At 48.6% G+C, this 56,888-nt stretch carries 59 protein-coding genes, 1 tRNA gene and 1 rRNA gene (1 of these 61 running past the window's edge); 52 read left to right on the top strand and 9 right to left on the bottom strand.

The genetic code is table 11. From position 1 onward, the window contains the following. A protein-coding gene (locus E4T81_RS12920; RefSeq protein WP_135045232.1) for a fumarate hydratase crosses the window boundary here: on the top strand, positions 1-501 show its end. Its footprint begins 1,149 nt before the window's first position; the window shows 501 of its 1,650 coding nt (coding positions 1,150-1,650); the start codon falls outside the window, past its left edge; it ends in the stop codon at positions 499-501. Between the two features lie 89 nt (positions 502-590). Here E4T81_RS12920 and surE read toward each other — a convergent pair whose 3' ends face one another. Then, complete coding sequence (gene surE, locus E4T81_RS12915; protein WP_135045230.1) at positions 591-1,361, bottom strand: 5'/3'-nucleotidase SurE; 771 nt, start codon at positions 1,359-1,361, stop codon at positions 591-593. Positions 1,362-1,583: 222 nt separating this feature from the next. Here surE and E4T81_RS12910 point away from each other — a divergent pair, with 222 nt between their 5' ends. From E4T81_RS12910 to E4T81_RS12890, 5 genes are all read left to right on the top strand, one after another. Beyond that, entirely contained in the window at positions 1,584-2,369 is a 786-nt protein-coding gene (locus E4T81_RS12910) for a ParA family protein (protein ID WP_135045228.1), read from the top strand. 26 nt (positions 2,370-2,395) lie between these two features. Further along, on the top strand, positions 2,396-3,292 hold the full coding sequence (locus E4T81_RS12905) for a ParB/RepB/Spo0J family partition protein (RefSeq protein ID WP_135045226.1): 897 nt from the start codon (positions 2,396-2,398) through the stop codon (positions 3,290-3,292). A gap of 74 nt (positions 3,293-3,366) precedes the next feature. After that, positions 3,367-4,320: a DUF5683 domain-containing protein gene (locus tag E4T81_RS12900; RefSeq protein ID WP_135045224.1), complete on the top strand. Its 954-nt coding sequence runs from the start codon at positions 3,367-3,369 to the stop codon at positions 4,318-4,320. A gap of 32 nt (positions 4,321-4,352) precedes the next feature. Further along, entirely contained in the window at positions 4,353-5,969 is a 1,617-nt protein-coding gene (locus E4T81_RS12895) for a lytic transglycosylase domain-containing protein (RefSeq protein WP_245207080.1), read from the top strand. 63 nt (positions 5,970-6,032) lie between these two features. Further along, the gene (locus E4T81_RS12890) at positions 6,033-9,293 is read left to right on the top strand and encodes a S41 family peptidase (RefSeq protein ID WP_135045222.1); all 3,261 of its coding nucleotides are present in this window, start codon (positions 6,033-6,035) and stop codon (positions 9,291-9,293) included. A 92-nt stretch (positions 9,294-9,385) separates the two neighbouring features. On the opposite strand, the gene E4T81_RS12885 is transcribed toward E4T81_RS12890, so the two are convergent. Both E4T81_RS12885 and E4T81_RS12880 read right to left on the bottom strand, forming a co-directional pair. After that, positions 9,386-10,123: a porin family protein gene (locus tag E4T81_RS12885; RefSeq protein ID WP_135045220.1), complete on the bottom strand. Its 738-nt coding sequence runs from the start codon at positions 10,121-10,123 to the stop codon at positions 9,386-9,388. A gap of 11 nt (positions 10,124-10,134) precedes the next feature. Continuing rightward, positions 10,135-10,815: an SGNH/GDSL hydrolase family protein gene (locus E4T81_RS12880; protein WP_135045218.1), complete on the bottom strand. Its 681-nt coding sequence runs from the start codon at positions 10,813-10,815 to the stop codon at positions 10,135-10,137. Positions 10,816-11,030: 215 nt separating this feature from the next. On the opposite strand from E4T81_RS12880, the gene E4T81_RS12875 reads away from it, so the two are divergent. Next, entirely contained in the window at positions 11,031-11,789 is a 759-nt protein-coding gene (locus tag E4T81_RS12875; protein WP_135045216.1) for a YitT family protein, read from the top strand. Positions 11,790-11,892: 103 nt separating this feature from the next. On the opposite strand, the gene E4T81_RS12870 is transcribed toward E4T81_RS12875, so the two are convergent. Continuing rightward, the gene (locus tag E4T81_RS12870; protein ID WP_135045214.1) at positions 11,893-14,001 is read right to left on the bottom strand and encodes a glycoside hydrolase family 97 protein; all 2,109 of its coding nucleotides are present in this window, start codon (positions 13,999-14,001) and stop codon (positions 11,893-11,895) included. Between the two features lie 139 nt (positions 14,002-14,140). Between E4T81_RS12870 and E4T81_RS12865 the strand changes: the two genes are divergently transcribed. From E4T81_RS12865 to E4T81_RS12850, 4 genes are all read left to right on the top strand, one after another. Next, positions 14,141-17,290: a right-handed parallel beta-helix repeat-containing protein gene (locus tag E4T81_RS12865; protein WP_135045212.1), complete on the top strand. Its 3,150-nt coding sequence runs from the start codon at positions 14,141-14,143 to the stop codon at positions 17,288-17,290. 272 nt (positions 17,291-17,562) lie between these two features. Then, a complete protein-coding gene (locus tag E4T81_RS12860; RefSeq protein ID WP_135045210.1) occupies positions 17,563-18,342 on the top strand; it encodes a hypothetical protein in 780 nt (259 codons plus the stop codon). Beyond that, a complete protein-coding gene (locus E4T81_RS12855) occupies positions 18,278-20,203 on the top strand; it encodes a hypothetical protein (protein ID WP_167761906.1) in 1,926 nt (641 codons plus the stop codon). Before E4T81_RS12860 ends, E4T81_RS12855 begins: the two co-directional genes overlap by 65 nt. Before the next feature lie 67 nt (positions 20,204-20,270). After that, positions 20,271-22,496, top strand: coding sequence for a leucine-rich repeat domain-containing protein (locus E4T81_RS12850; RefSeq protein WP_167761904.1), 2,226 nt, complete (start codon positions 20,271-20,273; stop codon positions 22,494-22,496). An 80-nt stretch (positions 22,497-22,576) separates the two neighbouring features. Here E4T81_RS12850 and E4T81_RS12845 read toward each other — a convergent pair whose 3' ends face one another. Together E4T81_RS12845 and fucP are read right to left on the bottom strand one after the other, a co-directional pair. Beyond that, a complete protein-coding gene (locus tag E4T81_RS12845) occupies positions 22,577-23,743 on the bottom strand; it encodes an adenylyltransferase/cytidyltransferase family protein (protein ID WP_135045204.1) in 1,167 nt (388 codons plus the stop codon). Then, on the bottom strand, positions 23,730-25,031 hold the full coding sequence (gene fucP, locus E4T81_RS12840; RefSeq protein WP_209308197.1) for an L-fucose:H+ symporter permease: 1,302 nt from the start codon (positions 25,029-25,031) through the stop codon (positions 23,730-23,732). The genes E4T81_RS12845 and fucP overlap by 14 nt, the downstream gene beginning before the upstream one ends. A gap of 471 nt (positions 25,032-25,502) precedes the next feature. Here fucP and E4T81_RS12830 point away from each other — a divergent pair, with 471 nt between their 5' ends. Then, positions 25,503-26,951, top strand: a complete 1,449-nt coding sequence (locus E4T81_RS12830) for a cell wall metabolism sensor histidine kinase WalK (protein ID WP_135045202.1) — start codon at positions 25,503-25,505, stop codon at positions 26,949-26,951. A 49-nt stretch (positions 26,952-27,000) separates the two neighbouring features. On the opposite strand, the gene E4T81_RS12825 is transcribed toward E4T81_RS12830, so the two are convergent. Further along, positions 27,001-27,075, bottom strand: a tRNA-Pro gene (locus E4T81_RS12825). 308 nt (positions 27,076-27,383) lie between these two features. Between E4T81_RS12825 and gyrB the strand changes: the two genes are divergently transcribed. Then, complete coding sequence (gene gyrB / locus E4T81_RS12820) at positions 27,384-29,318, top strand: DNA topoisomerase (ATP-hydrolyzing) subunit B (protein ID WP_135045200.1); 1,935 nt, start codon at positions 27,384-27,386, stop codon at positions 29,316-29,318. A gap of 54 nt (positions 29,319-29,372) precedes the next feature. After that, positions 29,373-31,646: a ribonuclease R gene (gene rnr / locus E4T81_RS12815; RefSeq protein WP_135045198.1), complete on the top strand. Its 2,274-nt coding sequence runs from the start codon at positions 29,373-29,375 to the stop codon at positions 31,644-31,646. Positions 31,647-31,822: 176 nt separating this feature from the next. Here rnr and E4T81_RS12810 read toward each other — a convergent pair whose 3' ends face one another. Next, complete coding sequence (locus E4T81_RS12810) at positions 31,823-32,329, bottom strand: RNA polymerase sigma factor (RefSeq protein WP_135045196.1); 507 nt, start codon at positions 32,327-32,329, stop codon at positions 31,823-31,825. 394 nt (positions 32,330-32,723) lie between these two features. Between E4T81_RS12810 and E4T81_RS12805 the strand changes: the two genes are divergently transcribed. From E4T81_RS12805 to eno, 37 genes are all read left to right on the top strand, one after another. Continuing rightward, positions 32,724-33,680, top strand: a complete 957-nt coding sequence (locus E4T81_RS12805) for an energy-coupling factor ABC transporter permease (RefSeq protein ID WP_209308196.1) — start codon at positions 32,724-32,726, stop codon at positions 33,678-33,680. 35 nt (positions 33,681-33,715) lie between these two features. Continuing rightward, positions 33,716-34,516 (top strand): cobalt ECF transporter T component CbiQ, encoded by an 801-nt coding sequence (cbiQ, locus tag E4T81_RS12800; protein ID WP_135045192.1) that lies wholly within the window; start codon positions 33,716-33,718, stop codon positions 34,514-34,516. After that, positions 34,513-35,223: an energy-coupling factor ABC transporter ATP-binding protein gene (locus E4T81_RS12795; protein ID WP_135045190.1), complete on the top strand. Its 711-nt coding sequence runs from the start codon at positions 34,513-34,515 to the stop codon at positions 35,221-35,223. Before cbiQ ends, E4T81_RS12795 begins: the two co-directional genes overlap by 4 nt. Positions 35,224-35,575: 352 nt before the next feature. Then, the gene (gene rpsL / locus E4T81_RS12790; RefSeq protein ID WP_121699841.1) at positions 35,576-35,980 is read left to right on the top strand and encodes a 30S ribosomal protein S12; all 405 of its coding nucleotides are present in this window, start codon (positions 35,576-35,578) and stop codon (positions 35,978-35,980) included. A 163-nt stretch (positions 35,981-36,143) separates the two neighbouring features. Beyond that, the gene (rpsG, locus tag E4T81_RS12785; protein ID WP_135045188.1) at positions 36,144-36,620 is read left to right on the top strand and encodes a 30S ribosomal protein S7; all 477 of its coding nucleotides are present in this window, start codon (positions 36,144-36,146) and stop codon (positions 36,618-36,620) included. A gap of 32 nt (positions 36,621-36,652) precedes the next feature. Next, entirely contained in the window at positions 36,653-38,779 is a 2,127-nt protein-coding gene (gene fusA, locus E4T81_RS12780) for an elongation factor G (RefSeq protein ID WP_135045186.1), read from the top strand. Between the two features lie 18 nt (positions 38,780-38,797). Next, a complete protein-coding gene (gene rpsJ, locus E4T81_RS12775) occupies positions 38,798-39,103 on the top strand; it encodes a 30S ribosomal protein S10 (RefSeq protein WP_135045184.1) in 306 nt (101 codons plus the stop codon). 46 nt (positions 39,104-39,149) lie between these two features. Next, the gene (gene rplC / locus E4T81_RS12770) at positions 39,150-39,767 is read left to right on the top strand and encodes a 50S ribosomal protein L3 (RefSeq protein ID WP_135045182.1); all 618 of its coding nucleotides are present in this window, start codon (positions 39,150-39,152) and stop codon (positions 39,765-39,767) included. Next, a complete protein-coding gene (rplD, locus tag E4T81_RS12765; protein ID WP_135045180.1) occupies positions 39,767-40,387 on the top strand; it encodes a 50S ribosomal protein L4 in 621 nt (206 codons plus the stop codon). The genes rplC and rplD overlap by 1 nt, the downstream gene beginning before the upstream one ends. A 26-nt stretch (positions 40,388-40,413) precedes the next feature. Beyond that, entirely contained in the window at positions 40,414-40,704 is a 291-nt protein-coding gene (gene rplW, locus E4T81_RS12760) for a 50S ribosomal protein L23 (RefSeq protein ID WP_135045178.1), read from the top strand. A 6-nt stretch (positions 40,705-40,710) separates the two neighbouring features. Then, positions 40,711-41,586, top strand: coding sequence for a 50S ribosomal protein L2 (gene rplB / locus E4T81_RS12755; RefSeq protein WP_135045176.1), 876 nt, complete (start codon positions 40,711-40,713; stop codon positions 41,584-41,586). 19 nt (positions 41,587-41,605) lie between these two features. Continuing rightward, a complete protein-coding gene (gene rpsS, locus E4T81_RS12750) occupies positions 41,606-41,875 on the top strand; it encodes a 30S ribosomal protein S19 (RefSeq protein ID WP_135045174.1) in 270 nt (89 codons plus the stop codon). Positions 41,876-41,924: 49 nt separating this feature from the next. After that, entirely contained in the window at positions 41,925-42,338 is a 414-nt protein-coding gene (gene rplV / locus E4T81_RS12745) for a 50S ribosomal protein L22 (RefSeq protein WP_135045173.1), read from the top strand. Positions 42,339-42,341: 3 nt separating this feature from the next. Continuing rightward, on the top strand, positions 42,342-43,073 hold the full coding sequence (gene rpsC / locus E4T81_RS12740; protein WP_135045171.1) for a 30S ribosomal protein S3: 732 nt from the start codon (positions 42,342-42,344) through the stop codon (positions 43,071-43,073). A 20-nt stretch (positions 43,074-43,093) separates the two neighbouring features. After that, a complete protein-coding gene (gene rplP, locus E4T81_RS12735; protein WP_135045169.1) occupies positions 43,094-43,525 on the top strand; it encodes a 50S ribosomal protein L16 in 432 nt (143 codons plus the stop codon). A gap of 6 nt (positions 43,526-43,531) precedes the next feature. Continuing rightward, on the top strand, positions 43,532-43,729 hold the full coding sequence (rpmC, locus tag E4T81_RS12730; protein ID WP_135045167.1) for a 50S ribosomal protein L29: 198 nt from the start codon (positions 43,532-43,534) through the stop codon (positions 43,727-43,729). Positions 43,730-43,738: 9 nt separating this feature from the next. Next, the gene (rpsQ, locus tag E4T81_RS12725; RefSeq protein ID WP_135045165.1) at positions 43,739-43,999 is read left to right on the top strand and encodes a 30S ribosomal protein S17; all 261 of its coding nucleotides are present in this window, start codon (positions 43,739-43,741) and stop codon (positions 43,997-43,999) included. Positions 44,000-44,001: 2 nt separating this feature from the next. Then, positions 44,002-44,367 carry a 50S ribosomal protein L14 gene (rplN, locus tag E4T81_RS12720; RefSeq protein WP_135045163.1) on the top strand — a complete coding sequence of 122 codons (366 nt, stop codon included), beginning with the start codon at positions 44,002-44,004 and terminating at the stop codon, positions 44,365-44,367. Between the two features lie 25 nt (positions 44,368-44,392). After that, positions 44,393-44,713 carry a 50S ribosomal protein L24 gene (gene rplX, locus E4T81_RS12715; protein ID WP_135045160.1) on the top strand — a complete coding sequence of 107 codons (321 nt, stop codon included), beginning with the start codon at positions 44,393-44,395 and terminating at the stop codon, positions 44,711-44,713. Beyond that, positions 44,713-45,267 (top strand): 50S ribosomal protein L5, encoded by a 555-nt coding sequence (gene rplE, locus E4T81_RS12710; RefSeq protein ID WP_135045158.1) that lies wholly within the window; start codon positions 44,713-44,715, stop codon positions 45,265-45,267. The genes rplX and rplE overlap by 1 nt, the downstream gene beginning before the upstream one ends. A gap of 8 nt (positions 45,268-45,275) precedes the next feature. Continuing rightward, positions 45,276-45,545 (top strand): 30S ribosomal protein S14, encoded by a 270-nt coding sequence (gene rpsN / locus E4T81_RS12705; protein WP_135045156.1) that lies wholly within the window; start codon positions 45,276-45,278, stop codon positions 45,543-45,545. Positions 45,546-45,624: 79 nt separating this feature from the next. Continuing rightward, positions 45,625-46,023 (top strand): 30S ribosomal protein S8, encoded by a 399-nt coding sequence (gene rpsH / locus E4T81_RS12700; RefSeq protein ID WP_135045154.1) that lies wholly within the window; start codon positions 45,625-45,627, stop codon positions 46,021-46,023. Between the two features lie 18 nt (positions 46,024-46,041). Then, complete coding sequence (gene rplF / locus E4T81_RS12695; protein ID WP_135045152.1) at positions 46,042-46,596, top strand: 50S ribosomal protein L6; 555 nt, start codon at positions 46,042-46,044, stop codon at positions 46,594-46,596. A 17-nt stretch (positions 46,597-46,613) separates the two neighbouring features. Beyond that, positions 46,614-46,955, top strand: coding sequence for a 50S ribosomal protein L18 (gene rplR / locus E4T81_RS12690; protein WP_135045150.1), 342 nt, complete (start codon positions 46,614-46,616; stop codon positions 46,953-46,955). Positions 46,956-46,960: 5 nt separating this feature from the next. After that, positions 46,961-47,479, top strand: coding sequence for a 30S ribosomal protein S5 (gene rpsE / locus E4T81_RS12685; RefSeq protein WP_135045148.1), 519 nt, complete (start codon positions 46,961-46,963; stop codon positions 47,477-47,479). A 13-nt stretch (positions 47,480-47,492) separates the two neighbouring features. Further along, the gene (gene rpmD / locus E4T81_RS12680) at positions 47,493-47,672 is read left to right on the top strand and encodes a 50S ribosomal protein L30 (protein WP_135045146.1); all 180 of its coding nucleotides are present in this window, start codon (positions 47,493-47,495) and stop codon (positions 47,670-47,672) included. A gap of 16 nt (positions 47,673-47,688) precedes the next feature. Continuing rightward, complete coding sequence (rplO, locus tag E4T81_RS12675) at positions 47,689-48,135, top strand: 50S ribosomal protein L15 (protein WP_135045144.1); 447 nt, start codon at positions 47,689-47,691, stop codon at positions 48,133-48,135. A 2-nt stretch (positions 48,136-48,137) separates the two neighbouring features. Continuing rightward, positions 48,138-49,484 carry a preprotein translocase subunit SecY gene (gene secY, locus E4T81_RS12670; RefSeq protein ID WP_209308200.1) on the top strand — a complete coding sequence of 449 codons (1,347 nt, stop codon included), beginning with the start codon at positions 48,138-48,140 and terminating at the stop codon, positions 49,482-49,484. A gap of 33 nt (positions 49,485-49,517) precedes the next feature. Beyond that, on the top strand, positions 49,518-50,300 hold the full coding sequence (gene map, locus E4T81_RS12665) for a type I methionyl aminopeptidase (protein WP_135045140.1): 783 nt from the start codon (positions 49,518-49,520) through the stop codon (positions 50,298-50,300). 9 nt (positions 50,301-50,309) lie between these two features. Further along, positions 50,310-50,528, top strand: a complete 219-nt coding sequence (infA, locus tag E4T81_RS12660) for a translation initiation factor IF-1 (RefSeq protein WP_121699817.1) — start codon at positions 50,310-50,312, stop codon at positions 50,526-50,528. 20 nt (positions 50,529-50,548) lie between these two features. After that, positions 50,549-50,665, top strand: a complete 117-nt coding sequence (ykgO, locus tag E4T81_RS12655; RefSeq protein WP_068961805.1) for a type B 50S ribosomal protein L36 — start codon at positions 50,549-50,551, stop codon at positions 50,663-50,665. 36 nt (positions 50,666-50,701) lie between these two features. After that, positions 50,702-51,082, top strand: coding sequence for a 30S ribosomal protein S13 (gene rpsM, locus E4T81_RS12650; protein ID WP_135045138.1), 381 nt, complete (start codon positions 50,702-50,704; stop codon positions 51,080-51,082). Between the two features lie 9 nt (positions 51,083-51,091). After that, on the top strand, positions 51,092-51,481 hold the full coding sequence (rpsK, locus tag E4T81_RS12645) for a 30S ribosomal protein S11 (RefSeq protein ID WP_068961807.1): 390 nt from the start codon (positions 51,092-51,094) through the stop codon (positions 51,479-51,481). A gap of 165 nt (positions 51,482-51,646) precedes the next feature. Next, positions 51,647-52,252 carry a 30S ribosomal protein S4 gene (rpsD, locus tag E4T81_RS12640; RefSeq protein WP_135045135.1) on the top strand — a complete coding sequence of 202 codons (606 nt, stop codon included), beginning with the start codon at positions 51,647-51,649 and terminating at the stop codon, positions 52,250-52,252. Between the two features lie 20 nt (positions 52,253-52,272). Further along, entirely contained in the window at positions 52,273-53,265 is a 993-nt protein-coding gene (locus E4T81_RS12635; protein WP_135045133.1) for a DNA-directed RNA polymerase subunit alpha, read from the top strand. Between the two features lie 6 nt (positions 53,266-53,271). Continuing rightward, complete coding sequence (gene rplQ, locus E4T81_RS12630; protein WP_135045131.1) at positions 53,272-53,769, top strand: 50S ribosomal protein L17; 498 nt, start codon at positions 53,272-53,274, stop codon at positions 53,767-53,769. A gap of 254 nt (positions 53,770-54,023) precedes the next feature. Continuing rightward, entirely contained in the window at positions 54,024-55,319 is a 1,296-nt protein-coding gene (eno, locus tag E4T81_RS12625) for a phosphopyruvate hydratase (protein ID WP_135045129.1), read from the top strand. Between the two features lie 80 nt (positions 55,320-55,399). Here the strand turns inward: eno and E4T81_RS12620 are convergent, their stop codons facing one another. After that, positions 55,400-56,269: an N-acetylmuramoyl-L-alanine amidase-like domain-containing protein gene (locus E4T81_RS12620; protein WP_135045127.1), complete on the bottom strand. Its 870-nt coding sequence runs from the start codon at positions 56,267-56,269 to the stop codon at positions 55,400-55,402. A 515-nt stretch (positions 56,270-56,784) separates the two neighbouring features. Between E4T81_RS12620 and E4T81_RS12615 the strand changes: the two genes are divergently transcribed. Continuing rightward, positions 56,785-56,888: ribosomal RNA gene (locus E4T81_RS12615) — 16S ribosomal RNA — on the top strand; the annotation flags it as partial.

Below are 56,888 nucleotides of genomic sequence, written 5' to 3'. Positions count from 1 at the left end.
TCGCTTAACGGTACAATCGTGGTGGGTCGTGACATCGCGCATGCGAAGATTAAAGAGCGCCTTGACCGCGGAGAGGCAATGCCCGATTATCTGAAGGATCATCCTATCTATTATGCAGGACCGGCAAAGACTCCGGAGGGCATGCCTTCAGGCTCATTCGGCCCTACCACCGCCGGACGTATGGACTCTTATGTCGACCAGTTCCAGGCAGCAGGCGGTTCAATGGTGATGATAGCCAAGGGCAACCGCAGCAAGCAGGTTACCGACGCTTGCCACAAGCATGGAGGTTTCTATCTCGGCAGCATCGGCGGTCCCGCAGCAATCCTCGCTTACAACAGCATCAAGAAAGTCGAGTGTCTTGAATATCCCGAACTCGGCATGGAGGCTATCTGGAAAATCGAGGTTGAGGATTTCCCCGCGTTTATCCTCGTAGATGACAAGGGCAATGATTTCTTCACTCAGATTGCCGAGCGTTGCAACGGCTGTCCCGTAGCGAAATAACTATCCCGTAAACGCTTTACGCTGATATAAAAAATAGCGGCATCGCCTGACTTCCGGTGATGCCGCTATTACTTTATGACTGTAGGTCGTTAACTCAGCAGGTCGCCGATTTCTGCCACAGAGGCTGTCGCCGACTGGTCGGGATGACACGGCACGACCGACACATACCCGCGGTCGGTCCAATAGAGGTCGGTCTCGGGGTTGTCGGGCTCTTCGTTATGAAATCTGCCGGTCAGCCAGTAAAACGGTTTGCCGTGGGGGTCGGTATAGTCGGCATATTCCTCGGTCCAGTATCCCCTGGCGGCGCGTGCGACTTTTATGCCACATACCTTCTCACACTTGGGTATGTTGACATTCAGGCATATGTCGGCAGGCAGTCCCCGCTCAATCACGCGGGAAGTTATAGTCTTTACCGTCTCATCACAGCAGGTCATGTCGCTCCCCTGGTCATGGGAGTGGTAGGAATAACCGATTGACGGGATTCCGAGCATACATCCTTCCAATACCGCACCCATCGTGCCGGAATATATTATCGAGTTGCCTGAGTTTGACCCGTGGTTTATGCCCGAGAGTATCAGGTCGGGGCGGCGGGTGACGATTGCGTGCATGCCGAGTTTTATGCAGTCAACGGGCGTGCCGTTGACCGAATACATCTTTGCTCCGTTATAGTCGGCGTGAGAAGTTATCTGCAATACCTTGTTGACCGATATTGCCGATGACTGTCCCGAGTGGGGGGAATCAGGCGCCACGACCACGATTTCACCCATCTCCCTGACGTAGTTGACAAGCTCATGGATGCCCGGCGCGTCTATGCCGTCATCGTTGGTGATCAATATGAGCGGCTTATCTGTCTTTGCCATGAATTATCTGATTTTGGTGGTTACTAAATAAAGAATACAGTCACAAAGATAAGAAAATAAGATGACTTTCGCTCCGTCGCGACGGTCTCTTTACCGAATATTCCGGCGTGGCGTTATTAACACAAACGGTCAGTTATCAACATTTAACGCAAAATGATACCTTTGATTTTGGCGGTTATTGAAGATTAATAATTATCTTTGCGTAGTCAATTGTAACTGCTTATGGGTAAAATTATTGCAATAGCCAATCAGAAGGGCGGGGTAGGTAAGACGACTACTACCATAAACCTTGCGGCATCGCTCGCAAATCAAGGTAAGAAAGTGCTCATCATCGATGCCGACCCTCAGGCAAACGCCACTTCAGGATACGGTATCGATCCGCGCTCCATGTCTTCGTCCATTTACGAGTGTCTTGTCGACAATTACCCTGTCGACGGTTCTCAGGTGGCTACATGTGTCGACGGGCTTGACCTTGTCGGCTCGCGCATCGACCTTGCCGGAGCGGAGCTGGAGCTTGTCAGCAAGCCCGACAGGGAGAGGATACTGCTTAACGTGCTCACTCCGGTAGCTGAAAAATATGACTATATACTGATCGACTGTTCGCCTTCGCTCGGGCTTATTACCGTAAACGCGCTTACTGCCGCCGACTCGGTGATAATACCTGTCCAGGCTGAATACTTCGCGCTTGAAGGCATAAGCAAGCTTCTCAACACTATACGTATAATAAAGTCGAAGCTCAACCCCCATCTGGAAATCGAGGGATTTCTCCTCACGATGTATGACGCGCGCCTGCGTCTCGCCAATCAGATTTATGAAGAGCTGAAAGGTCACTTCGGCGACATGGTGTTCAACACTGTTATTCCGCGAAACATCAGGCTCAGCGAGGCGCCCTCCCACGGACTGCCGGCGCTGCTTTATGACCCGGAAAGCCGCGGTGCAACAAGCCATACAATGCTTGCCAAGGAGCTTATCGCAAAACACAGACGTGCAGCGGTTCATGCCGAATAACCTCATAACAACCTAAAAAACTATCTATGGCTTCTATCAAACGTAACGCACTCGGTCGTGGGCTTGACTCTCTTATCCCTATGGATGACGTGCCTGCGCGTGGTTCTTCCGCTATCAACGACATCGACCTGCAGTATATCTCGCCCAACCCTGACCAGCCGCGTACCTCTTTTGACGAGGAGGCTCTTGACGAGCTTGCCGCCTCAATCAGGGAACTCGGTATAATACAGCCCCTCTCTCTAAGAAAGACAGGCGACAACGCATATCAGATAATCGCCGGAGAGCGACGCTATCGTGCGGCGCTGAGGGCGGGGCTTACATCGGTGCCCGCCTATATACGTACAGCCAATGACAGCGAGCTTACCGAGATGGCGCTTATCGAGAATATACAGCGCGAGGATCTAAATGCAATCGAGATAGCCCTTACGTTCAAGAAGCTGATTGACCAGTATAATCTTACTCAGGAACGCCTGAGCGAGCGCATAGGAAAAAAGCGTGCTACGGTGGCAAATTTCCTTCGCCTGCTGAAGCTTCCTGCCGAGGTGCAGCTCGGGTTGCGCGACAAGCGTGTGGACATGGGGCATGCACGTGCGTTGCTTACCATAAATCAGCCGTCGCTTCAGTTGAAACTGTATAATGAGATTATAAAGCACGGGCTTTCTGTAAGAAAAGTCGAGGAGCTGGCAAAAGCTTACCAGCTTGCGGCTGAAAACGGTACCGAACCTGAAAAGCCCAAGACTACGACGATGACCAATAAGGATTTTGACATCCTTAAAAAGCATCTTTCAGCGTCGTTCCGCACCAAGGTTCAGTTTACCTGCAACCCTCAGGGAAAAGGAAAAATCACCTTCCCGTTTAAAAATGAAGAGGAACTTGTCCAATTAATTGCTATCTTTGATACGATAAAACACTCCGAGGGCTGACACGCGTCGGTCACGGAGTGGCTTCTTATGCTGTTTAATATAACGTGACTTTTTGAAAGTCAGTGAATTATCTAATGAAAAGAACAAAGGAAAACGGTAGTACGTCTAATTTAAGTTTCACGACGCGGGTCGTGATTGTAGCGCTTACATTCGTAATCGCGTTTCCTTTTAACATTTTTTCAGCAATAAGCGGATATACCTCCTATGAGGTGCCCGACGGTTCTGTGCCCCCCCCTGATTACGGCACCTTGATTGCTTTACCCGACATTGCGGCTGCTGATTCAGCCGCCACTGATTCAGCCGCGGTTATGAGCCGTCTTGACCCGTCGGCACTCGATGCATTTCCCGACTCTATTTATCTTTCGGTTCCGGAGGACACCCCGGCTTTTGTTACAGAAGATTCCATTTCAGTCAAGGGCGACAGCATCGTGACTACTGTTGTCGGGGAGGTGCCTGTCGACACGGTCGTGCATCAGTATGTCGACACGGTGTTTGTCGGTGACGATTTCGATCCCGACTACATGGTAAGGGATTTTAACCCCAACCCTACCCGCGCTGTATGGCTCAGTGCGTTATGTCCGGGTCTGGGACAGCTATATAATCGCCGATACTGGAAGCTGCCTATCGTCATCGGCGGTTTCATGGGGCTTGCCTACGCCACTGACTGGAACAACCGTATGCTTGACGATTACACCCAGGCTTACAGGGACTTGATGGACAATGACCCGTCAACTAACAGTTACATGGACTTTTACCCTCCCAACACCAAGGAGGAGAGCCTTAACCGCACATGGCTTGAAAAGACTTTCAAGTCAAAAAAAGACTTTTACCGACGTAACCGAGACCTCTGTATCATATGCATGATAGGAGTCTATCTTGTAGCGATGGTCGACGCTTATGTCGATGCTTCGCTCGCCCATTTTGATATCTCGCCCGACTTGTCGATGGAGGTGCATCCGACAGTGATAAAGGATTCACGAGTGTCGGGCAATCCCGGCATAGGGCTTCAGTGGGCGCTGAATTTTTAATATTCATTCTCTCTAATAAAATAGACCGGTCAATGAAAAAATTAGTAACTCTCTTTATTGCAGGATGTGCGGCAGTGGCTGCTGTCGCCGCGCCCTCAATACTTACTCTCAAACAGTCGATAACCGACAATTCAATCATTTATCCGGAAAGCTTCGAGACCGATACCCATAAGATGATGCAGAACTGGTATCTGCAGAATTACATGGTATTGAACACCAACTATTCAAAGGTGCCGGTCATAGATGCTTCCGATGAGGTGTATATCAAGAGGCTCAGTCAGATGCCTACCGTAATCGAGATGCCCTACAATCAGATTGTGCGCTCTTACATCAACATGTACACTCAGCGACGCCGTGAACTCGTAGAAAGTATGCTCGGTATGAGCCTGTATTATATGCCTATCTTTGAACAGGCTCTTGAACGCCACGGACTCCCTCTTGAACTGCGCTATCTTCCCGTTATAGAGTCGGCGCTGAATCCTGATGCGGTGTCGCGCGTGGGCGCTACCGGATTGTGGCAGTTCATGCTTCCTACTGCGAGGGGGCTTGGTCTTGAAATCAACTCGCTTGTCGATGAGCGTCGTGACCCCTATGCGTCATCGGAGGCTGCGGCAAAGTATCTCAAGCAGCTGTATGAAATGTACAATGACTGGTCGCTTGCGATAGCCGCCTACAACTGCGGTCCCGGCAATGTCAACAAGGCATTGCGGCGTGCCGGCGGAGAAAACAAGGACTTCTGGAGCATTTATTATTTCCTTCCGCAGGAAACACGCGGATATGTGCCGGCGTTTATTGCCGCCAACTATGTCATGACCTATTATAATCAGCACAATATCAGCCCGGCGCTTGCCAAACGCCCTATAATAACCGACTCCATACATGTCAACAAGCGTGTCCACTTCAATCAGGTGGCGTCGGTTCTCGATATACCGGTCGAGGAGCTGCGCGTGCTGAATCCCCAGTATCGTAAGGATATAATTCCAGGTGACATCCGTCCTTATTCACTTGTATTGCCCTCGATGCAGGTTTACAGCTACATCATGAGCGAGGACAGCATAATAAGCCACGATGCGTCGCTATATGCCCAGCGCACTGTTGTCGAGCCTACTCCGCTCGATTATGTCGACCCTAATATGGAATACACCACCAAGCTTGTCGTCAAGCGTCACAAGGTGAAGCGAGGTGAGACTTTATCAAAGATTGCCGCTAAATATGGCGTGACGGTCGGCGAAATCAAGAAGTGGAACGGAATGAGGAAAAATACTGTCGCGCGAGGCAAGGTGTTGAAGATAAATACTTATCAGAGAGTTGCCACCGGAAAGAAAAAGACCGTGGAACAGCCCGAAGCCGTTGCTGTCGCTCAGGTAGCTGACTCTGCTGCTGTTGCTGTAGTGGCTGCTGATTCTTCAGCGATAAAGGAGGTAGCGGCTACACCTGCTCCTAAAGTGGAGCCGGTAAAGGCTGCCCCCAAGGCAAAGCAGGCGGCGCCTGCGCAAAAATACAGGTATCACACTGTGAAGAAGGGTGAGAGCCTTTCGACTATTGCGCGTCGTTACAAGGGAGTCTCGATTGCCGACATCCAGCGTGCCAACAGCATAAAGGGTTCCAATATCCGTGCGGGGCAAAAACTCAAGATTCCCCACATTTGATATATAGGCTGATTCAGCCGATCCGCAATCATTATCTACATAATTTTCGACTTTAAATTACCGATGAAAAAAGTATATTTGTCTGCTCTGGCGGCAATTGCAGCTGTCAGTGCCACTGCGGTAAATCCGTTGTGGCTTCGTGATGTAAAGATTTCGCCCGATGGCAATTATATTGCTTTCACCTATAAGGGTGACATATATAAGGTAGCCGCCGGGGGCGGTACGGCGGTACGGCTTACCGCAACCCCGTCGCTTGAATCGGAGCCTGTATGGTCGCCCGACGGCTCTAAGATAGCATTTGCCTCCGACCGTAATGGCGGTCAGGATATATATGTCATGTCGTCGGATGGCGGCGATTTGCGCCGTCTCACTTTTCATTCGGCATCGGAGACACCCGAGGCATTTTCACCCGACGGCAGATATGTGGTGTTTTCGGCGGCGTTGCAGGACCCTGCCGAGAGTGTGCTTTTCCCTTCGGGACGTCTGCCGGAATTGTACCGTATCCCTGTCGATGGCGGTCGTCAGGAGATGGTAATCGCTTCTCCGGCAAAGAGCCTCAGCTACTCGCCCGACGGGAAGTTTTTCCTCTACCAGGATCAGAAAGGCTTTGAGGACCAGTGGCGCAAACATCACACATCTTCCGTGACTCGCGACATATGGATGTATGACACCGCTGCGGGAAGTCACCGTAATCTCACATCCCATGCCGGAGAGGACCTTAATCCGGTAATCTCCACCGACGGCAAGACAGTGTATTTCCTGAGCGAGCGCGACGGCAAGACATTTAATGTATATTCTTTGTCGCTTGACAATCCTGCATCGGTAAGGCAGCTTACTGATTTTACGGTTCACCCTGTAAGATTTCTGTCGCGTGGAGCCAACGGGCGTATCGCCTTTACCTATGACGGCGAGATATACACCATGACCGATGGCGGCTCAAAGCCCGAGAAAGTGGCGATAGACATTGTTGACAGCGATGAAAATGTCATACAGAAAAAGTCGGTAAGCCGCTCCAATGGCGCCACTGTCTCTCACGACGGCAAGCAGATAGCGTTTACTGACCGCGGCGAGCTGTTTGTGACTTCCGTGGATTACAAAACGACTAAACAGATTACCAACACTCCTGCGGCGGAGAAACAGATAACCTGGGCTCCGGGCAACCGCGCACTGGTCTATGTAAGCGAGCGCGACGGACTGCCTGCGCTTTACCGTGCGATAATAGGGCGTGACGATGACCTTAATTTCCCTAATGCCACGGTTATTGACGAGCATCGTCTGCTGCCTCTCGACTCGGTTGAGCGCACTTATCCGCAATACTCGCCCGACGGCTCGGAACTCGCTTTTATCGCCGACCGAAACAAGCTGATGGTAATGGATGTGGCTACCAAGAAGGTAAGGCAGATTACCGACGGTTCGACTTACGCTGAACGCAATGGCGGCTTTGAATACTCTTGGTCGCCTGACGGAAAATGGATTGTCATGGAGCTTACCAATAACGGTCACGAGCCTTATTCCGATATCGCTGTTGTCAACACGACCGGCACTCCCAAGGTCACCAATATCACGCTCTCTTCCTATTTCGACATGCAGCCACGATGGGTGCTTGACGGTAATGCAGTCGCTTTCCTTTCTGACAGGTATGGAATGCGCAGCCATGCTTCATGGGGCTCGCTTAACGACGTCATGCTTGTCTTTATGAATCAGGATGCCTACGACAAGTATTGCCTCTCCAAGGAGGATTACGAGCTGCGTAAGGAACTCGAGAAGCAGCAGAAAGAGCGTAAGCAGAAGAGCGAAACAAAGAAAAATGACAAGAAAGGTAAAAAAGACGCTGAAAAAAATAAGGACGATGACACGGAAGGCGTGAAGGATATAAAGGTTGAGCTTGACGGTATTCGCGACCGTATCGTGCGTGTCACTCCTAACTCGTCGGATATAGCTGACTTTGTAATCACAAAGGATGGCGAGGATCTGTATTATCTTTCGGCATTTGAACAGGGCTATGACCTCTGGTCAATGAATCTTCGCAAACGTGACCCCGGTATTGTCGACAAACTTGATGCAGGCATGTTGTGGTTTGAGATGGATGATGCGGGCGACAACCTCTTCCTCTTAGGCCCCGACAAACTATCGAAAATGAACTTTTCGAGCAAAAATATCAAGCCGGTGACTTACTCGGCGCGTATGGACATAAACCCGGCAGCTGAGCGTGAATACATGTTTGATTACGTGAAGCGCGAGGCTAAGGAGCGTTTTTATACAGTCGACATGCACGGTGTTGACTGGGAGGCTATGACCGCTGCCTACCGGCGTTTCCTTCCCCACATTAATAATAACCATGATTTTGCCGAACTGCTGAGCGAGCTGCTCGGTGAACTCAACGCATCACATACAGGCGGACGCTATCGCGGTTCTGGTGCGGTTGACCTCACGGCTTCACTCGGTCTGTTGTATGACTGGACCTATACGGGTCCCGGACTGAAAGTGACAGAGGTAGTAGAGGGCGGACCATTTGACAATGCACTGAGCGATGTCGCCCCCGGGGTGATTATTGAAAAAATCAACGGTGCCGAGATTGGAGATTCAGCCGACTACACGTCTCTTTTCAATAACCTGCGTGGGAAAAAGACACTTGTATCAATTTCCGATCCTGCTTCCGGCAAGCGTTGGGAAGAGGTAGTGCTGCCCGTCGGTGCGGGTGACATGAGCGAGCTTCTGTATAAGCGCTGGGTCAAACGCCGTGCCGCCGATGTCGACCGATGGTCTGACGGCAGGCTCGGATATGTTCATATCGAGTCGATGGACGATGAAAGCTACCGCACGATATACACTGACCTGCTCGGCAAGTATGTCGACAAGGAGGGTATCGTTATCGATACCCGATGGAACGGCGGCGGCCGTCTGCATGAAGATATAGAGGTGCTTTTCAGCGGCGACAAGTATCTTACTCAGGTGATAAGGGGTGTCGACGTATGTGACATGCCGAGCCGTCGCTGGAACAAGCCGAGTATCATGGTACAGTGTGAGGCTAACTACAGTAACGCCCACGGCACCCCCTGGGTCTACAAGCATAAGAAGCTTGGCAAGCTTGTGGGAATGCCTGTCCCGGGAACTATGACAAGTGTAAACTGGATTACACTTCAGGATCCGTCGCTTGTGTTTGGGGTGCCTGTAATCGGTTACCGTACCGCAGAAGGAAACTATCTTGAGAACTCGCAGCTTGAACCTGACATCAAGGTGGCAAATGATCCTTCCGATGCTGTCGCCGGTGAGGATGCTCAGCTTCACCGTGCAGTAAAGGAATTGCTTGACTCGTTGAAGTAGGAAGTTTTCAAAGCCGATAAATAACAATCGTGGCTGTGTCATTGAATATCTTGACACAGCCACGATTGTTGTTATCCTTGCTTTGCGGATTATCAGAAGTTATATCCGAGAGTGAAAGTCCATGCCTTGTTGTGTCCATTTACCTGCTTTATCGCCTCCGGATCATTCTTGAGGATGTTTTTACAGCTGAAATTGTAGTGTGCGCCTATATAATAGTGCTGCATTACAAGAAATCCAAGTCCGAATTTCAGACCCCAGTCCGAGCGTTTTGCAAATCCTTTGTCGCCGAAATAGTCGCCTTTGCTTTCATAGGCGACAACCTCGTGTCCGTTGTCGGTGTACTCCGATTGAAAAAGCGTGTACTTGCATTTTCCCCCGAATCCTGTTGCAAAATAAGGTCCGAGGTCTATCTGGGCCTGGGCAAGCTCTGCGACGCCGAGACGGAATGACAGCAACAGGGGGATTTCAAAGTAATATGCTCCCCAGTGTCCGTCTATCGCCTGCAGGGTGTTTTCGTTGAGCAGATAGTGAAAGTCACTGTTGCGCGACTTGAAATAGACACCCGACTGGATGGCGAGGAAATTTTTCAGGTTTATATCCACTGCCGCACCGATAGTGAATCCCGGTTTCCACTGTGTGTGGTTCCATGCTATCTGTGGAAAAGCCTCGTCATAGTTGGTAGTGAGGTTGGAGGTGTTGAAACCTACGCGAATACCCGCCTGTACTACTTTAGCCGGAGTGCCGTGGTCAATCAGTGTCTGAGCCTGAGAGGTCAGTGTCGCGGTAAATAGAGTAATAACCGCGACTGTTGATGTCAATAATTTTTTCATATTCTTGTTGTTCAGTTTATTCTTAAAAATTCTTTTAACTGGCGGTTGATTGCCGCCATGCCCGTCTTGGAAGGATGCCCCATGCGCTTGTCTATCGCTTCAAGTTCAAGCACCGGGATATTGGACTTGTTACACTCTTCCAGGATTATCTCCCTTATCTCGCCGTTTATCTCGTCGTTGAGGATAAAGTAGACTTTTGCATCAGGATAGGTTGTCTTCAGTCCGCTTGTCAGTTCAGTCATTGCCGGATAAAAGGCATACAGGGGGTCGGTCATGGTGCTGTCGGCTTCAATCGGCACGTTTGCCCATAAATCGTTGGTGGCGCCAAACACGAGTATGATGTCGGGGTCGCCGAGATATTTCATGCGGGTTATGAAGGAGCGTCCCGAATAGTCTTCGCCGTTATAGCCGGTGTGACATATGGTAGAGCCTGAGAAGGAGTTGTTTTGGATGAGTTCAAGACCGGTGTCGTGGATGAATTGCTGCCACCATGTGTCGTTGACGTCGTTGACATCGGTGCGTTCAGGCTTGTTTTCATTTGCGAAGTACCACACATAGTTTGTATCGGGTTGTACGTGGCGTTCAAATGTCGAGTAGGAGTCGCCGAGTATAGATACTTTGTAGGATGGTTTTGCTGCGTTGCCTGCTATTGCCGCTATGGCAAGAGATGCGATTAACAGATACTTTTTCATAGACTGATAGATGTAAATTTCGCTAAAATTAGACAAAATTACACGACGGTGCAATATCCACAGGAAGATTATGCCAAATAAATGAACATTTAAGACAGTGTAGACTGATAGAGGCGCTGATAGAGGCGCGATAGCCGATTTCGGTCAATGACCGTGATGGAGTTGGCAAAGGATGGTATTTTTTGTAATTTTGCACTCAGAAAGGAATTATATTAATGATAAAATCAGTAAGTCTACCGTCTAAAATTCAGGTTATTCAATTTCTTTGGCAACACATTCTTCTGCTCGTGTCGCTCTATATCATGACCCTCGGTGTTGCCCTTTGTGTACGTTCCAATCTCGGAAGCAGTGTGATTTCATCCTTGCCGATGTCGTTTTCAATCGCAGGTCAGGAAGGCTTGGCGCCTCCGCTGAGTATCGGAGGATACACCAATATAATGAACATGATTCTTGTCGTAGGGCAGATTCTTGTATTGCGCAGGCGTTTTGAGGCTGTACAGTTGTTTCAGTTGCTTATCGGTTTTGTTTTTGGTGCGCTGATCGATGTCAACATGTATCTCACTTCGTTTATGGTATGTGATGAGCTGCCGTCGCAGCTTATCGCGCAGTTCCTTGGCTGTACGGTCATGGCGGCGGGCATAGCGCTTGAGGTACGCTGCGGGTCGGTTACGATGCCCGGCGAGGGATTCCCTGTGGCGATAAGCCGCATTACGGGCATCCCGTTTCCTAAGGTGAAGATAGTTGTCGATGTCACGCTTGTGGTGCTTGCCGTGGTCAGCTGCTATTGGTTTTGGGGATGCTGGCAATGGAACATAATCGGAATAGGTACCCTCTTCGCGATGTTTTATGTGGGATATGTGGTGAAGATGCTAAGTCCGAGAATGGGATGGTTTGACCGGCTTCTTGGCTATCGACCCGGTTTCAGAAGATACATCTATGGTCTTGCACGATATATCTATACGAAGGTTCATTGATAACAGAAAATGACAGAGGGGCATGCGAAACAAGCGCGTGCCCCTCTGTCGTTGTGACGAGACTACGGTCTTAGACCCCGTTCCCCAGCGTTAACACGGGGTCTTAAATCTCTTTGAGCGATATTGCAAATCCACCGCCAGGCGCCATGTGAAGCTTTATACGTGATTCTGCACCTGCTTTCCGGCGTGTAATCTGATAAGCCTCCGGATTGGTGAGGTAATGGGCGTCGTCAGTGTCGCTGTAGATTGTTGCCTCGTAGTTCTTGCCCGGGTCAAGGAAGTCGAGGTCAAGGATAAACTCGCGCGGCTCTTCGGCGTTAACGCCGCCTACATACCAGTTTTCGCTCTTCTTGTCCTTACGCGCTACAACGATAAACTCACCCGGCTCGGCATCGAGGTAGACGCTCTTACTCCAGTCAACCGGCACATCCTTGATAAACTGAAATGCATCGGCCTTCTCTGCATAGTGTTCAGGGAAGTCGGCTGCCATCTGTAGAGGAGAGTACATGGTGAGGTAGAGGGCAAGCTGATTGGCTACGGTAGAGTTGACATGAGAAGTGTTGCCGGGGGCAAACTCGCTGATATTCATGCGGAATATGCCCGGAGTATAGTCCATCGGTCCACCTTGAAGACGGGTAAACGGCAGAATGGTGACATGTGCCGTCGGGAGTCCGCCGAATGACTGATACTCCGTGCCACATGCGCTTTCATTGCCGACAAGGTTGGGATAGGTTCTGCACAAACCGGTCGGGCGGACAGCCTCGTGGGCATTGACCATTATGTGCTTGTCGGCTGCTTTCTTTACACATTCAAGATAATGGCGCACCGACTTCTGGTTGTAATGGTTCTCTCCCTTTGGAAGTATATTGCCTACATATCCGCTTTTGACCGCGTCATATCCGTAGCGGTTCATGAGGTCGTAGGCGCGGTCGATATATTTCTCGTAGTTGGGTATCGAGCCGGAAGTCTCGTGGTGCATCATCAGCTTTATCCCCTTTGACTTTGCGTAGGCGTTAAGTGAATCTATGTCAAAGTCAGGATAGGGAGTAAGGAAGTCAAATACATATTCTTTCTCTTTGCCCGACCAGTCTTCCCAGCCTATGTTCCAGCCCTCGACAAGCAGCTGGTCCATGCCGGCGTCGGCAGCGAAGTCTATGTAGCGTTTTACATTTTCGTTGTTGGCGCCGTGACGTCCGTTAGGAGTGGCTTTTGAGTAGTCAAAAGTGGCGAGGTCAAAGTTTTCGGCATCACAGTATGCCCATGAACTTTTGTTGGTAATCATCTCCCACCATACCCCCATGTATTTGGTCGGGTGAATCCATGATGTGTCGTCAATAACACACGGGTCGTTGAGGTTGAGTATGAGGTCTGACGCAAGTATGTCGGTAGCCTTGTCGCTCACCATTATTGTGCGCCACGGAGTCTTGAATGGAGTTGTGACAACTGCCTTGTCGCCGTTGATGTCGGGTGTGAGCCATGAGGTGAATGTCATGGTGGAGTCGTCAAGGTTGAGGTGCATGGCGGGGTAGTCGATTAGTGCCGCCTCGTGAAGGTTTATGTATAATCCGTCGTCGGTTTTGAGCATAAGAGAGGTCTGCACGCCTGTAGGGGAGAATCCTGTCTGGGAAAGATTATGCATGCGCGCACCTTCCGATGTGGCACGGATGTCGCTCAGGCGTGAGCGGGTGTATTTGTATTCCTGGGTGTCGTAATCACCGGGTATCCACCATGCCGTGTGGTCGCCTGTGAGGGCAAACTGTGACAGCTCGTCGGTGATAGTGAACTCTTTTGTCGACTGTCGCGGAAACACGTAACGGAATCCTACACCGTCGTCATAGGCACGGAATACAATGTTCATCTTCCTTGTCTTGCCGCCCGCTTTCTGACTTAGCGGCACTGTCATCTCGTTGTAGCGGTTGGCGATGGAGTCGTTTTCGCCCCACACGGGAACCCAGGTCTCGTCGGTCGACGAGTAGGTGACTTTTCCCTGTTTGAACCGGTCGATGAGCGGGGCGTCATCTTTCAGCGTGAACCCGAGAGTGGAAGGCTTGACTATCGCTTTCCCTTTGTAGGTGACTGAATATTCCGGCGCTCCCTCAGGAGTGAGGTCAAATGTGAGTTTTATTTGACTGTCAGGCGAAGTAAGTGTCTCGATGGCTGCCGCAGAACCAAAAGCGGCAAACGCAATAAGGCTTAAAACTATCTTTTTCATAATAACTGGTTTACATTCTCTACAAAGATATTATAAATTCCTTGAAAAAAAGAAAAATATCCATTACATTTGCATGACTGCAGTGATGTGATAATACACTGATTTACCTGTTTATAACCTTAAATAACAATTTTTGCCGATGAGAATCATGAATTTCGGAACAGTGCTGACTTTGCTGGCTGCTTTTTCGCCGGCAGCCGTGGCGGCTCAGGATTATTCTTATATGCCCGAAAGCTTTGAGGGTGCTGAATGGAGTGTGGACAGACCGGTGACAGTGACGTCAGATACCGGCAAATGGACAACAAATAAAAACAGTTCGTCGGCGGAGTCGGCTCAGGAGGGCGTCAAGAGCCTGTATCTCTCGGCAAAGGACGGTATTGTGACTCCACGTCTTGCCGAAGGCGCGGGCAGTCTCATATATTATGCCAATGTTACCAATCGTCAGATATATGTAGAGGTTTCCACTGATAATGTATCGTGGAATGTATGTGAGTCTTATAAGGAGACTTCCGACTGGTCGAGACACGTGGTTGAAATCAATGACCCTGCTGCACGTTATCTGCGCGTACGCTCCACTTCCAACGGGGGTGTCTATCTCGATAATCTCCTCGTCACCCGTCCTGACGGAACTGACGGAGAGGGAAATGTGATAGTGTCCAATCTTATGTTGCCATATTTCACTCATGACTTCGAGACTCACGGCGACTATCCCTCGTCTAAACCGGCGGAAGAGATGATTTTTAATGTTGACGGTCAGGGTGAATGGCGTTACATGCTTGCCTACCGCAATACAAATTCAAGCTATATACCTGACGGTTCGGCAACGGGGCTTCGCATGTTGAAGGGCGGTTCTTATGTCATCACTCCGGTGTTGACTCAGGGAGTGGTAAAGGTGATTTTTGACGAAGGCCGTGGGAAGCGTAAGCTGACGCTGTATACTTCAGTTGATGAAGGCGTGACCTGGAAGCATGCCGCCGACATCGAAAGCGATGTTCACAACACCGTCACTATCAATGACAAGACGGTAAACAGGGTGAAGCTTGCCAACGAGAGTGGCAGCGACGCCGATATAGATAATCTCACAGTGACGGCATATCCTGAAGGTGTGTTGCCGTCGGTTGTTACCGGGGCGGTGACAGCGGTTACTCCGTCGTCGGCTGTTATTTCCGGAGAGGTGACCGACAGCGGTGACCGCCGGCTGCTGTCGACAGGTGTATGCTGGAGTGTTGACGGCGTGCCTGTCGCGACAGGAAATGCCGTTGAAGAAAAGCCGTCGGCTGCATTTGCCTCTACTCTTACCGGGCTTCCTGCCGGAACCGAGATTTCAGCAAGGGCGTTTGCCACGTCGCTTGCCGGAGTCGCTTATGGTGAGACGGTGAGATTCAAGACTCTTGCCGCCACCCGGCCGTCGGTGACGACAGGCGATGTCGAGATTGATGCCGAGCGCACTGATGAATTGTCACTTTGCCTGAAAGTGACCGGTCGGGTGGTTGACAACGGAGGCTTGAATGTAGATGAAGCCGGTGTGTGCTTCGGTGAGTCGCAGTCGCCGTCAGTGACCGGTGACAAGATGAAAGCTGCCTCCTTTGACAGTGACGGCGCTTTCACTGTCTATCTTAAATTGAAGCCAGAGACACAGTATTACCTTCGCTCTTATGCTGTCAATGCCGCTGGTGTGGCTTATGGTGACGAGATTGCTTATGCCACCGGGTCTATTGTCGTTCCCGAATATCCCCACAATGTATATTACTGTGACCCGCACGGCGATGATGCCACTGCCGACGGGTCGGCGTCGGCGCCATTCTATTCGCTTCAGCTTGCGGTCGACATTGTGCAGCCCGGCGATACGATATATATGAATGTGGGACGGTATGATTATTCACGTCGGGTGAATATTCCCGTTGTCGGGGAGAAGGGCAGCGGTATGATTGTGCTGTCGTCGCGCGATGGCAGGGCAGTGCTTGATTTCAGCGGTCAGGCAATTGACGGTGCCAACCAGGGCATACGCCTTACCGGCAGTTACTGGCATTTCTATGGGCTTGACATCTGTAATGCCGGTGACAACGGACTGCTGATTGAACGCGACAAACCCTCGGGAGGCTCTTACTCGGATATCGCCGCGAATGTGGCTCAGGGTCATGATAATGTGATTGAGAATTGCGCCTTTATACGCAATGCCGACACCGGGCTGCAGATGAAGAATCTTGCTTCACGCAATAAGGTCATAAACTGTGACGCATATTACAATACCGACCCTGGGCATGGTGATGCCGACGGATTTGCCGTGAAAATATCTCATGGTGACGCCAATTATTTCTACGGATGCCGTGCATGGCAGAACAGTGACGACGGTTGGGACCAGTTTATTAAGAAAGAGGGCGGTTTCCCCGACGATATAACCACTACGCTTGAATATTGCTGGGCGTTCCGCAACGGGTATCTTGAAAGCGGAGAAAAGAGCAAGGGCAATGGCAACGGATTTAAGATGGGTAGCGACCAGGGTAGAAACAATGTGATAATGAACCGGTGTCTCGCTTTTGAGAATGTTAACAAGAACTTCGACCAGAATCATAATACGGGTAATATGATTCTTAACAATTGCTCCTCCTACTCGTCAAAAGACATCTCAAGCAAAAGCCGATATACCTACCGCCTCGACGAGCCGGTGTCGGCGGGACATGAAATCAGGCTTACTAACTGTGTTGCCATAAGCGACGGTATCGCTGACCGTAACAAAAGTGCCTATGCCCCACATTCCGTGACGGGCACCCTTGTCACCACTGACCTTAATACTCTCCCGGCCGACTATGTAAGCATTGACTGGACTGCCGCGGTAGAGCCAAGAAGTGAAAAAGGTGAACTCCCGGCGCTTGATTTTATGAAGATAAAGCCTGACAATAAGAAACTGATTGATGCCGGAACCGAGGTTGCCCCTTATGCCGGAGAGTGCTATTGGGCGGAAGGTATTGTCTATAATGGAGAGGCGCCTGACCTCGGCTGCTTTGAAACCGATGGTGAAACCGGCGGCGTAGGTGAAGTGTATGCTCCCGGACAGTCGGGATCTCTCAGCATTGTTTATGCACGCTGCGGGCTTGCTGTGCTGACCGTGGAGGGTGCTGTGTCGACCGACGTGTACACTCTCGACATCTATAACCCGGCAGGGCAACGAGTGCTGACACGTAAATTCACCGGAGCTGTAACTTCGTTTTACATGCCTGACTGCGGAGCGATGGCGATACTCCGCGTTACCTCGCCGGGCATGTCAGCCACAATGAAAGTCGCCCGTTGACGCGGTGACTCCCGGGGCGTTATCAATAACGGCTTATATAGGCACTGCGGGAGAGTGGAAGCTCTCCCGCAGTGCCTATGATATATGGATTGGTATCCCCTTGTGGGGATATGCTTTGTTTCCGCAATGCGTGTATTGTGCTGAATTGTTGCTTTAATTTGCTGCTTTGATAAAAATAGCAAGGATTTAATTAATATATATTTGGAATTGTAAAAATAAGTTTATATCTTGCAGCCCGTACACAGAGGATTTTTTTTAATCTTAGTTATCGTATGAAGTACAGTGTAATTAAAATGACTTTAGTCGTTGGATATCTATTATTGGTATCCTCAAATCTTTTAGCTAAAGAAATCAGTTTTGACGATGCTTTCGAGCCAGTGAAATCGCATTTTTCTGATAGGGAAGAGGCATTGTTTTATCTTGTCGAACAATCTATTGATGAAGATGTATGGACGTTTTTCGTAGATTTGGCGCCAGGATTTGGATGGGAACATGATTGTTGCCTTGTTGAGGTTTCTCGTTTTGTTGATGAGGAAGCCATAATTGAAAAAATAACAGAATTGCGTTTCCCTCCTAAATCAAAGATGACATTAATAAGTACCAATGTTGATTTTATTAAGCCTGTGAGAAGTGCTCCCCAATTAATTACACAGCCATGTGTAGAAAAGCGTGTACTATCAAGGAAAGATTCAATAATGGCAAAGAAGACTTATGCGATAATTTTAAGTGGGGGTCTAAATGCCAATGCAAATCATTCTAGATATTGGAATGATTGTTCTTTCCTATATCAAACTTTGGTAAATAGATATGGGATTCCAAAAGAAAACATACACGTCGCTATCTCTGATGGTACTGCTGAAAGTGATTTAACAGGTAAGGATATGAATTTAGATACATCTTATGGGGTGATGTGCTCTTCTCCTCTCGACCTTGACTTTGATGGACAGCCAGATACAAGATATACTGCGACGAAAGATGGACTTCGAAATGCAATTGATAGTATTGGGAAAAATATTGCGGATAATGATCATTTTTTTCTTGTTTGTCATTGACCATGGCGGTTTTGATGTTGTTAGAGGTTCATATATTTGTTTGTGGGATGACCCCCAAAAGAATTATGGCGATTACAGATTATTTGGCGATGAACTAAACCAAATGTTATATCAAATAAATGCAAAGAAAATAGTAAAAAGTGCTGTTTTAGGACAATGCTATTCTGGCGGTTTTATTGATTCTCTTCAAGGGGAAGGCTATGTCATCGCAACCGCAACACGGGATGATGAACTGTCTTCTGCAATGAATGGTCATGTATTTGATACATTTGTATATAATTGGATATGCGCTATTAATAGTGCAGATGAATTAAAGCATACAATTTATGCTGATAAAAATTATGATGGTAAAATATCAATGGAAGAAGCATTTAATTATGCCGCGAAGTGCAATACAATTTCGACTGAACATCCACAATATTCATCAATACCAAGTCGGCTTGGTTTTGAACTTTCGTTTGGGGATATCCCATCTTTGAAGCCTGAACTTTATGTACGAGACCATGAAAGCGATGATGGAATAGAACAAAATAATTCTGTAATTAATTTTTGGAATAGTCCAGATATTTGGCTAAGTATGTCAAAAAATGGCAGTAATGCAGTCGATTATTTTTTGCCTGATAGCATTGCTTTTATAAATATCTCAATTCATAATAGAGGTATAGAAACATATAGTGGTGACCAATGGCTAAAAGTATATTGGACCATTGCATCTCCTACTGTAACTGCAGATGATTGGCTAGGTGAAAATGGGAAAATAGGAGGAATTGCTTGGTCAGGTAGGATCGAAGAAGATATTGCACCTGGAGACTCCGTAATTATAGTTAAACCATGGATGCTGAATTTAAATGCAAGAAATAATTCTATAAAGAATGGTAATATTAATTTGATGGCTGTGATTTCGGATTCGCCATATTTTAAATTAGATAATTTGTACAGCATTAGTGGAAACAAACGTATTGCAAACAAAAACCGATCAATATATAAGTTAGGAAAAACAAATAAATATTCTATTTCGATTAGAAATACTTCGGACGCTCCTAAGTGGTATTCAATTGAACCAATAAATACTGAGAAACCCTATTCCTCGGCAGACATTTGTGCTGAATTAGCTTTTGATAGTAAATTGTATCAATTTTGGTCGACGGGCGGGTATAAAAGCAAAGATTGTAAAAGAATAGGTAACACTATATATACAAATAAATTATGTGCAGTAATTGATAGCATATTAATTCCAGCGCACCAAAGTGGCAATATATCTATATGTTTTACACCTGGAGCTAATTATAATGCAGGTTTAGGTTTGAAAAACCATTCGTTTGATTTTGTAGTAAAAGCGAATCATGAAGTAGTGGGTGGAATATCATATATAGTCGGCAATAGAAACCCTGTTGTTGGCTCAAAAAAGATTGGACAAAGTAGTTATCTTCTGTCTGTTGGCATTGACGATGATATTGAATATTTGAGTTGGTTTGATGCTGATGGAGGTGAAATTGGGACTGGTGAGAATATAGTGATTGATACGGAGATAAATGGCAATGAAATTTTTGTTGAGGCTCAATTTACAGATGGATATATAGGACAATCACAAATTATTCTTAATCCAGTTGAAAACTATATTAAGAATATTTCATTAAATGAGGAGAAAACTATGATTGAAATTGAGTTTAATCAAAATGCTACAACGTGTTCGATTATAGGTATTGCTGAATTGTCAGGCGTAAATGGATATCAACAACATATAATTCAAGAAGAAACAACAAAAATAGGAGTTGAGATATCAACATTACCTTCCGGATATTATGTTCTGTCATATTCTGTAGGAGGGGAATTTGTTGAAAGCTTAATTTTTAGAAAGTAACATTAAATAAATAGATATGAAAAAGAGTGTAATTAGAAATTTATTAGCTGTCGGGTGCGCACTTTTTATGGTATTAAGTGTTAATGCCGGAAATGCAGGTTACGGTGCTGTAGTCACCGGTGCCGGTCAGCTTGAGAGCGAGGTCGGTGACCGATTGTTTGAAATTGACTCTCTTTCTGTAAGCGGACCGATTGATGACTCTGACTTTCTGACAATGTTCCGTGGCGTGACCGAAGGCAGGATTTCAATCCTGAATCTTGAACATGCGAGTCCCGAGAGTGAAGAGATTCCACCGGAGGCTTTCCAGTCGGCAAGCGGATTGAAAAAGGTTATATTGCCGGGAAATCTTAGGGTTATAGGGTGGAATGCATTTAAAGGATGTTCCGGTCTTGCTACCGTTGAGATAAAGTCTGAGCTAAGAGTGATCGAATGTCGTGCTTTTGAGGGGTGCGGGTCATTACGGTCAGTCAGTCTTAACCCCGGATTGTGGGCGATATATGAATATGCGTTTCTTGGCTGCGCTCTCGACTCGATTATTGTTCCTCCCTCGGTGACACAGGTAGGTGACGGGGCGTTTGCCGAAAACAATTTAAAGAAGATATATCTTATGCCCTCTGTCGCTCCCCGAGTTGTCAACAGGATTGTCAATACTGTCGATGTAGACTTGGATTTGTTTCACGGAACTACATCCCTCGACATACCGGCTTATATACCCTATGGAGCTGATGCAAGCTATCGTGAGGCAGCGGGATGGAATGTGCTTACGAATTATATAGAGACAGATGATTTCCCTCTTGAAATCGAGCAGGCTTATCCCTGTGAGGTTGTTACTGTGGCTGCGGGTCAGCTTGGAGCGATGCTCCCGCAAGTTGACTATGCCATAGATTCACTTGTAGTCAAGGGTCCGGTTAACGAAGCGGATATTCACTCGTTGTGGACCGAGGCATATCGTCGCGGGACAATAAGGGTCATTGACCTTAAAGATGCAAAGATTGAAAATGGCGTAATCCCTGCAAAGGCATTTGCAAAAAGAAGCGACATTCAATATGAGCGAGCCGACGTAAGGCGCTTGATTTTGCCCGGCGATATTGTTGAAATAGGCGACTCGGCGTTCTATGGCAACCACAGTATCGAGCAAATTAATTTGCCGGAACCGTTGCCGTCGCTTGGAAAAGCATGTTTCGCAGGATGTGCGAATTTTAAGGTCGGACGGATTGTAATAGCCGACGGTGTTATTGAGATACCCGATGCCTGCTTCTCCGGATGTCCCGGCTTGACGGAAGTTATACTCCCTGAGGAACTGGAATCGATAGGCAGATATGGATTTGCCGAAACCGGGATAAGTCACGTTGATCTGCCGGCGTCAGTGACATCGGTCGGTGCATGGGCGTTCGGCAAGAGCCGGCTTGAAACTATAGGTATGTCGGAGTCACTTGTCAAAATCGGAGAGCGGGCATTCTACGCTACGAGATTGGATAATGTCGACTTCCCGGCTTCGCTGTTGGAAATTGGTGAAAATGCCTTTGAGTCAACTCAGTTGAAGAGAATAGAGATTGGCGACGGCATAGTCAGCATAGGAAACAACGCCTTTTCCGGCAATAGGCTCCTGACTGAAATCGTCTTTCCGTCTTCGGCTGTAGCTTTTGGGACCCATGTGTTTGCATTTTGTGATGAGCTGAAGCAGGTCACCATCCCGGAGTGGATGACCGTGATTCCTGACAATATGTTTTCTCATTGCCGTAATCTTGAGTCTGCGACATTTCCGGCAGGGCTGAAAGCAGTGGGGTATGGAGTGTTTATATATACCGGCCTAAAGGAAATCAATCTTCCCGACGGGATTGAAGAAATAGGTTCCAGTGCTTTTTATGCCACCCGATTTGAGACTTTGACTTTGCCTGCATCGATAAACAAAATCGGGTCGGATAGTTTTGCACCGACTGGGAAGCTGAGATATATCAAGTCATGTTCGCCTGAGCCTCCGATTACCGGAAGCTGGGCTAGGCCGTCAATGATGCCTTTTGATGTGCCGGTTTACATCCCTTCGGGCTCTTTAGAGGCGTATCAGAAGGCGGCTGTGTGGAATCAGTTTGAAAACTATATCGAGACTGACGATTTTTCGACCGTAGGCATAAAGTCAGTAGTTGAAAACGCTGCAGATGGAAATATTGAAGTCTATGATTCGGCAGGACGGAAGGTCTATACAGGTAAGAGCGAATCGTTTGATACAAATTCTCTTACCGGCGGATTCTATATAATAAAGCAAGGTGAAGCGACACGCAAGATTGTGTTATGACACAGACCATAATGAAACGGCTGCGCCTATCTCTGACGCAGCCGTTTTGTGTATCTGTTTTTTGATAGCGCGGTGCAGGCTCAGAATGAGTCTTTCCGGCGTATTTTTATCGGAATCACACCTTCTTCCGGTATATGCTCCATTACGAGGGCGAGGTGGCCGCCTCCGCCGGCTCCAAGCATTTTCCATGCAAGCGCTTTGTCTCGCCAACGGTCTATGTGTTCCTGCACTCCCGGCTGCATCATCGCCGGAAACATTGCCACCTGCGCGTCAAACGAATCGGCAAAAGCGGCAGCGAAATCATTCAGGTCGCGGGCAAGCATGGCTTCCCAACACCGGTCGGCTGCCGAGGTGAGTGCGTTCACTTTTTCAGGTGTCACATCTTTGCCCTCTATCACGGAGCATCCCGGACGGCGGGGAAACATAGGCACGATGCAAACATGGCTCTCAAGCCATGACAACACAGCCTCGTCGTGGCATGACTCTATGCGCGACGGCCAGTAGTGACCGTCGTAATAATGGCGCGTGACTCCCGACATGCAGATTCCGATAGCATCTTGTGCGCCTGAAATGTGACCCTCGTTTTCCGGGTCATTTTCAATGCAGAAAAGCAGCTTGGCGAGCATCTCCTCGTTATAGTTGGGCAATTCATAAGGCCATATCTTTTTTGCTGCATTGCGGGTAGAAGTAGACATGCCGCCACGTTCCATAAACTCGACAGTCGGTTCGATAGAGGCGGTAATTGCCCATCCGTTGCCATATTGCGATACATATGGCTGGTCGATCCAGGTGCCGGCGATGTCAATTCGGTAGGGGAGGTGAGAGGCGACTCCCTGTCGCAGCGATGTGGTGGAGCGTGCCTGCAGTCCGGCGTCAGGTTCGCGTTCAAGCACTACATATTCAATCCCGCGTTTTCGGCAGAACTCACGTTTTACATCGCTTCCGCCATCGGAGTTTACGACAAATATGTCGGGCTTCACCTTATCGACGGTATCGATAAAATCCATCATTCCCGAGCCCGGGTTGATAAAGGCGTCAGTGACGTAACGGATAGCCTTGACCATATATAGACGCTCGCGCTCCGAATATACGGTCTTGCGATGTTTGAGCTGCTCGATTGTGGCATCGGAGCCTATGCCGACATAGAGGTCGCCATAAGCTGCCGCCTGCTTGAAAAATGCCACATGTCCCGAGTGGAGCATGTCGTAGCAGCCTGAGACGAATACTTTCTTTTTATCTTGTCGCATTATTTTTTCTGATTATTCCGGTTATATAGATAGTTATGATTATGAAGCATGCGAGAGGCACGATAAATGACAGGGATATGCCGGCTGCGTCAGACACGGCTGCCTGGACGGGAGTGATAAGCGCACCGCCGAGTATCGCCATGATTAACCCTGAAGCCGCAATCTTTGCGTCGTCGCCGCTTATGCCGTCAAGGGCTATGCCGTAGATGGTAGGGAACATCAGGGACATGCACCCTGATATCGCGACGAGGGCGATAATCGCGGCAGTGCCGTCGCAGAGTATTACACATGCAGTGCATATGATCGCCGTGATTGATGACACGGCAAGGAGTATTGCAGGGCTGACGTAGCCCATCAGCCATGTGAAAATAAATCGGAATCCGGTGAAGGCGATTATCGAGTATAGAAATATGAGAGAGGAGTCGCTTTCATTCATTCCGAGTTCTGACATTACAAGGCGTATGGTAAACGACCAGACTCCGGTCTGTGCCCCGACATAGAAGAACTGGGCGATTACCCCGTAGCTCCAGCGCTTGTTATGGGCGAGACGCCTGAATGAGCCTGCTATCCCGGAGTGGGCACTCCCCTTGTCGACCGGCATACGGGTCAAGGCAATCACGATAAAGAGGGCGAGCAGCAATCCTCCTATCAGCATATATGTGCGGGAAATCGAAAATAGCTCATGGCTCTGTATGGCGGCGAGTGCCTGAGTGTCCATGTTTCCGCGCTCTGCTGCATCGGCGGCATTAAGTTCCGACAGTATGAAATGCCTGCTTGCGAGTATGCCGCATATGGCGCCAAGCGGATTAAGTGTCTGCGCGATGTTGAGGCGACGCGTTGCAGTTGCTGCGGGTCCCATGGAAAGAATGTAGGGGTTGGCTGTTGTTTCAAGTATGGCACATCCTCCTGCCATTACATATATGGCAAACAGGAAAAATCCATATGACGCCGTAGCGGCTGCCGGATAAAACAACATGCATCCGGCGGCATAAAATGCAAGTCCGAGAAGTATCCCTGCCTTGTAGGTGTGACGGCTTATGAATATCGCTGCCGGCAGCGCAAAACAGAAATATGCGCCATAGAAGGAAAATTGCACGAGCGATGTCTGCAAGTCGCTCATTGACATTATGCGCTTGAAGGCGGCAAGCAAGGTGTCGTTCATGTTGTTTGCCACGCCCCACAGCAGGAATAAAAGCGAAACGAGAATCAGGGCTGTAAGCCGTTTCTTATTATTATCGAGTCCGGAATCGGTAGTCAAGGTATTGTGTCGTTTGGTTAATCGTTTCAAAGTTAAAAAATAGAATATATATGGCAAAACCGGCAATATGCAATTTTTTGTTTAGTTCCGGATTATGCCGAGGCAAGCCTCTTGCCGGTTAAGGTGGTGCAGGTATTGTAGCCGTTGATATAAAAGTTAAGGAGCCAAGTATTAAATACCTGACTCCTTTGCCGGTGTTGTCTTACCAGGATTCGAACCTAGACAGGCAGAACCAAAAACTGCAGTGCTACCATTACACCATAAGACAATCCTCATTGCCCAGGGTCCAAGCCCTAAAGCAGTGCAAAGTTAAGGAGTTTTTTTGATGTGTGCAAGCGGGTGTGTGATTTTCTGGGCTATGCGCATCAAAATTGAGTATAATTTATGTTATTGATGAATATTTTGCAGTGGCGGCCGTTGTCAGGTGAACGATGGGGCGGGATAAAACGTTGATGTGTAAATGGAATAAATAATTTTTTGCGTGAATATAAATTGAGAGGAATGGCTTCGGGACATATCATGAGGCTTCATTGGCGGATATTCTTTCCGTTGGTGGGGATGTTGTGGCTTATAATCGGCATAACAATCACTTATTTTGTCATGCACGAGAGGCAGAGGCTGAAAGAAAACCTTGAAAACAGGTTGATTAACGTGAATAATACGATCATAGACGCCTATGAGCGCGGTGTCGACATGCAGAAAACGGTGGATTTCATAATGCTTTTCACGGTGAACACCACACTTGACCCGCTGAGGATAACCGTATATGACGAGAAGGGGGATATGATAGCCGACAATCCTGCGGCAACAATACTGTTGCGTGACAGCACGGGAGGACTTAACCCTGACCTGGCGAAATTGTGGGACAGCAGCGGTAATGCTACGGTGCGTGATATGGCATATAACAACAAGATGAGCATGATCAGCTCGAAGATGAGCGACGACGGGCGGATACATTCGTTTACGGCGCTTCCCTATGAAGGGGAGGTGCTGGATTTTCTCAGCATGGACCCTATGGTGTGGATTGTGGTTATTGTGCTCGGTGTCGTGTCGTCGGCAATCGCTTATTTCGGCGCACATGCCATAAGCCGTAATGTATATGCTCTGAAGGATTTTGCCCAGGCGATAGCCGGCGACCGTATGCCCGATAATCTCGATGATTGGCAGTTTTCACAGGACGAGCTTGGCGATGTGTCGCGAAACCTTCTCGCGTTGTACCGTGACAAGATACATGCCGAGCAGGAAAAGATGCTTCACGAGCGTCAGGTCGGGGTCAGTGTCAGCCATGAGCTAAATACGCCGGTAGGGATTATCAAAGGATACATTGACACAATTCTGAATGACCCTGAAATGCCTGATGAGGTGAGGCATCGGTTTCTTGTGAGAGTGCAGCAGAATGCCGACAGGCTTGTAGGTCTTGTCGGGGATATAGGCACAGTGATGCGTCTGCAGGACAACGGCAGGGTAGGCAGTGTCGAGCCGGTTGACTTCAGGCATCTTGCCGCGCGTCTTGCCGAGGATATAGAGCAGGGGCATATTGCCGGCAAAATGAAATTTGAGTATGATGTGCCTGAGGGGTGTGTCATCATTGGCAATGAATCCCTTCTCGCCAATGCGCTGTTGCATCTTGTCCATAACTCGGCGAAACATTCGGGAGGAACAAAAATTACATTGAAGTGGCTTGGGGAGGAGGATGGCAGCCATATGTTTTCTTTTGCTGATGACGGTAAGGGTGTCGACGAGCAACATCTCGAACGGTTGTTTGACCTGTTTTACAGGGTCGACAGCGGCAGGTCACGTAAAAATGGCGGTTCCGGACTGGGACTGACGCTCGTCCACAGGATTATCAAGGCGATGGGCGGTGAAATCAGTGTTGAGAATCTTGCCACAGGTGGACTGAATTATGTATTCACGCTGCCCCGGCGCAATGACTCGGAGGCTCTTAAATAAGTAAAAGGGTCTAACTCGTTGAGTTAAACCCTTTTTTGTTGCAATTTTGTCGGGGTGAGAAGATTCGAACTTCCGACCACACGCCCCCCAGACGCGTACTCTAACCTGGCTGAGCTACACCCCGATTTTGGAAATGCGTTGCAAAGGTAGGTGTAATTTTTGACACTTGCAAGCATATCGGTAAAAATACGACATATTTTACAAATATTAACAAAATGGGGCGGTGTTTTCCGGTAATCGTTCAGTTGTCACGCGCCTATTTTCGGGAGAGTGGACAAAGGAGAAAACGACAGTCTTAATTATTTGTATATGACGCAAAAAATTAGTAATTTTGTTTGCCCTAAAAGGCGGTGTCAGCAAGCGGTCGAGGCAAATAGCACCTGTGGCTGAGTGCTGAGAAACAAGAAGAAAGAAAAAGTACAATTTATAATTATGTCAGAACAGAAAGAAGAATACAGCGCCAGTAATATTCAGGTCCTTGAGGGACTTGAGGCTGTGCGCAAGCGTCCTGCGATGTATATAGGCGACATCAGTGTGAAGGGTCTGCATCATCTTGTATATGAGGTGGTGGACAATTCTATAGACGAGGCGCTTGCCGGATATGCTACCGATATAGATGTCACCATCAATGAAGACAATTCGATTACGGTCGTGGACAACGGTCGCGGTATTCCGGTAGACATGCATGAAAAGGAGCACAAGAGCGCTCTTGAGGTCGTGCTTACCGTGCTTCATGCCGGAGGTAAATTTGACAAAGGCTCATATAAGGTGTCGGGCGGTCTTCATGGTGTCGGTGTAAGCTGTGTGAACGCGTTGTCGACATATCTCCGCGCCGAAGTACACCGTAACGGCAAAGCTTACATGCAGGAATACTCTTGCGGAAAGCCTACAACGGAGCTACAGGTGATAGGCGAAAGCTCACATTCGGGCACAAGCATCACATTCAAGCCTGATGACACTATATTTACTGTCACCGTATATGACTATAACACGCTTGCCAACCGACTCCGTGACCTCGCCTTCCTTAACGCCGGAATCACCCTGCGTCTTACCGACAAGAGGGTAAAGGACGAGGCAGGCGAGTATAAGAGCGAGACTTTTTACAGCGAGACCGGACTTGAGGATTTTGTCCAGTATATCGATTCAAGCAAGGAGTCGCTGATCAACGACGTGATACATCTCACCACCGAGCGTCAGGGAATTCCCGTCGAGGTCGCTCTGACCTATAACACGACTTATAACGAAAACGTATATTCGTTTGTAAACAATATCAACACCATAGAGGGTGGTACTCATCTTACCGGCTTCCGTCGCGGACTCACCTCGACGCTGAAAAAATATGCCGAGGACAGCAAGATGCTTGACAAGCTCAAGGGCGTGGAAATCGCAAGCGATGACTTCCGCGAGGGTCTTACCGCCGTTGTGTCGGTGAAGGTTATGGAGCCGCAGTTTGAGGGTCAGACAAAGACCAAGCTGGGCAACAGCGAGGTGATCGGAGCCGTGCAGACTGCCGTCAGCGACGCCCTGCGCACTTATCTTGAAGAGCATCCGCGTCAGGCAAAGCTGATTGTCGACAAGGTGATACTTGCCGCCACAGCGCGTCATGCCGCTTATAATGCCCGTAAAAACGTGCAGCGTAAATCCCCGCTCAGCGGCGGCGGACTTCCCGGAAAGCTTGCCGACTGCTCGTCGCGCACTGCCGAGGACTGCGAGCTGTTTATCGTCGAGGGAGACTCTGCAGGCGGAACCGCAAAGCAGGGTCGTGACCGTACTTATCAGGCTATATTGCCTCTCCGCGGTAAGATATTGAACGTGGAGAAGGCTATGGACCACAAGATTTTTGACAATCAGGAAATCACCAGCCTTTTCCGTGCGATGCGCGTGACTATCGGAACAGAGGAAGACTCCAAGGCGGTAAACCTTGACAAACTTGCTTATCACAAGATTATCATCATGACCGATGCCGATGTCGACGGTAGCCACATCGCCACGCTGCTGATGACATTCTTCTTCCGCCGCATGCGTCCGATTATAGAAAACGGTTATTTGTATCTTGCCACTCCGCCGTTGTATAAGTGTACGAGAGGCAAAAATGAAGAATATTGCTGGACCGACGGTCAGGTGCAGGCATTTATCGAGAAATATGGCGACAAGACGAAGGTGATGCGTTACAAGGGTCTTGGAGAGATGAGCGCACAGGAGCTCAGGGACACTACAATGTCGCGTGAACACCGCCTTTTGAAGCAGGTGAATATCAATGATGCGGCTGAGGCCGACCGTATATTCTCGATGCTCATGGGTGAGGATGTCGCCCCGCGCCGTGATTTTATTGAAGAGAATGCAAATTATGCCAACATTGACGCGTGATTGCGCGTTAATGTTGCATAAAGAATTAGAAACGTATAACCAAAATATCAGTATATGGCAGCTCCGTCAAAGAAAGGCAAACGCCAAGTCAAGAAAGAGTTGTTTCCGGCTATAGATGAGTATATACTCAGCCAGGGAAACAAGACATTTAATTATAAGCAGGTTGCCCACGGTGTAGGCGTAGACGACCCGCAGGCGTTGAAGGCTGTCGCCATGCGTCTTGCGGAGCTGGAGTATGACGGCGAGATTATAGAGGTCTCGCCCGGCAAGTATAAGTCTCCGAGCCGAGGCTCGGTGGCTACGGGAGTGTTCACCCGTCGTAGCAACGGTAAGAACAGTGTTATCCTTGACGGTGACGATGAGTCCATTTTTGTTGCGGAACGCAACTCGATGCACGCGCTTAACGGCGACAAGGTAAAGGTGCTTGTCGCCGCGCGCCGCAAGGGTGTCGAGCCTGAATGTAAGGTGCTTGAAATTCTTGAACCCAACGATCAGGTGTTTATAGGCACTCTTACTGTCGACAAGCATTTTGCAACGTTGTCGACCGATTCCAAATTTCTTGCCACCGACATATTCATTCCTAAAAACAAGCTCCACGGAGGTAAAACGGGCGACAAGGCGATTGTCAGCATCACCGACTGGCCCGAGGATGCAAAAAATCCTACAGGAGAAGTCGTTGACGTGCTTGGAAAGAATGGCGAAAACAATGCAGAGATGCATGCCATACTTGCCGAGTTCGGATTGCCCTACCGCTATCCGGCTTCGGTGGAGGCGGCGGCAGATAAGATTGGTGCCGGTATAACACCCGAGGAGGTGGCTAAGCGCGTCGACATGCGCGATGTCACCACTTTTACCATTGACCCGCGTGACGCCAAGGACTTTGACGACGCGCTGTCGCTCCGCAAGTTGCCTAACGGCAACTGGGAGGCGGGCGTGCATATCGCTGACGTGACCCACTACGTGCGCCCTGACACTATAATAGACAAGGAGGCGCAGCGCCGCGCCACTTCTGTCTATCTTGTGGACAGGGTGGTTCCGATGCTTCCAGAGCATCTGAGCAACGGTATATGCTCGCTTCGTCCCGACGAGGAAAAGCTTACATTTTCCTGCGTCTTTGAAATGGATGACGAGGCGCATGTGATAAAGTCGCAGATATGCCGGACGGTGACTAAATCTGACCGCCGGTTTACCTATGAGGAGGCGCAGGAGGTCATTGAGACCGGAAAGGGCGACTATGCCGATGAAATCCTGACGCTCGACCGTCTGGCAAAGATACTCCGCAAGCGCCGTTATGAAAACGGTTCTGTGGACTTTGACAGGGAAGAGGTGAGATTTGAAATCGACGAGACCGGACATCCCGTTAAGGTTTACTTCAAGGAGTCTAAGGATTCCAATAAGCTTATAGAGGAGTTCATGCTCCTTGCCAACCGTACTGTCGCCGCGACGATAGGGGTGCCTGTCGGGAAGAAGAAGCCGAAGGCGTTTGTATATCGTATACACGACCAGCCTGATGTCACCAAGCTTGCCGACCTCGCGTCAATAGCCCGTACTTTCGGTTATAAAATAAAAACCTCGGGCTCGGCGGCGGAGATTAACCGCTCCATTAACAAGATGCTTGCCGATGTCAAAGGAAAGGGAGAAGAGAATCTCCTGTCGGTGCTTGCTATACGCTCGATGGCTAAGGCGATTTATTCGACTGACAACATCGGTCATTATGGGCTTGGATTCCAGTATTACACTCATTTCACGTCGCCGATACGACGTTTTCCTGACATGATGGTCCACAGGCTACTTGAGCGTTATCTTGCAGGAGGCAGGAGTGTCAATGTCGAGAAGCTTGAAGAGCAGTGTAAACATTCAAGCAGCATGGAGCAGCTCGCGGCAAACGCCGAGCGCGCATCGATAAAGTACAAGCAGTGTGAGTATCTTGCCGACAGGCTTGGAGAGATGTATGACGGCGTTATCTCCGGTGTTACGGAGTGGGGGCTCTATGTCGAGCTTGATGAGAACAAGTGTGAAGGGCTTGTGCCGGTCCGTGACCTTGCCGATGATTATTATGACTTCGACGAGCGCAACTACTGCCTTGTCGGCAGGCGAAACAAGACACGCTATACGCTCGGTGACCGCGTTAGGGTTCAGGTAGCGCGTGCCAACGTTGAGCGTAAGATGGTCGACTTTGCACTTATTGACGACAAGGGGCGCCCTAAGGAAGATGTCGCCGGCAATGATGTCTCGGTGAAAGAGGCGTTGTCAACTTCAGGCAAGAAGGGCAAAAAGCCTGCGCGTCAACGCAGGTCGCCGCGTCCGCCGCGTCGTGGCAGACGTTGACAGCTAAGATATTTAAAGTGGTCAGCCCCTGACGGCAAGTTGCTGTCAGGGGCTAATTGTCTTTTTTTACGGTATGTAGGTTTAACGGAGAAAAACAGTGAAGGCGGTCGATTTATTTTTGACCGCCTTCGCTGACTCGTTTATAGGGTATTTCAATTAAGAATCACAAATCAGTTTTAGCGATAGTCCTTTAGTGTTTCCTGGAGGCGCTGGCGGGCGAAGAATATTCGGCTCTTCACTGTGCCGAGCGGCAGGTTCATGTGTTCCGCGATTTCGTTGTATTTGTAACCGGCAACATGCATTGAGAACGGTATGCGATACTCGTCGCTGAATGAGTTGATTGCTGCTGTTATGTCTTTAGCGGCGATTGAGCCTTCGGGAGTCTCGAATCCTGAATCCTGCGGTAGGTTGAGGTGGTAGAGATCTTCTGTCTGGTCAACAACTGTTGCTGCACGGGAAATCTTGCGGTAATTGTTTATGAATATATTGCGCATTATGGTAAATACCCATCCCTTGAAGTTAGTATTGTCGACATATTTGTCTTGATTATCGAGTGCTTTAAGCGTGGTGTCCTGCAAAAGGTCGTAGGCGTCATCACGGTTTGAGGTGAGCATGTAGGCAAAGTTAAGCAGGTTGCTTTGCAGTCCGATAAGCTTTGTCTGGAAGTTTGAAGAAGTACCCATAATCGATAAATGTTTTTTGTTGGTTTTATTATGTTTTTTTGGTTGTTGCAATCATTTTGCGATTGTGTTACAAAACGATTACGATGCAAATGTACGCATTAATTTTATAATACAAATAAAAATTTAGATAATTTTTTATTTTTAACATTTGTAAATATGTAAACATTTGATAATCAACATTTAGATTTTTTAAACTTTGATTACATTCTTGTTACATATAAATGCGAATCGTGTGACATTGGCTTTTCTTCTAACAGAATGGGTGTTGGGAAGTTGTAACATGGAGTGTTTTTATGAGTGAACCTGACATGCTTGGGGTGGTCGTAAACTGAATTGCCGGCTAATGTGTTAAGTAGCTATATCGTTTAACTGAAAAAATACAGGTTATATGCACATGGCTGATGCTCTTGTCTCGCCCGGAGTGGCGGGAGTCGCCGCCGCGGTGTCAGTGACGCTGCTCGTGGTTTCTGCTCGGAAAGTAAAAAAGTCCGCTAATGAAAATCTTGTGCCTCTGATGGGTGTGATGGGCGCTTTTGTCTTTGCCGCCCAGATGATAAACTTTACGATACCCGGCACTGGCTCGAGCGGACATATCGTGGGGGGTATTCTGCTTGGTGCTCTTCTCGGTCCGTGGGCGGCGTTTCTTACGCTTGCGTCGGTGCTGGTGGTGCAATGCCTGATATTTGCCGACGGCGGGTTGATGGCGCTCGGGTGTAATCTTCTCAACATGGGAGTCTGCTCGACGCTGATTGCCTATCCGCTTGTCTATCGTCCGATAGCCGGTGGCGGACAGAAGGCGTGGCGGATAGTTGCCGGTGCGATAGCTGCGTCTATAGTAGGGCTTGAGCTTGGGGCTCTCCTGGTGACGGCTGAAACAGAACTGTCGGGTGTGACGGCGCTTCCCGCCAAGGAATTCCTGGGCTTGATGACATCAATACATTTCTTTATAGGAATAGGGGAGGGCATTGCCACGGCTGCCGTGCTTTATTTTGTCAGGCTCTATCAGCCCGCATTGCTCTCGGGATACAGGATTGAGAAAGGGCTTGGCGCGGGTAATTATAAGAAGGCGGCTCTGGTGTTTCTCGGCATTGCTGTGGTGCTCGGAGTAGCTTTTGCCTGGATTGCCTCCTCCTATCCTGACGGGCTCGAATGGTCTATTTCCAAAATTACCGGAGCTACCGACCTTCCGGCGACCGGGGCTGCTGTAGCCCATACGATTGCTTCCGTCCAGAAGTCAACTTCGCTCCTTCCTGACTATGAAAGCACATGGTCGGGTATAATCGGGTGTGCGATTGTCGTGGCGCTCGTGTGGGTGGTGTGCGCGTTGTTTACTAAAAAACATGCAGCATAACTTCTGTATATAATAGTATATAATTAGGTATTGCCATGACGGCTCTGGAGAAGGCATTGACTGAGTTCAAGGAGGTTGAACATGCTGCACAGGGGAAAAGCCTGTTGCACTCGGTTGACGCTCGGGCAAAGACCGTCGTCGTGTTCCTTTACATTATTGCCGTACTGTCGGTCGGGCTTGACGCTCTTCAGGGGATATTGCTCTTCTGGGTGTTTCCTATCGTGGGCTGTGCGATGGGAGGCATAAGCTATGGCGAGGTTCTGAAGAAGTCGCTTTACACGCTGCCGTTTATAGCGTTTATCGGGGTATTCAACCCTCTCTTTCAGCGAGAGCCGGAGCTGTATGTAGGCAGCGTGGCTATATCCAGGGGGTGGGTTGAATTTGTGTCGATACTGGTGAGGGGGCTGCTTTCGGTTCAGATGGTGCTCGTGCTTATAATGACAACCGGGTTTTACCGTGTGTGCCGGGGGCTTGGTAAGATGAAAATGCCGGCGGTCTTTACTACGCAGCTGCTCCTTGTATATAGATATATATATGTGCTTGTCGAGGAGGCGATTGACATGGATCGCGCGCGTAAGTCGCGCAGTTATGGCAGGAAAGGGTATTCTCTAAAGATGTGGGGGACTTTTGTGGGGCAGCTGCTGATAAGGACCGTGAACAGGGCGCAGCGCATACATCTCGCCATGTTGTCGCGCGGATTCAGCGGAGGGCTGCCGTCGATGGGGAGCATGCGCTGGCGCCTCTCCGATACTGTGTTTGTGGCGGCGGGAGTGCTGCTCTTTGCCGCGTGCCGGCTGCTCGATGTAAACCTGATATTTAACCATATGCGGATATGAGCCATCACTATGTGAAATTTGACCATGTGTCGTATGATTATCCTAACGGATTCAAGGCGCTTGATGATGTGTCGTTTCTCATCACTCATGGGGAGAAGGTGGGACTTGTCGGTGCGAACGGCGCCGGAAAGTCGACGGTGATATTGCATGCCAACGGGCTGCTTATGCCGCAAAAAGGCGGTGTGGTGATAGGCGATGTCCCGATTACTAAAGAGACGCTGCCGATAATAAGGCGCACGGTGGGGCTTGTGTTTCAAAATCCGGATGACCAGCTTTTTATGCCTACTGTAGAGGAAGATGTGGCATTCGGCCCGCTCAATATGAAGCTTCCTGAGGAAGAGGTGAGGCGTCGTGTCGGGGAGGCTTTGAAGGCGGTAGGCGCATATGATCTCAGGTCGCGCCCTACGTATGAGCTGTCGGGCGGTCAGAAACGCAGTGTGGCTATAGCGGGAGTGCTCGCGATGGAGCCTGACGTACTTGTGCTTGACGAGCCGTCAAGCAATCTCGACCCCCATGCACGCCGGCTGATGATTGACCGTGTCGCAGGATTCAGGCACACATGCATTATTGCCACGCATGATATGGAGATGGTCAAGGAGCTGTGTCCGCGCACAATCGTGATGTCGCGCGGGCGCGTGGTCGCCGACGGCAGGACTGATGAGATTTTTGCTGACAGGAATTTGCTTGAGCGGGGCGGTCTGGTTTAGGTGGACGTTCTGTCATTGTTTTTTTCGTGTGTAAGGTGTGTCCGAGAAGTTGTAGAGGGGGGAGCGGATGCAGTTAAAATATATTAAAGCTTTTGAAATCTGTTAAAAAGGCAGAAAAGGTGTGGCGAAATCATGGCGAGATATAAATATCATGAAAAAGCGTGAATTTGACACTGAAATATTTGGAAAATAGCAATTTAGTGAGTAACTTTGCGGAGATTTTGAGCGTGTAGCGCAAGTTGTCCTGTCTATGGATTTGAAATTCAAGATGATAGGTGGCTTGTGTCGTTATGCTGAGGATAAACGAATAGAAACAACGATAATAAACATTTAAGTAAAAACAACAACTAAGATGCCTACAATTCAGCAATTAGTAAGAAAAGGACGTGTAGCTCTTGAGGATAAGAGTAAGTCGCCTGCGCTTGACAGCTGTCCGCAGCGTCGTGGCGTGTGTGTGAGGGTTTACACCACTACCCCCAAGAAGCCTAACTCTGCAATGCGTAAAGTCGCTCGTGTTCGTCTCACCAACGGAAAAGAGGTTAACTCTTACATCCCCGGCGAAGGTCACAACCTTCAGGAGCACTCAATCGTGCTTGTTCGCGGTGGTCGTGTTAAGGACCTCCCCGGTGTACGCTACCACATCGTACGCGGTACACTTGATACCAGTGGCGTGAAGGACCGCACACAGCGTCGTTCCAAGTATGGAGCTAAGCGTCCGAAACCGGGAGCAGCCCCCGCAGCAAAGGGTAAGAAGTAATAAACCCCCGCTCAAAGAGCAGCAGAGATAAAACAAAACCCAGTTAATTACAACTTCGTTTTTGATTTATTGGACAGCAATTTAGGTTGAGTAAACGAGGCAAGAGAGCCGAGTTGAAGAATAAAACGCAGCCAAGCAACCAAAAACACAACTTAATTAAACAATGAGAAAAGCAAAGCCTAAAAAACGGATTGTATTGCCCGATCCCGTTTTTCATGACGTAAGAGTGTCAAAGTTCGTGAACCACTTGATGTATGACGGAAAGAAGAACACTTCTTACACAATATTCTATACCGCACTTGAGACTGTGAAGTCAAAATTGCCTAACGAAGAGAAGACCGCCCTCGAAATCTGGAAGAAGGCACTTGAGAATGTGACTCCCCAGGTAGAGGTTAAATCACGTCGTGTGGGTGGTGCCACATTCCAGGTTCCTACTGAGATCCGCCCCGACCGCAAAGAGTCTATCTCGATGAAGAATCTTATCATCTATGCACGCAAGCGCGGTGGCAAGACCATGGCCGACAAGCTTGCAGCTGAAATTGTAGACGCATATAACGAGCAAGGCGGTGCGTTCAAGCGTAAGGAAGATATGCACAAGATGGCAGAGGCTAACCGCGCATTCGCCCATTTCCGTTTCTAAAAATATGATTCACTATTAATTATCATCCGATAATGGCAACTAAAGACGCAAACTTAAAATATACCCGTAACATCGGTATTATGGCGCACATTGATGCAGGTAAAACAACTACATCAGAGCGTATTCTTTTCTATACCGGTCTTACCCACAAAATCGGTGAAGTACACGACGGCGCCGCTACCATGGACTGGATGGAGCAGGAGCAGGAGCGTGGTATCACCATCACCTCTGCCGCTACCACCACTTTCTGGAAGTATGCCGGCGAGAAGTACAAAATCAACTTGATTGACACTCCGGGACACGTTGACTTTACCGTAGAGGTAGAGCGTTCACTCCGTGTGCTTGACGGCGCTGTGGCAACATTCTGCGCTGTAGGTGGTGTAGAGCCTCAGTCAGAGACTGTATGGCGTCAGGCTGACAAGTACAATGTACCCCGTATCGGTTATGTCAACAAGATGGACCGTTCAGGCGCAAACTTCTTCGAGGTAGTGCGTCAGCTCAAGGAGATTCTTGGCGCTAACCCTTGCCCCATCCAGATACCTATCGGTGCTGAGGAGACTTTCAAGGGAGTAGTTGACCTTGTAATCATGAAGGCTATCTACTGGCATGACGAGTCAATGGGTGCCGACTACACTGTAGAGGAAATCCCCGCAAGCCTTCTTGCTGAAGCAGAAGAGTGGCGCGACAAGATGCTTGAGAAAATCGCAGAATATGACGATGATCTCATGGCTAAATATTTTGACGATCCCAGCACAATCACCGAGGATGAGATCCGCAAGGCTCTCCGTTCGGCTACTCTCAGCATGAACGTCGTTCCGATGATCTGCGGTAGCTCGTTCAAGAACAAGGGTGTTCAGTGTCTTCTTGACAGCGTATGTGCTTATCTTCCCAGCCCGACTGATGCCGGTGCGGTAGAAGGACACGCTGTTGACAATCCTGATGAGATCCTTACCCGCGAGCCGTCAAGCGACGCACCCATGTGTGCTCTTGCGTTCAAGATTGCAACTGACCCCTATGTAGGACGTCTTTGCTTCTTCCGCGTTTACTCAGGTAACGTAGAGGCAGGTTCATATGTTCTCAACAGCCGTTCAGGCAAGAAGGAGCGTGTGTCACGTCTTTTCCAGATGCACTCTAACAAGCAGAACCCGAAAGAGGAAATCGAGTGTGGCGATATAGGTGCAGGTGTAGGTTTCAAGGATATCCGTACCGGTGACACCCTCTGTGCCGAAGATGCACCCATCGTGCTTGAGGCAATGGAATTCCCCGATCCCGTGATTGGTATCGCAGTTGAGCCTAAGACTCAGAAGGACCTTGACAAGCTTGGCGTAGGTCTTCAGAAACTTGCTGAAGAGGACCCCACCTTCCGTGTTGAGACTAACGAGGAGACCGGTCAGACTGTCATCTCAGGTATGGGTGAGCTTCACCTTGACATTATTATCGACCGTCTTCGTCGTGAGTTCAAAGTAGAGTGTAACCAGGGCCGTCCTCAGGTTACTTACAAGGAAGCAATCACCGAGCCCGTTGAACTCCGCGAGGTATTCAAGAAGCAGACCGGTGGTCGCGGTAAGTTTGCCGACATCATCGTACGCGTTGAACCCGTTGACGAAGGCTTCGAGGGCAACCTCCAGTTTGTTGACGAGGTTAAGGGCGGTAACATTCCTAAGGAATTCATCCCCTCTATCCAGAAGGGCTTCCAGACCGCGATGAAGAACGGTGTGCTTGCCGGCTATCCCGTAGAGCACCTCAAGGTTACCGTAATCGACGGTTCATTCCACCCGGTTGACTCCGACCAGCTTTCATTTGAGCTTTGTGCTATCCAGGCGTTCAAGAAGGCTTCAGAAAAGGCACATCCCGTGCTTCTCGAGCCTATCATGAAGATTGAGGTCGTTACTCCCGAGGAGAGCATGGGTGACGTGATCGGTGACTTGAACAAGCGTCGCGGTCAGGTAGAAGGCATGGAAACAAGCCGCAGCGGTGCACGTGTAGTAAAGGCTAAGGCTCCTCTTGCAGAGATGTTCGGTTATGTAACCGCTCTCCGTACGATTACTTCAGGACGTGCAACCAGCACAATGACCTTCTCTCACTATGCAGAGGTGAGCAGCTCAATCGCAAAGAATGTGCTTACCGAGTGTCAGGGTCGCGTTGACTTATTGAAATAACAGTTTATCAAAAAGAATATGAGCCAAAAAATCAGAATCAAGTTAAAATCTTACGATCACAACCTGCTCGACAAGTCGGCAGAGAAGATTGTAAAGACTGTAAAGGCTACCGGTGCGGTGATAAGCGGACCTATACCTCTGCCCACCCACAAGCGTATTTTCACAGTTAACCGCTCGACTTTTGTCAACAAGAAGTCACGCGAGCAGTTCCAGCTGTCATCATTCAAGCGCCTTATCGACATTTACAACTCAAGCGCCAAGACCGTTGACGCTCTCATGAAGCTTGAGCTTCCGAGCGGAGTACAGGTAGAGGTGAAAGTGTAAGATTTTAGAAAGAAAGTAAATCAACATTATTAAACAATCAAGAGAAATGCCAGGATTATTAGGAAAGAAAATCGGAATGACATCCGTATTCAGTGCCGACGGTAAGAATGTACCGTGCACTGTTATCGAAGTAGGTCCTTGTGTAGTTACTCAGGTGAAGACCGTTGAGACTGACGGTTACGATGCACTCCAGCTTGGATTTGAAGACAAGAAGGAGAAGCACACGACCCGTCCCGAACAGGGTCACTTCAAGAAAGCCGGAGTTACTCCCAAGAGACACTTGGCCGAGTTCAAAGGATTTGACGGAGAGTACAAGCTTGGTGACACCATCAATGTAGACTTCTTCACTGAAAGTGATTTCGTCGACATCGTGGGCACATCAAAGGGTAAAGGATTCCAGGGCGTTGTAAAGCGTCACGGATTCGGTGGAGTAGGTCAGGCTACCCACGGTCAGCACAACCGTCTCCGCAAGCCCGGTTCAATCGGTGCTTGTTCTTACCCCGCTAAGGTGTTCAAGGGTATGCGCATGGCAGGTCAAATGGGTAACGAGCGCGTTACCGTGCAGAATCTTCAGGTGCTGAAGGTGATCGCTGACCACAACCTATTGCTGATAAAAGGCTCTGTTCCCGGAGCTAAAGGTTCAATCGTATTAATTGAGAAATAATGGAACTCGCAATATACAACATCAAAGGAGAAGACACCGGTCGTAAGGCACAGCTTAACGACGCAGTGTTTGCCATCGAAGCTAACGAGCAGGCCGTTTATCTCGACGTGAAGCAATACCTCGCTAACCAGCGTCAGGGTACTCATAAGTCAAAGGAAAGAAGTGAAGTGTCGGGTTCAACCCGCAAGTTGCACAAGCAGAAGGGTGGCGGCGGTAGCCGTATCGGTGATATCAACTCACCCGTGCTTGTCGGTGGAGGTCGTGTATTCGGTCCCCGTCCCCGCGACTATCGCTTCAAGCTTAACAAGAAGCTAAAAGCTCTTGCACGTCGCTCTGCATTGACTTATAAGGCTCAGGACAATCAGATTATCGTCGTGGAAGACTTCAACTTCGAGGCTCCGAAAACTAAAGATTTCGTAAATTTTGCTAAAAATCTTAAAGTAGCTGAACAAAAGGTGCTTTTGGTTTTAAAAGACCAAAATAAAAACGTATATTTGTCGGCTCGAAACGTGCCCGGAGCTCAGGTAATAAGTGCTTGCGATGTAAACACTTATACTTTGCTCAACAATAAAGCTATCATCTTGACCGAGGGTAGCCTTGATGTAATTAACAATATTTAAAAACGTAGGAGGAAATTTTTACGACAATGGAATTTGAAATAACACCTATCGTCACTGAAAAAGCGACCATGCTTACAGAAAAGCTGAATCGCTACACCTTCCGTGTTTCCCCCGAAGCTAACAAGTATCAGATTCAGGATCTTGTTGAGAAGCTTTACGGCGTTCATGTTGTTAAGGTGAACACTATGATCGTTCGTGGCAAGAACAAGTCACGTTACACCCGTAGCGGCATCATCAAAGGCGGCACATCGGACTATAAGAAAGCCATCATCACTGTAGCTGATGGCGAAACCATTGACTTCTATAGCAATATATAATAAGAAATGGCAGTAAGAAAATTCAAGCCCACAACACCGGGGCAAAGACACAAAGTTATTGGTGTGTTCAAGCGCACTGAATTGGTAGGCTTCGACAAGGAGACCAAGAAGCCAATCGTACGCACCACTACTGCAAACGCACCAGAGAAATCTCTTGTGGTCGGTAAGAAATCTACCGGTGGCCGCAACGCAGAAGGACATCTGACCAACCGTTACATGGGTGGCGGTCACAAGCGTGCCTACCGTTTGATCGACTTCAAGAGAAATAAAGACGGTGTTCCCGCTGTAGTAAAGGCTATCGAGTATGATCCCAACCGTTCAGCCCGTGTAGCGCTTCTTTACTATGCAGACGGAGAAAAAGCTTACATAATTGCACCCAACGGCCTTGAGGTCGGAACGACTGTAGTCAGCGGTGCCGATGCAGCTCCCGAGGTAGGAAACGCCCTTCCCCTGAGCTCAATCCCTGTCGGTACTGTGATTCACAACATCGAGCTGCGTCCCGGACAAGGTGCTTTCATGGCACGCTCAGCCGGCACATTCGCACAGCTTGTGTCACGTGAAGGCGATTACGCAATTATCAAATTACCTTCGGGCGAAACACGCAAAGTGTTGTCAGCATGCAAGGCGACTGTAGGAGTTGTCGGCAACAGCGAGCATTCACTTGAGCGTTCAGGAAAAGCCGGACGTTCTCGCTGGCTTGGCCGTCGTCCCCGCAACCGCGGTGTTGTAATGAACCCTGTTGATCACCCGATGGGTGGTGGTGAAGGACGTGCCTCAGGAGGACATCCTCGTTCACGCAAGGGTCTTTACTCAAAGGGTCTTAAGACACGTGCACCGAAGAAGCATTCTTCAAAGTACATTATTGAAAGAAGAAAGAAGTAATCTGATTAATTAAGTAATTATGAGTCGTTCATTAAAAAAAGGCCCATATATCAGCGTAAAGCTGGAGAAGAAGGTGGCTGCTATGGAAGAAAGCGGCAAGAAGTCGGTCATCAAGACCTGGAGCCGTGCTTCCATGATATCTCCCGATTTCGTCGGCCACACTTTTGCAGTGCACAATGGTAATAAGTTTATTCCCGTATATGTTACAGAAAATATGGTAGGACACAAGCTCGGCGAGTTTGCACCGACCCGTAATTTCCGTGGACACGGCGGTAATAAGAAAAAATAATAAGGGCCATTGATATAAAAATTTTTGACAAGAAAAGAAATTAAATACAATGGGTGTAAGAAAAAGACAATCAGCCGAATTGAAGAAGGATGCCCGTAAGTCACAGGCATTTGCCAAGCTTCTCGATGTGCCCTCGTCGCCTCGCAAGATGCGCCTTGTGGTCGATATGATTCGTGGCAAGGAAGTGTTCCGTGCGCTTGGTATCCTCAAATTCTCTAATAAAGAAGCAGCTGCACGCCTGGAGAAGTGTCTCCGTTCGGCAGTTGCAAACTGGGAAGCGAAAAATGACCGTAAGGCAGAGAGCGGCGAGCTCTATGTAAGCACAATCTTCGTAGGACCCGCTCCTATGTTGAAGCGACTTCGTCCCGCTCCCCAGGGCCGTGGCTACAGAATCCGTAAGCGTGCCAATCACGTGACATTGTATGTGGACACAATTGATAAAACTAAAACTACTAAAGAATAAGAGATGGGACAGAAAGTAAATCCAATAAGCAACCGCTTAGGCGTCATCCGTGGTTGGGACTCTAACTGGTATGGTGGCAAGAAGTACGGTGATAATTTGCTCGAGGATTCCAAGCTCCGCAAATATCTTGAAGTCCGTCTCGCCAAGTCAAGTGTTTCTCGCATCGTTATCGAGCGTACACTCAAGCTCATCACTATCACAATCTGCACTTCACGTCCCGGTCTTATCATCGGTAAGGGCGGCGCTGATGTAGACAAGCTGAAGAAGGAGCTTATGAAGATTACCGACAAGGATGTTCAGATCAACATCTTCGAGGTAAAGCGTCCCGAGCTTGACGCGCAGATTGTAGCTGCCAACATCGCCCGCCAGATTGAGGGCAAGATTGCTTACCGCCGTGCGGTGAAGATGGCAATCCAGGGTACAATGCGCAGTGGTGCGGAAGGTGTCAAGATTCAGATCAGCGGTCGTCTTAACGGCGCTGAAATGGCTCGCAGCGAAATGTTCAAGGAAGGACGTACTCCGCTCCACACACTTCGCGCCGACATCGACTACGCGCTTGTAGAGGCACACACCAAGGTAGGTGTGATTGGTGTTAAGGTTTGGATTTGCCGTGGTGAGGTATACGGAAAGCGCGAGCTTGCTCCCGTGTTCACCAACTCAGGCAAAGAAGGCCGTGGCGGCAATAACGGCGCTCCCCGTGGAAACCGTTTCCGCAAACCTAAAAACAATCGTTAACGAATTGAAACAAGACAACAATGTTACAACCAAAGAAAACCAGATTTCGCCGTCAACAGAAAGGCCGCATGAAGGGCAACGCGCAGCGTGGCAATCAGCTTGCCTTCGGTTCGTTTGGCATTAAGACTTTGGAATCAAAGTGGATCACCGGTCGTCAGATCGAGGCAGCCCGTATCGCTGTGACACGTTACATGCAGCGTCAGGGTCAGGTGTGGATCCGCATATTCCCAGATAAGCCTATTACCAAGAAGCCTGCCGAGGTGCGTATGGGTAAAGGTAAAGGTAACCCTGAAGGATTCGTGGCGCCCGTTACTCCGGGACGTATCCTCATCGAGCTTGAAGGCGTGCCCTTCGATGTAGCTAAGGAGGCACTTCGCCTTGCAGCACAGAAGCTCCCTGTGACCACCAAGTTTATCGTTCGCCGCGATTATGACCCAACTCAAAACGTGTAAAAGATTATGAAGAAAGAAGAAATTAAGGAACTCAGCACTCAGGACCTCAAGGATCGTCTTGAGCAGGCACAGAAAGATTATCTTCAGATGAAGATCAATCATGCCGTTTCTCCGGTCGATAATCCTGCAGCCATTACACGTGACCGTAAAATGATTGCACGCATGAAGACTGAGTTGCGTCAGCGTGAACTAAACAATAAATAATCCCAAGAAATGGAAGAAAAGAGAAATTTAAGAAAAGAGCGTATTGGGGTTGTATCGTCCAACAAGGGTGACAAGACCATCACCGTTATGGTGAAGTGGAAGGAAAAGCACCCCATCTACGGTAAATTTGTCAACAAGACAAAGAAATATCACGCTCACGACGAAAATAATGAGTGCAGCATCGGCGACACCGTTAGACTTATGGAGACCCGTCCTCTGAGCAAGACTAAGAGATGGAGATTAGTTGAAATAATCGAAAAAGTTAAGTAATTATGATACAGACTGAATCACGTTTGACTGTTGCAGACAACAGTGGCGCAAAGGAAGCTCTTTGCATCCATGTACTTGGTGGTACAGGTCGTCGTTACGCGTCGGTAGGTGACATCATCGTAGTGTCGGTGAAGAATGTCATCCCCTCGTCTGACGTAAAGAAGGGTACTGTATCAAAGGCTGTCGTTGTACGCACAAAGAAAGAGGTGCGTCGCCCCGACGGTTCTTATATCCGCTTCGATGACAACGCGTGTGTGTTGTTGAACAACGCAGGCGAGCTTCGCGGAACTCGTATCTTCGGACCGGTTGCCCGCGAACTCCGCGCTACCAACATGAAGATTGTTTCACTCGCCCCCGAAGTACTTTAATCCATAGTAAAAGAAGTAAACCACAATGAGCAAATTAAATATTAAAAAGGGCGATACAGTTTATGTGCTCTCAGGCGAGGACCGCGGCAAGACCGGCCGCGTGCTCACCGTGCAGGTAAGCAAAGATCGCGCTATCGTTGAAGGTATCAACATGGTATCTAAGAGTACCAAGCCAAATGCTAAGCATCCCCAGGGCGGAATCATCAAGATTGAAGCTCCGGTGCATATTTCCAATCTCGCGCTTCTCGACCCCAAGACCGGCAAGCCCTGCCGTGTCGGCCGTCGCAAGAACGAGGAAGGAAAGTCAGTACGTTATTCTAAAAAATCAGGAGAGGAGATTAAGTAATGAGCACAGCGACACTTAAGAAAGACTATAAGGAGCGCATTGTCCCCGCTCTTGAGAAGGAGTTTAACTACTCGACAGTAATGCAGGTGCCCCGCCTTGAGAAGATTGTCATCAATCAGGGCCTCGGCGCTGCAACTCAGGACAAGAAGATTATCGAGACTGCAATCAACGAGCTTACAGCCATCACCGGCCAGAAGGCGGTTGCAACTCTTTCAAAGAAGGATATCTCTAACTTCAAGGTGCGTAAGAAGAATCCTATCGGCGCACGCGTGACTCTGCGTCGCGAGAAGATGTATGAGTTCCTTGAGCGTCTTATCCGCGTTGCTCTTCCCCGTATCCGCGACTTCAAGGGTATCGAGAGCAAGCTTGACGGCCGTGGCAACTATACCCTCGGTATCACCGAGCAGATTATCTTCCCTGAGATTAACATCGATTCAATCTCGAAGATGATGGGTATGAACATCACTTTCGTGACTACCGCCAAGACTGACGAGGAAGGATATGCTCTTTTGAAGCAATTTGGTCTACCGTTCAAGAACGCTAAAAACAACTAAGATATACTATGGCTAAAGAATCAATGAAGGCTCGTGAAGTTAAGAGAGCCAAGCTCGTAGCGAAGTATGCCGAGAAGAAGGCAGCCCTCAAGGCTGCCGGCGACTACGAAGGCCTCCAGAAACTTCCCAAGAATGCTTCTTCAGTGCGTCTGCACAACCGTTGCAGCATCACTGGACGCCCGAAGGGTTACATGCGTCAGTTTGGCATTTCACGTATACAGTTCCGTGAAATGGCATCTGCCGGACTTATCCCCGGAGTTAAGAAAGCAAGCTGGTAAAAAAATCACGAGATCCAGATAAACGCGAGTATTAAATATTGTTCGGATAATCCCGAATCAATTTAAACAAATCAATAAAATGACTGATCCAATAGCAGATTATTTAACAAGATTGAGGAACGCAATCAAGGCTCAGCACAGAGTAGTAGAGATTCCTGCCTCAAACTTGAAAAAAGAAATCACCAAGATTCTTTTTGAACAGGGCTACATCCTTAACTATAAGTTTGTAGATGGTGAAAATCCCGCAGGCATCATCAAGATTGCCTTGAAGTATGATCCGGTCGACAAGGTAAACGCTATCAAGAGCTTGAAGCGTGTTTCACGTCCCGGTCTTCGTCAGTATACCGGCTACAAAGATATGCCGAGAGTTTTGAACGGGTTAGGTATTGCCATACTTTCTACCTCAAAGGGTGTCATGACCAATAAGAAGGCTCGTGAGCTCAAGGTAGGCGGTGAGGTATTGTGTTATGTTTACTAATAATAGGAGGAAACAGCAATGTCAAGAATAGGTAAAGCCCCCATTGAAATCCCTGCAGGCGTGACTGTCACTGTAAACGGTGACGTAGTTACTGTTAAGGGCCCGAAAGGTGAACTCTCACAGAAAATCAATCCTGAACTTACAATAAAGGTTGAAGACGGACATGTGACTCTCACCCGTCCTTCTGATGACCGCGAGCATCGTGCGCAGCACGGTCTCTACCGTGCCTTGATCCACAACATGGTTGTCGGTGTATCTCAGGGCTACCGCAAGGAGATGGAGCTCGTCGGTGTAGGTTATCGTGCTACTTCTGAAGGTCAGGTGCTTGAGCTGTCACTCGGATTTTCCCACGCTATATTTATCAAGCTTCCCAAGGAAGTCAAGGTTGAAGCGAAGACCGAGCGTAACAAGAACCCTCTTATTATTCTCGAAAGCGATGACAAGCAGCTGCTTGGTCAGGTATGTGCCAAGATCCGCTCGCTCCGCAAGCCTGAGCCTTACAAGGGTAAGGGTATCAAGTTTGTCGGTGAGGTAATCCGTCGCAAGTCTGGTAAATCGGCAGGTGCTAAATAATTAAAGTAGACAGAATCATGATATCCAAGATACAAAGAAGAAATAAAATCAAGACACGTATCCGTGGTAAAGTGTCTGGCACCGCCGCTCGTCCCCGTATGACGGTGTTCCGCAGCAACAAGCAGATTTATGTACAGGTGATCGACGACCTTGCCGGCAACACAATCGTTGCCTGCTCTTCAAAGGGTCTCGAAGGCGGCACCAAGACTGAGGTTGCCGCAAAGGTTGGCAAGGCTATCGCTGAGAAGGCGCTTGCTGCCGGCATCACTGAGGTAGTTTTCGACCGTAATGGCTATCTGTTCCATGGTCGTGTTAAATCATTGGCTGACGCGGCTCGCGAAGGCGGACTTAAATTTTAAGAATCATGGCAAATAAGAATAATAGAGTTAAATCTACCAACGACCTTGAGCTCAAGGATCGTCTCGTTGCCATCAACCGCGTTACCAAGGTTACAAAGGGTGGTCGTACATTCACTTTCGCCGCTATCGTTGTAGTAGGTAACGAAAACGGTATTGTTGGCTGGGGTCTCGGAAAGGCAAATGAAGTTACAGCTGCCATCGCAAAGGGCGTTGAAGCTGCTAAGAAGAACCTTATCCGTGTTCCGGTTCACAAAGGCACTATCCCTCACGAGCAGGAGGCAAAGTTTGGCGGTTCACGCGTAATCCTCAAGCCTGCTTCTCACGGTACCGGAGTAAAGGCCGGTGGTGCGATGCGTGCTGTGCTTGAGAGTGTAGGCGTTACCGACGTGCTTGCCAAGTCTAAGGGTTCATCCAACCCTCACAACCTTGTGAAGGCGACTATCGAGGCTCTCGGTGAGATGCGTAGCCCGCTTCAAGTGGCACAGAATCGTGGCGTTTCGCTCGAAAAAGTGTATAACGGTTAAATCAACTTGAACAATGGCAAAAATTAAAATAACTCAGATTAAGAGCCGTATCAATGCGCCTAAGGTTCAGAAACTGACTCTTGACGCGCTTGGCTTGAAGAAAATGCATCATTCGGTGGTTAAGGAAGACACCCCCGACGTGATGGGAATGGTTAACCGTGTTCGTCACCTCGTAGAAGTGACCAACGCATAATTCAGGACTTTAAGTTATGGAATTAAATACTATCCAGCCCGCCGTAGGGTCAAATAAGAAGAAAAAGCGTATTGGTCGTGGTCCCGGTTCCGGTAAGGGAGGTACATCTACCCGCGGACACAAGGGTGCCAAGTCTCGTTCAGGCTATTCTCGCAAGATTGGTTTTGAAGGTGGTCAGATGCCGCTTCAGCGCCGTCTTCCGAAGTTTGGCTTCAAGAACATCAACCGTGTAGAGTACAAGGCTATCAATGTAGGTGACCTTGAAACTCTCGCAGCAGCGAAGGGTCTTGAGAAGATCGGTCTTGAAGAACTCCGCGCAGCCGGTTTCATCTCACGCAAGCAATTGGTCAAGATTCTTGCTACCGGAACTATCACACGTGCAATCGCTGTTGAAGCTAATGCTTTCTCAGAAGCCGCTCAGAAGGCTATCGAGGCAGCCGGTGGTTCAATTGCTAAAGTTTAATTATAATGAGATTTGTTCAAACCATCAAAAACATTTGGACAATCGAAGAGCTCCGCAAGCGTCTCCTCGTGACATTCCTTCTGGTATTCGTTTACCGGTTGGGATGTTACGTGGTGCTTCCGGGTATCCACCCCGATGATCTTGATGCATTGGCAAAGTTCACTTCGGGAAGCGGTCTTATGCAGCTCCTCGATATGTTCTCGGGTGGTGCGTTCTCACAGGCGTCGATTTTCGCGCTTGGTATCATGCCTTACATTACTGCATCGATCGTGATACAGCTGCTCGGCATGGTGCTCCCCTCGTTCCAGAAGATGCAGCGGGAAGGAGAGAGCGGTCGCCAGAAGTTAAATCAGTATACCCGTTACCTTACAGTGATTATCCTGTTGCTTCAGGGTCCTGCCTATCTGATGAACCTGCAATATCAGGTGAATGGTGCCGGCGGTCACGCGTCAATGGGTTTCTGGACCATCCTTTACCTCACAGTCATTCTTGCTGCTGGCTCCATGTTTATCATGTGGCTCGGTGAGCGTATAACTGACCGTGGTATCGGTAACGGTATTTCTTTCATTATCCTTGTGGGTATTATCGCCCGTCTGCCGCAGGCTCTGTATTATGAATTTGTCAGCCGTCTCCCCGGTTCTACCGGCTCTGAGGGCGGACTTGTCATGTTTATCGTCGAGCTTGTGTTGCTGTTTGCAGTTACCGTAGGTGCCGTGCTTCTTGTACAGGGTACACGTAAGGTGCCCGTGCAGTATGCTAAGCGCATTGTCGGCAACAAGCAGTATGGCGGCGCACGTCAGTATATCCCGTTGAAGGTAAACGCCGCCGGTGTGATGCCGATTATCTTTGCCCAGGCTATCATGTTTATCCCTATCACTCTTGCAGGATTCGGAGCCAAGGAAAACTCGATTTTTGTCAAGTTCTCCGACATAAATGGTCTGGCATATAATATCACATACTTCATCCTTATTGTCGCATTCACATATTTCTATACTGCAATCACGGTACGTCCTACCGAGATGGCTGACAATATGAAGCGCAACAATGGATTTATCCCCGGCGTTAAGCCCGGCAAGAAGACTGTCGAGTATCTTGACTCGATCATGTCGAGAATCACTTTGCCAGGCTCGCTTTTCCTCGGTATTGTGGCTGTAATGCCTGCATTTGCACGTCTGTTTGGCGTAAGCCAGAATTTTGCACAGTTCTTCGGTGGAACATCGCTGCTCATCCTTGTCGGTGTAGTGCTTGACACTCTCCAGCAGATTGAGTCACATCTTATGATGCACCACTACGATGGTCTCATGAAGGATGGCAAGATTAAGGGTCGTACAACCGGCAGTGCTTATTGATTAAGTTGAATTTTTGATATTTATCATCAATAAATGATCTATCTCAAGACATCGGAAGAAATAGCGCTTATGCGCGAAGCCTGTAATCTCGTGAGTCGCACACTTGGTGAAGTTGCCAAGTGGGTGACTCCCGGTGTTACGACATTTAGACTTGACACCATTGCCCGTGAGTTCATCCAGGACAATGGAGGCAAGCCTGCGTGTCTTGGCTATGGCGGCTTTCCCGGTACTCTGTGTATTGAGGTCAACGAGGTAGTGGTTCATGGCTTCCCTTCCAATTACGCTCTCCGTGAAGGCGACATCGTTGGTCTTGACTGTGTGGTCGAGCTTAACGGCTACAACGGTGACCAGTGTTACACATTCCCGGTAGGGGAGGTTGCGCCTGAAGTGCTCGCTCTCATGAAGACGACCAAGGAGTCGCTTTACAAGGGCATCGCGGCATGTAAGGAGGGAAACAGAATAGGCGATATAGCCAACGCGGTGCAGACTTACTGCGAGCGCCACGGCTATTCTATCGTGAGAGAGATGTGTGGACATGGTATCGGTAAGAGCATGCATGAAGACCCCGAGGTGCCTAACTACGGACGCAAGGGCATGGGTGCGATTATCAAAAATGGCATGTGTCTCGCAATCGAGCCTATGGTAAATCTTGGCAAGCGAAACATCGTGATCGGAAAGGACGGATGGACATGCCGCACTCGTGACGGCAAGCCTTCGGCTCATTACGAACACACAGTGGCTGTCATAGGAGGAGAAACAGAGATCCTTACCACCTTTGACTATGTGGATCAGGTATTAGGTAATAAAGCAATTTAAACTTATTTTATGGCAAAACAGGCTGCAATCGAACAAGACGGTACTATAGTGGAGGCGTTGAGCAACGCAATGTTCCGTGTGGAACTTGAAAACGGACACGAAATCACTGCTCACATCTCCGGAAAGATGCGCATGCATTATATCCGTATTCTTCCCGGCGACAAGGTGAGAGTGGAGATGTCTCCCTATGACTTGTCAAAGGGCAGAATTGCATTTAGATACAAATAATAAGAAAAAAACAATAAGATATGAAAGTAAGAGCCTCAATTAAGAAGCGTACTCCCGACAGCAAAATCGTGCGTCGCAAGGGTCGCCTTTACGTGATTAATAAGAAAAATCCGAAGTATAAACAGCGCCAAGGATAATTTTTAGTATTTTTGCAGAAAATTTAGTCAATCAATATGGCAGTTAGAATCGTGGGAGTGGATCTCCCCCAAAACAAAAGAGGTGAAATCGCCTTGACTTATATATTCGGCATCGGACGTAGCGCCGCTAACTCTATCCTTGAGAAAGCCGGAGTTGACAAAAACATCAAAGTTAAAGACTGGACCGACGCTCAGGCTGCCGCTGTCCGTGAGGTAATCGGTGCCAACTACAAGGTAGAGGGTGACCTCCGCAGCGAAATCCAGCTCAACATCAAGCGTCTGATGGACATCGGTTGCTACCGTGGTATCCGTCACCGTATCGGTCTGCCCGTGCGTGGTCAGAGCACAAAGAACAATGCACGTACTCGCAAGGGTCGCAAGAAAACAGTTGCTAACAAGAAGAAAGCTACAAAATAATAAATTAGTATGGCAAAAAAGACAGTCGCAGCAAAGAAGAGAAATGTCAAGGTTGACGCAAACGGTCAGCTTCATGTACACTCGTCTTTCAACAACATTATCGTGTGCCTGGCAAATTCGGAGGGTCAAGTCATCTCCTGGTCAAGCGCAGGTAAGATGGGCTTCCGTGGCTCAAAGAAGAACACCCCCTATGCAGCCCAGATGGCGGCACAGGATTGCGCAAAGGTCGCTTACGACCTCGGTCTGCGCAAAGTGAAAGCCTATGTTAAAGGCCCCGGCAACGGCCGTGAGTCAGCTATCCGTACAATCCACGGTGCAGGAATCGAAGTGACCGAGATTATCGACGTTACTCCGCTGCCCCACAACGGATGCCGTCCTCCCAAGCGTCGTCGCGTATAATAAGATCTTTATTTAAAGTTACTTTCACTTATCTATCAACTGAGGCTTTTGATTGTGAAGCGGCATTGAATGTGAATAGACCACAATTTTTATCACCTCTCTGTGGTCGCGGCTGCACTAAGATGACGAACCATAGTCAATCCCAAAATTTAAGATTTTACAAAAATGGCTAGATATACCGGTCCTAAAACAAAGATCGCTCGTAAGTTTGGCGAGCCTATCTTCGGTGCTGACAAAGTTCTTGCTAAGAAGAACTATCCCCCGGGACAGCACGGCGTAAACAAGCGTCGCAAGTCTTCGGAGTATGGCGTTCAGCTCCGCGAAAAGCAGAAAGCTAAATACACTTACGGTGTACTCGAAAAGCAGTTCCACAATCTTTTTGATCGTGCGTCTCGCACTAAGGGTATCACCGGTGAGGTGCTTCTCCAGCTTCTCGAATCACGCCTTGACAACATCGTTTATCGTCTTGGCATCGCTCCTACACGCGCAGCTGCCCGTCAGCTCGTGCTTCACCGTCACATCACTGTCAACGGCGGCGTTGTTAACATCGCTTCCTATCATGTACAGCCCGGTGATGTAATCGGTGTACGTGAGCGTTCCAAGTCTCTTGAAGTAATCGCCGACGCGCTTGCCGGATTTAACCACAGCAAGTATCCCTGGCTTGAATGGGATGAGTCAGCTAAGGCCGGCAAGATGCTTCATGTGCCTACACGCGAGGATATCCCCGAAAACATCAAGGAGCAGCTTATCGTTGAGTTGTATTCTAAATAATCATTTTAACACGTAGATCCATGGCTATTTTAGCATTTCAGAAACCTGACAAAGTTGTCATGTTGGAAGCCGATAATTTTTTCGGTAAATTCGAGTTCAAGCCATTGGAGCCCGGATATGGTATAACTGTAGGTAACGCGCTCCGCCGCATCCTGCTCTCTTCTCTTGAAGGCTATGCCATATCTTCGATTCGCATCGATGGCGTAAAGCATGAGTTCGACACAATCCCCGGTGTTAAGGAAGATGTCACCAATATCATCCTTAACCTCAAGAAGGTTGACCTCAAGCAAGTTGTCGAAGATGCCGAAACTGAGAAGGCTACAATCACAGTGTCAGGTCAGGAGGTGTTCAAGGCCGGTGACATAGGCAAGGTTCTTACCGGATTTGAGGTTCTCAATCCCGACCAGGTCATTTGTCATTTGGATCCCGGTGCAAGTTTTCAGCTTGACATCACTATCAACAAAGGTCGCGGTTGGGTTCCCGCCGAGGAAAATGCCAATCCCGCCGATGCTATCGACGTAATCGCTATCGACTCGATTTACACGCCGATTAAGAATGTGAAGTACACTGTTGAAAACTTCCGCGTCGACCAAAAGACCGACTACGAAAAATTGATTATTGAGATAACTACCAACGGCTCTATCCTCCCCAAGGATGCTCTTAAAGAAGCCGCAAAGATTCTTATCTACCACTTTATGCTCTTCTCTGACGAGAAGATCACCCTCGAGACTACCGAGACCGATAGCAACGAGGAATTTGACGAAGAAGTTCTGCGCATGCGCCAGCTTCTCAAGTCTAAGCTAGTGGACATGGATCTTTCCGTGCGTGCACTCAACTGCCTCAAGAGCGCCGAGGTCGAGACTCTTGGCGAGTTGGTAGTGTTCAACAAGACTGACCTCTTGAAATTCCGTAACTTCGGTAAGAAGTCGCTCACTGAGCTTGACGAGCTTCTTGCTAATCTTAACCTGTCGTTCGGAATGGATATTTCAAAGTATAAATTAGATAAAGAGTAATAAACGATGAGACATAATAAAAAATTCAACCATCTTGGCCGCAAGAAGGCTCACCGCGATGCCTTGCTCGCTAACATGACTATCTCGCTCATCATGCACAAGCGTATTTTCACCACGCTTGCAAAGGCTAAAGCTCTACGCATGTATGCCGAGCCGCTGATCAACCGCGCTAAGGAGGACAACACTCCTAACCGCCGTCTTGTATTCAGCCACCTTCAGAACAAGTATGCTGTCACTGAGCTTTTCCGCGAGGTAGCACAGAAGATAGCTGAGCGCAACGGCGGCTACACCCGCATTATCAAGACCGGCAACCGTCTTGGTGACAACGCGCAGACTTGCTTCATCGAGCTCGTTGACTACGATGAAAACATGATGAAGGATACAGCTGCCAAGAAGACAACCCGCACCCGTCGCTCTCGCAAGAGCAGCGCCGAGAAGGCTGCCCCCGCTGCAGAAGCTCCTGCAACCGAGGCTCCCGCAAGCGAGGCTCCCGCAGCTGAGTAATATCTTTAAGATACTTTTACCTTACATGCCGCCACTGGAAAAACTATCCGGTGGCGGCATTTTGCTTTGTTCAGAAAGTATTGTCACGGCGTGTCGATTAAGAAAGCGGCTATTTCTCCGCGTCGGCGTGATATTATTGACTTTATGATTTTTATTAACTGTTTTTGTTAATGACAGAGCAAATTTTTTTTGTATCTTTGTCAGCAATTAAATGACCAAAATTTATACACTGCATAATTTTTATTAGAAACATTATGAAAATTGAAAAAATCATTGGACGTGAGGTCCTTGACTCTCGTGGTAACCCCACTGTAGAAGTAGATGTAGTTCTTGAATCAGGCGCTTTCGGCCGTGCTTCTGTTCCCTCCGGTGCATCTACCGGCGAAAACGAGGCTCTTGAGCTTCGTGACGGTGACAAGAGCCGTTACATGGGTAAGGGTGTGACCAAGGCTGTTGCTAATGTAAACGGTCCTATCGCACAGGCACTCGTTGGCATGTCAGCTCTTGACCAGATTAAGATTGACGAGACTATGCTTGCTCTCGATGGCACTGAGACCAAGTCTAACCTTGGTGCTAACGCTATCCTCGGTGTGTCGCTCGCAGTTGCCAAGGCTGCTGCCGACTATCTTGACCTCCCGCTCTACAAATATATCGGCGGATGCAACTCTTACGTTCTTCCCGTTCCGATGATGAACATCATCAACGGTGGCGCTCACTCTGACGCTCCCATCTGCTTCCAGGAGTTCATGATCCGTCCTATTGGTGCATGCTGCTTCAAGGAAGGTATCCGCATGGGTACTGAGGTGTTCCACAACCTCAAGAAGGTGCTTCACGACCGTGGCCTCTCTACTGCAGTAGGTGACGAGGGTGGTTTCGCTCCCGCGCTTGACGGAACTGAGGACGCTCTTAACGTAATCATCAAGGCTATCGAGCTTGCAGGTTATGTTCCCGGAAAGGATGTCACCATCGGTCTTGACTGCGCTTCTTCTGAGTTCTACAAGGACGGTGTTTACGACTATACCTGGAAGCAGGGTGCCGATGCTCCCAAGCTGACTTCTCAGCAGCAGGCTGAATACCTCAAGACTCTCGTTGAGAAATATCCTATCGACTCTATCGAGGATGGTATGGACCAGAACGACTGGGAAGGCTGGAAGATTCTTACCGACCTTATCGGCAATCGTTGCCAGCTCGTTGGTGACGACCTCTTCGTTACTAACGTTAAGTACCTCAAGAAGGGTATCGAGCTTGGTTGCGCTAACTCTATCCTTGTTAAGGTTAACCAGATCGGTTCTCTTACCGAAACCCTCCGCGCTGTTGAGCTCGCTCAGCGTAACGGCTACACCGCTGTCATCTCTCACCGTTCAGGCGAGACTGAAGACGCTACTATCGCTGACATCGCTGTCGCTACCAACGCCGGACAGATTAAGACCGGTTCTGCAAGCCGTTCTGACCGTATGGCTAAGTACAACCAGCTTCTCCGCATCCAGGAAGAGCTCGGCGACGCAGCTGAATATGGTTATGGCAAGCGCACCAAGATGCCCCAGGCATAATAGTTCATTGAACAATAATAAAAAAAGTTGCCGACCTTCGGGTCAGCAACTTTTTTTATTTTAAAGCGCTCCTGCGTGGCTCACTCGTTAAGACGCAGGATTCTGATGCCGGTGGCGGTGCGGTTGCGTCTTACGTATTCTGACAGCGGCATCTTGTCTATGATTACCTTTCCGGCGGCTGAAGAGGCGTGCATCAGTTTTGGAGTCCCGTCTTCGATGACAATTATTCCCATGTGCTGTACGTCGAGCCCCGGGGTTTTAGTCGTGATGAGCACTATGTCACCTTCGCGAAGCTGGGCCGTGATGTCCTTCATTGTTAGTTTCGGCGCCTTTATATAAGGAAAACGGTGGTTGCGATATCCCAGCTCCGTATTGCGTATGCGGTCATAGCTTATCGAATCGGAGAGGGCGGGATACTTATCCCTGTTACGGCTTATAAAGTCAAGCGATTTCACCTGATGTTCGCTGCCGGCAAGCGAGCCGGTCACTTCCTTGAAATTCCCGCGGTGTACATTGTCCACAATCCAGTCGCTCGGATAGTGAAGGCGCGACCCGAAGTCTTTCTGTTCGCCTGAACGGTAGCGGAGCCGCTCAAGATTATATGCGAAATCACGCCACGATGTCCTTCCTTCACCTATTGTATATGCGAGAGCCATCACCGTTTCCACGTATGTTGTGCAGTCCATCTCCTCCATGTTTATGGTAAGCCGTTCGCCCTCGTCGCTTTCAAGCGTCCCTGCAACATATGGTGTCCCGAGAAATTCTTTACCTATATATGCCACTCTCGCTTCCGGGGACATGCCCTCGGTGGCGGCAGTCGCTTCAATAAGCAATGCGCCTATTTTTGTTGTGTCGGCATTTTCATCATGAAACCTTATGTCATGCAGGTTGGCACAATTGCATGTAACAGCGGTTGTGATAAAAAATCCGGTTAAAAAGTGTTTAATCATAATTATTGCTTTACGATAATAACAAAGATACGAAAATAGCACCACATACCCAAATTTAAATCAACTTGGTGGGGAATACCGATTGTTGTGATTTTTTGCTGTAAAAATCTTTTATTGATAAGTTATTGTAAATTAGCGAAATATTAAAAATGGCGAAAAATATTATGAAAAAACTTCCTGGAATATTTGGAAGTTTCGGAAAAGGTGCATAACTTTGCACTCGCTTTTGGGAAAGCAACGAAATGCAAAAGAGTTTGCAGCTGATGAAAAATCGGAACTGAAATTAAAAAGATGTTAAAAATTTTGCTAGTTCAAAAATTTGACATAACTTTGCAAAACCTTTCCGCTAATAAATTTAGCAACGAAAGCGCAAGAACATTGAAATGATTAAATAGACAAGAAACAGTACAAGAGCATTAATGAAATAATGCCTCAAGTCAATTCAAGTCCAAATAAGTCGAGCGACGAGTCGGGGGCTTCGTATACAGTATAAAAACAAACTAAGTTAAATACAAACAACGGAGAGTTTGATCCTGGCTCAGGATGAACGCTAGCGACAGGCCTAACACATGCAAGTCGAGGGGCAGCGGGGAGCTGAGCTTGCTCAGCTCTGCCGGCG

This window comes from Barnesiella sp. WM24, from assembly GCF_004570975.1.
Classification (GTDB): domain Bacteria; phylum Bacteroidota; class Bacteroidia; order Bacteroidales; family Muribaculaceae; genus Muribaculum.
This window is presented reverse-complemented; position numbering and strand designations above follow the sequence as displayed.

Excerpts from the sequence above, each read along its gene's own strand:
- surE (WP_135045230.1), bottom strand. The coding sequence starts at position 1,361 with ATGGCAAAGACAGATAAGCCGCTCATATTGATCACCAACGATGACGGC.
- E4T81_RS12910 (WP_135045228.1), top strand. The coding sequence starts at position 1,584 with ATGGGTAAAATTATTGCAATAGCCAATCAGAAGGGCGGGGTAGGTAAG.
- E4T81_RS12905 (WP_135045226.1), top strand. The coding sequence starts at position 2,396 with ATGGCTTCTATCAAACGTAACGCACTCGGTCGTGGGCTTGACTCTCTT.
- E4T81_RS12900 (WP_135045224.1), top strand. The coding sequence starts at position 3,367 with ATGAAAAGAACAAAGGAAAACGGTAGTACGTCTAATTTAAGTTTCACG.
- E4T81_RS12895 (WP_245207080.1), top strand. The coding sequence starts at position 4,353 with ATGAAAAAATTAGTAACTCTCTTTATTGCAGGATGTGCGGCAGTGGCT.
- E4T81_RS12890 (WP_135045222.1), top strand. The coding sequence starts at position 6,033 with ATGAAAAAAGTATATTTGTCTGCTCTGGCGGCAATTGCAGCTGTCAGT.
- E4T81_RS12885 (WP_135045220.1), bottom strand. The coding sequence starts at position 10,123 with ATGAAAAAATTATTGACATCAACAGTCGCGGTTATTACTCTATTTACC.
- E4T81_RS12880 (WP_135045218.1), bottom strand. The coding sequence starts at position 10,815 with ATGAAAAAGTATCTGTTAATCGCATCTCTTGCCATAGCGGCAATAGCA.
- E4T81_RS12875 (WP_135045216.1), top strand. The coding sequence starts at position 11,031 with ATGATAAAATCAGTAAGTCTACCGTCTAAAATTCAGGTTATTCAATTT.
- E4T81_RS12870 (WP_135045214.1), bottom strand. The coding sequence starts at position 14,001 with ATGAAAAAGATAGTTTTAAGCCTTATTGCGTTTGCCGCTTTTGGTTCT.
- E4T81_RS12865 (WP_135045212.1), top strand. The coding sequence starts at position 14,141 with ATGAGAATCATGAATTTCGGAACAGTGCTGACTTTGCTGGCTGCTTTT.
- E4T81_RS12860 (WP_135045210.1), top strand. The coding sequence starts at position 17,563 with ATGAAGTACAGTGTAATTAAAATGACTTTAGTCGTTGGATATCTATTA.
- E4T81_RS12855 (WP_167761906.1), top strand. The coding sequence starts at position 18,278 with ATGCAATTGATAGTATTGGGAAAAATATTGCGGATAATGATCATTTTT.
- E4T81_RS12850 (WP_167761904.1), top strand. The coding sequence starts at position 20,271 with ATGGTATTAAGTGTTAATGCCGGAAATGCAGGTTACGGTGCTGTAGTC.
- E4T81_RS12845 (WP_135045204.1), bottom strand. The coding sequence starts at position 23,743 with ATGCGACAAGATAAAAAGAAAGTATTCGTCTCAGGCTGCTACGACATG.
- E4T81_RS12830 (WP_135045202.1), top strand. The coding sequence starts at position 25,503 with ATGGCTTCGGGACATATCATGAGGCTTCATTGGCGGATATTCTTTCCG.
- gyrB (WP_135045200.1), top strand. The coding sequence starts at position 27,384 with ATGTCAGAACAGAAAGAAGAATACAGCGCCAGTAATATTCAGGTCCTT.
- rnr (WP_135045198.1), top strand. The coding sequence starts at position 29,373 with ATGGCAGCTCCGTCAAAGAAAGGCAAACGCCAAGTCAAGAAAGAGTTG.
- E4T81_RS12810 (WP_135045196.1), bottom strand. The coding sequence starts at position 32,329 with ATGGGTACTTCTTCAAACTTCCAGACAAAGCTTATCGGACTGCAAAGC.
- E4T81_RS12805 (WP_209308196.1), top strand. The coding sequence starts at position 32,724 with ATGGCTGATGCTCTTGTCTCGCCCGGAGTGGCGGGAGTCGCCGCCGCG.
- cbiQ (WP_135045192.1), top strand. The coding sequence starts at position 33,716 with ATGACGGCTCTGGAGAAGGCATTGACTGAGTTCAAGGAGGTTGAACAT.
- E4T81_RS12795 (WP_135045190.1), top strand. The coding sequence starts at position 34,513 with ATGAGCCATCACTATGTGAAATTTGACCATGTGTCGTATGATTATCCT.
- rpsL (WP_121699841.1), top strand. The coding sequence starts at position 35,576 with ATGCCTACAATTCAGCAATTAGTAAGAAAAGGACGTGTAGCTCTTGAG.
- rpsG (WP_135045188.1), top strand. The coding sequence starts at position 36,144 with ATGAGAAAAGCAAAGCCTAAAAAACGGATTGTATTGCCCGATCCCGTT.
- fusA (WP_135045186.1), top strand. The coding sequence starts at position 36,653 with ATGGCAACTAAAGACGCAAACTTAAAATATACCCGTAACATCGGTATT.
- rpsJ (WP_135045184.1), top strand. The coding sequence starts at position 38,798 with ATGAGCCAAAAAATCAGAATCAAGTTAAAATCTTACGATCACAACCTG.
- rplC (WP_135045182.1), top strand. The coding sequence starts at position 39,150 with ATGCCAGGATTATTAGGAAAGAAAATCGGAATGACATCCGTATTCAGT.
- rplD (WP_135045180.1), top strand. The coding sequence starts at position 39,767 with ATGGAACTCGCAATATACAACATCAAAGGAGAAGACACCGGTCGTAAG.
- rplW (WP_135045178.1), top strand. The coding sequence starts at position 40,414 with ATGGAATTTGAAATAACACCTATCGTCACTGAAAAAGCGACCATGCTT.
- rplB (WP_135045176.1), top strand. The coding sequence starts at position 40,711 with ATGGCAGTAAGAAAATTCAAGCCCACAACACCGGGGCAAAGACACAAA.
- rpsS (WP_135045174.1), top strand. The coding sequence starts at position 41,606 with ATGAGTCGTTCATTAAAAAAAGGCCCATATATCAGCGTAAAGCTGGAG.
- rplV (WP_135045173.1), top strand. The coding sequence starts at position 41,925 with ATGGGTGTAAGAAAAAGACAATCAGCCGAATTGAAGAAGGATGCCCGT.
- rpsC (WP_135045171.1), top strand. The coding sequence starts at position 42,342 with ATGGGACAGAAAGTAAATCCAATAAGCAACCGCTTAGGCGTCATCCGT.
- rplP (WP_135045169.1), top strand. The coding sequence starts at position 43,094 with ATGTTACAACCAAAGAAAACCAGATTTCGCCGTCAACAGAAAGGCCGC.
- rpmC (WP_135045167.1), top strand. The coding sequence starts at position 43,532 with ATGAAGAAAGAAGAAATTAAGGAACTCAGCACTCAGGACCTCAAGGAT.
- rpsQ (WP_135045165.1), top strand. The coding sequence starts at position 43,739 with ATGGAAGAAAAGAGAAATTTAAGAAAAGAGCGTATTGGGGTTGTATCG.
- rplN (WP_135045163.1), top strand. The coding sequence starts at position 44,002 with ATGATACAGACTGAATCACGTTTGACTGTTGCAGACAACAGTGGCGCA.
- rplX (WP_135045160.1), top strand. The coding sequence starts at position 44,393 with ATGAGCAAATTAAATATTAAAAAGGGCGATACAGTTTATGTGCTCTCA.
- rplE (WP_135045158.1), top strand. The coding sequence starts at position 44,713 with ATGAGCACAGCGACACTTAAGAAAGACTATAAGGAGCGCATTGTCCCC.
- rpsN (WP_135045156.1), top strand. The coding sequence starts at position 45,276 with ATGGCTAAAGAATCAATGAAGGCTCGTGAAGTTAAGAGAGCCAAGCTC.
- rpsH (WP_135045154.1), top strand. The coding sequence starts at position 45,625 with ATGACTGATCCAATAGCAGATTATTTAACAAGATTGAGGAACGCAATC.
- rplF (WP_135045152.1), top strand. The coding sequence starts at position 46,042 with ATGTCAAGAATAGGTAAAGCCCCCATTGAAATCCCTGCAGGCGTGACT.
- rplR (WP_135045150.1), top strand. The coding sequence starts at position 46,614 with ATGATATCCAAGATACAAAGAAGAAATAAAATCAAGACACGTATCCGT.
- rpsE (WP_135045148.1), top strand. The coding sequence starts at position 46,961 with ATGGCAAATAAGAATAATAGAGTTAAATCTACCAACGACCTTGAGCTC.
- rpmD (WP_135045146.1), top strand. The coding sequence starts at position 47,493 with ATGGCAAAAATTAAAATAACTCAGATTAAGAGCCGTATCAATGCGCCT.
- rplO (WP_135045144.1), top strand. The coding sequence starts at position 47,689 with ATGGAATTAAATACTATCCAGCCCGCCGTAGGGTCAAATAAGAAGAAA.
- map (WP_135045140.1), top strand. The coding sequence starts at position 49,518 with ATGATCTATCTCAAGACATCGGAAGAAATAGCGCTTATGCGCGAAGCC.
- infA (WP_121699817.1), top strand. The coding sequence starts at position 50,310 with ATGGCAAAACAGGCTGCAATCGAACAAGACGGTACTATAGTGGAGGCG.
- ykgO (WP_068961805.1), top strand. The coding sequence starts at position 50,549 with ATGAAAGTAAGAGCCTCAATTAAGAAGCGTACTCCCGACAGCAAAATC.
- rpsM (WP_135045138.1), top strand. The coding sequence starts at position 50,702 with ATGGCAGTTAGAATCGTGGGAGTGGATCTCCCCCAAAACAAAAGAGGT.
- rpsK (WP_068961807.1), top strand. The coding sequence starts at position 51,092 with ATGGCAAAAAAGACAGTCGCAGCAAAGAAGAGAAATGTCAAGGTTGAC.
- rpsD (WP_135045135.1), top strand. The coding sequence starts at position 51,647 with ATGGCTAGATATACCGGTCCTAAAACAAAGATCGCTCGTAAGTTTGGC.
- E4T81_RS12635 (WP_135045133.1), top strand. The coding sequence starts at position 52,273 with ATGGCTATTTTAGCATTTCAGAAACCTGACAAAGTTGTCATGTTGGAA.
- rplQ (WP_135045131.1), top strand. The coding sequence starts at position 53,272 with ATGAGACATAATAAAAAATTCAACCATCTTGGCCGCAAGAAGGCTCAC.
- eno (WP_135045129.1), top strand. The coding sequence starts at position 54,024 with ATGAAAATTGAAAAAATCATTGGACGTGAGGTCCTTGACTCTCGTGGT.
- E4T81_RS12620 (WP_135045127.1), bottom strand. The coding sequence starts at position 56,269 with ATGATTAAACACTTTTTAACCGGATTTTTTATCACAACCGCTGTTACA.